The 57,671-nt window shown below is 50.1% G+C and carries 53 protein-coding genes (2 of these 53 cut by a window edge); 26 read left to right on the top strand and 27 right to left on the bottom strand.

The genetic code is table 11. The features are described 5' to 3' along the window. Positions 1-506, top strand: partial view of an NAD-dependent epimerase/dehydratase family protein gene (locus ACI0FR_RS02615; RefSeq protein WP_404907319.1) — the 3' portion only. 424 nt of this gene lie to the left of the window's left edge; 506 of the gene's 930 nt are visible here — the last part of the coding sequence; the start codon falls outside the window, past its left edge; its stop codon occupies positions 504-506. A gap of 160 nt (positions 507-666) precedes the next feature. Here ACI0FR_RS02615 and ACI0FR_RS02610 read toward each other — a convergent pair whose 3' ends face one another. The 14 genes from ACI0FR_RS02610 to rph form a co-directional block, all read right to left on the bottom strand. After that, positions 667-1,374, bottom strand: a complete 708-nt coding sequence (locus ACI0FR_RS02610) for an autoinducer binding domain-containing protein (protein ID WP_404907317.1) — start codon at positions 1,372-1,374, stop codon at positions 667-669. A gap of 260 nt (positions 1,375-1,634) precedes the next feature. Then, positions 1,635-5,420 (bottom strand): methionine synthase, encoded by a 3,786-nt coding sequence (metH, locus tag ACI0FR_RS02605; RefSeq protein WP_404907315.1) that lies wholly within the window; start codon positions 5,418-5,420, stop codon positions 1,635-1,637. Positions 5,421-5,588: 168 nt separating this feature from the next. After that, positions 5,589-5,834, bottom strand: a complete 246-nt coding sequence (locus tag ACI0FR_RS02600; protein ID WP_184223333.1) for a hypothetical protein — start codon at positions 5,832-5,834, stop codon at positions 5,589-5,591. 205 nt (positions 5,835-6,039) lie between these two features. Beyond that, the gene (locus ACI0FR_RS02595; protein WP_374829113.1) at positions 6,040-6,330 is read right to left on the bottom strand and encodes a Dabb family protein; all 291 of its coding nucleotides are present in this window, start codon (positions 6,328-6,330) and stop codon (positions 6,040-6,042) included. An 81-nt stretch (positions 6,331-6,411) separates the two neighbouring features. Continuing rightward, positions 6,412-6,924 (bottom strand): DUF934 domain-containing protein, encoded by a 513-nt coding sequence (locus tag ACI0FR_RS02590; RefSeq protein WP_404907313.1) that lies wholly within the window; start codon positions 6,922-6,924, stop codon positions 6,412-6,414. Next, positions 6,921-7,676, bottom strand: a complete 756-nt coding sequence (locus ACI0FR_RS02585) for a phosphoadenylyl-sulfate reductase (RefSeq protein WP_374829111.1) — start codon at positions 7,674-7,676, stop codon at positions 6,921-6,923. The genes ACI0FR_RS02590 and ACI0FR_RS02585 overlap by 4 nt, the downstream gene beginning before the upstream one ends. Next, positions 7,666-9,336, bottom strand: a complete 1,671-nt coding sequence (locus ACI0FR_RS02580; RefSeq protein ID WP_374829110.1) for a nitrite/sulfite reductase — start codon at positions 9,334-9,336, stop codon at positions 7,666-7,668. The genes ACI0FR_RS02585 and ACI0FR_RS02580 overlap by 11 nt, the downstream gene beginning before the upstream one ends. Before the next feature lie 17 nt (positions 9,337-9,353). Further along, the gene (locus ACI0FR_RS02575) at positions 9,354-9,656 is read right to left on the bottom strand and encodes a DUF2849 domain-containing protein (protein ID WP_374829109.1); all 303 of its coding nucleotides are present in this window, start codon (positions 9,654-9,656) and stop codon (positions 9,354-9,356) included. Positions 9,657-9,679: 23 nt separating this feature from the next. Beyond that, on the bottom strand, positions 9,680-11,122 hold the full coding sequence (cysG, locus tag ACI0FR_RS02570) for a siroheme synthase CysG (RefSeq protein ID WP_404907310.1): 1,443 nt from the start codon (positions 11,120-11,122) through the stop codon (positions 9,680-9,682). A 136-nt stretch (positions 11,123-11,258) separates the two neighbouring features. Continuing rightward, positions 11,259-11,630 carry a YraN family protein gene (locus ACI0FR_RS02565; RefSeq protein WP_374829107.1) on the bottom strand — a complete coding sequence of 124 codons (372 nt, stop codon included), beginning with the start codon at positions 11,628-11,630 and terminating at the stop codon, positions 11,259-11,261. Continuing rightward, positions 11,627-12,529, bottom strand: coding sequence for a 16S rRNA (cytidine(1402)-2'-O)-methyltransferase (gene rsmI, locus ACI0FR_RS02560; RefSeq protein WP_404907307.1), 903 nt, complete (start codon positions 12,527-12,529; stop codon positions 11,627-11,629). Before rsmI ends, ACI0FR_RS02565 begins: the two co-directional genes overlap by 4 nt. 41 nt (positions 12,530-12,570) lie before the next feature. Continuing rightward, a complete protein-coding gene (gene hemW, locus ACI0FR_RS02555; protein WP_404907376.1) occupies positions 12,571-13,674 on the bottom strand; it encodes a radical SAM family heme chaperone HemW in 1,104 nt (367 codons plus the stop codon). A gap of 139 nt (positions 13,675-13,813) precedes the next feature. Beyond that, positions 13,814-14,458, bottom strand: a complete 645-nt coding sequence (rdgB, locus tag ACI0FR_RS02550; protein ID WP_404907305.1) for an RdgB/HAM1 family non-canonical purine NTP pyrophosphatase — start codon at positions 14,456-14,458, stop codon at positions 13,814-13,816. A 39-nt stretch (positions 14,459-14,497) separates the two neighbouring features. Continuing rightward, positions 14,498-15,214 (bottom strand): ribonuclease PH, encoded by a 717-nt coding sequence (gene rph / locus ACI0FR_RS02545; protein WP_374829104.1) that lies wholly within the window; start codon positions 15,212-15,214, stop codon positions 14,498-14,500. Positions 15,215-15,415: 201 nt separating this feature from the next. On the opposite strand from rph, the gene hrcA reads away from it, so the two are divergent. The 3 genes from hrcA (at position 15,416) to ACI0FR_RS02530 (ending at position 18,063) form a co-directional block, all read left to right on the top strand. Next, positions 15,416-16,486 (top strand): heat-inducible transcriptional repressor HrcA, encoded by a 1,071-nt coding sequence (gene hrcA / locus ACI0FR_RS02540; protein WP_374829103.1) that lies wholly within the window; start codon positions 15,416-15,418, stop codon positions 16,484-16,486. Positions 16,487-16,617: 131 nt separating this feature from the next. After that, positions 16,618-17,283 carry a nucleotide exchange factor GrpE gene (gene grpE, locus ACI0FR_RS02535; protein ID WP_374829102.1) on the top strand — a complete coding sequence of 222 codons (666 nt, stop codon included), beginning with the start codon at positions 16,618-16,620 and terminating at the stop codon, positions 17,281-17,283. Positions 17,284-17,403: 120 nt separating this feature from the next. Further along, positions 17,404-18,063, top strand: a complete 660-nt coding sequence (locus tag ACI0FR_RS02530) for a trimeric intracellular cation channel family protein (RefSeq protein WP_374829101.1) — start codon at positions 17,404-17,406, stop codon at positions 18,061-18,063. A gap of 74 nt (positions 18,064-18,137) precedes the next feature. Here the strand turns inward: ACI0FR_RS02530 and ACI0FR_RS02525 are convergent, their stop codons facing one another. Continuing rightward, entirely contained in the window at positions 18,138-19,130 is a 993-nt protein-coding gene (locus tag ACI0FR_RS02525) for an adenosine kinase (RefSeq protein WP_374829100.1), read from the bottom strand. A gap of 211 nt (positions 19,131-19,341) precedes the next feature. Between ACI0FR_RS02525 and ACI0FR_RS02520 the strand changes: the two genes are divergently transcribed. Continuing rightward, a complete protein-coding gene (locus ACI0FR_RS02520) occupies positions 19,342-20,067 on the top strand; it encodes a sulfate transporter family protein (protein ID WP_374829099.1) in 726 nt (241 codons plus the stop codon). Here ACI0FR_RS02520 and nth read toward each other — a convergent pair. Next, positions 20,045-20,803, bottom strand: a complete 759-nt coding sequence (gene nth, locus ACI0FR_RS02515) for an endonuclease III (protein ID WP_404907301.1) — start codon at positions 20,801-20,803, stop codon at positions 20,045-20,047. The genes ACI0FR_RS02520 and nth overlap by 23 nt on opposite strands. A gap of 69 nt (positions 20,804-20,872) precedes the next feature. On the opposite strand from nth, the gene ACI0FR_RS02510 reads away from it, so the two are divergent. The 3 genes from ACI0FR_RS02510 (at position 20,873) to ACI0FR_RS02500 (ending at position 22,362) form a co-directional block, all read left to right on the top strand. Further along, on the top strand, positions 20,873-21,379 hold the full coding sequence (locus tag ACI0FR_RS02510) for a DUF2244 domain-containing protein (protein WP_404907299.1): 507 nt from the start codon (positions 20,873-20,875) through the stop codon (positions 21,377-21,379). Positions 21,380-21,526: 147 nt separating this feature from the next. Beyond that, positions 21,527-21,949: an Hsp20 family protein gene (locus ACI0FR_RS02505; RefSeq protein WP_374829096.1), complete on the top strand. Its 423-nt coding sequence runs from the start codon at positions 21,527-21,529 to the stop codon at positions 21,947-21,949. Between the two features lie 161 nt (positions 21,950-22,110). Beyond that, positions 22,111-22,362, top strand: a complete 252-nt coding sequence (locus tag ACI0FR_RS02500; RefSeq protein ID WP_374829095.1) for a BQ00720 family protein — start codon at positions 22,111-22,113, stop codon at positions 22,360-22,362. A 75-nt stretch (positions 22,363-22,437) separates the two neighbouring features. Here ACI0FR_RS02500 and ptsN read toward each other — a convergent pair whose 3' ends face one another. The 5 genes from ptsN to lptC all read right to left on the bottom strand — a co-directional run bounded on the left by ptsN (position 22,438) and on the right by lptC (position 26,598). Then, positions 22,438-22,902 carry a PTS IIA-like nitrogen regulatory protein PtsN gene (gene ptsN, locus ACI0FR_RS02495; protein ID WP_343801690.1) on the bottom strand — a complete coding sequence of 155 codons (465 nt, stop codon included), beginning with the start codon at positions 22,900-22,902 and terminating at the stop codon, positions 22,438-22,440. An 89-nt stretch (positions 22,903-22,991) separates the two neighbouring features. Then, positions 22,992-23,582 carry a ribosome hibernation-promoting factor, HPF/YfiA family gene (gene hpf, locus ACI0FR_RS02490; protein ID WP_374829094.1) on the bottom strand — a complete coding sequence of 197 codons (591 nt, stop codon included), beginning with the start codon at positions 23,580-23,582 and terminating at the stop codon, positions 22,992-22,994. Between the two features lie 534 nt (positions 23,583-24,116). Then, the gene (gene lptB / locus ACI0FR_RS02485) at positions 24,117-24,884 is read right to left on the bottom strand and encodes an LPS export ABC transporter ATP-binding protein (RefSeq protein WP_404907374.1); all 768 of its coding nucleotides are present in this window, start codon (positions 24,882-24,884) and stop codon (positions 24,117-24,119) included. A gap of 81 nt (positions 24,885-24,965) precedes the next feature. Continuing rightward, on the bottom strand, positions 24,966-25,589 hold the full coding sequence (locus ACI0FR_RS02480) for an LptA/OstA family protein (RefSeq protein ID WP_404907373.1): 624 nt from the start codon (positions 25,587-25,589) through the stop codon (positions 24,966-24,968). A 256-nt stretch (positions 25,590-25,845) separates the two neighbouring features. Then, positions 25,846-26,598 (bottom strand): LPS export ABC transporter periplasmic protein LptC, encoded by a 753-nt coding sequence (gene lptC, locus ACI0FR_RS02475; RefSeq protein ID WP_374829093.1) that lies wholly within the window; start codon positions 26,596-26,598, stop codon positions 25,846-25,848. Between the two features lie 197 nt (positions 26,599-26,795). Here lptC and sppA point away from each other — a divergent pair, with 197 nt between their 5' ends. From sppA to olsB, 7 genes are all read left to right on the top strand, one after another. Continuing rightward, positions 26,796-27,770, top strand: coding sequence for a signal peptide peptidase SppA (gene sppA, locus ACI0FR_RS02470; RefSeq protein WP_404907294.1), 975 nt, complete (start codon positions 26,796-26,798; stop codon positions 27,768-27,770). 62 nt (positions 27,771-27,832) lie between these two features. Beyond that, positions 27,833-28,117 carry an integration host factor subunit beta gene (locus tag ACI0FR_RS02465; RefSeq protein WP_184223395.1) on the top strand — a complete coding sequence of 95 codons (285 nt, stop codon included), beginning with the start codon at positions 27,833-27,835 and terminating at the stop codon, positions 28,115-28,117. A 16-nt stretch (positions 28,118-28,133) separates the two neighbouring features. After that, positions 28,134-28,451 carry a lipopolysaccharide assembly protein LapA domain-containing protein gene (locus ACI0FR_RS02460; protein ID WP_404907371.1) on the top strand — a complete coding sequence of 106 codons (318 nt, stop codon included), beginning with the start codon at positions 28,134-28,136 and terminating at the stop codon, positions 28,449-28,451. A gap of 119 nt (positions 28,452-28,570) precedes the next feature. Then, positions 28,571-29,737, top strand: a complete 1,167-nt coding sequence (locus tag ACI0FR_RS02455; RefSeq protein ID WP_404907292.1) for a class I SAM-dependent methyltransferase — start codon at positions 28,571-28,573, stop codon at positions 29,735-29,737. Further along, positions 29,734-30,612: a TrmH family RNA methyltransferase gene (locus ACI0FR_RS02450; RefSeq protein WP_404907290.1), complete on the top strand. Its 879-nt coding sequence runs from the start codon at positions 29,734-29,736 to the stop codon at positions 30,610-30,612. Before ACI0FR_RS02455 ends, ACI0FR_RS02450 begins: the two co-directional genes overlap by 4 nt. Next, on the top strand, positions 30,612-31,100 hold the full coding sequence (lspA, locus tag ACI0FR_RS02445) for a signal peptidase II (protein ID WP_404907288.1): 489 nt from the start codon (positions 30,612-30,614) through the stop codon (positions 31,098-31,100). The genes ACI0FR_RS02450 and lspA overlap by 1 nt, the downstream gene beginning before the upstream one ends. A 141-nt stretch (positions 31,101-31,241) precedes the next feature. Continuing rightward, on the top strand, positions 31,242-32,159 hold the full coding sequence (gene olsB / locus ACI0FR_RS02440; protein WP_461667875.1) for a l-ornithine N(alpha)-acyltransferase: 918 nt from the start codon (positions 31,242-31,244) through the stop codon (positions 32,157-32,159). 127 nt (positions 32,160-32,286) lie between these two features. Here the strand turns inward: olsB and mutS are convergent, their stop codons facing one another. After that, positions 32,287-34,944: a DNA mismatch repair protein MutS gene (mutS, locus tag ACI0FR_RS02435; protein ID WP_404907367.1), complete on the bottom strand. Its 2,658-nt coding sequence runs from the start codon at positions 34,942-34,944 to the stop codon at positions 32,287-32,289. 274 nt (positions 34,945-35,218) lie between these two features. On the opposite strand from mutS, the gene ACI0FR_RS02430 reads away from it, so the two are divergent. From ACI0FR_RS02430 to ACI0FR_RS02405, 6 genes are all read left to right on the top strand, one after another. Beyond that, a complete protein-coding gene (locus ACI0FR_RS02430; protein ID WP_374829088.1) occupies positions 35,219-37,516 on the top strand; it encodes an NADP-dependent malic enzyme in 2,298 nt (765 codons plus the stop codon). Between the two features lie 88 nt (positions 37,517-37,604). After that, positions 37,605-40,376: a [protein-PII] uridylyltransferase gene (locus tag ACI0FR_RS02425; RefSeq protein WP_404907286.1), complete on the top strand. Its 2,772-nt coding sequence runs from the start codon at positions 37,605-37,607 to the stop codon at positions 40,374-40,376. A 14-nt stretch (positions 40,377-40,390) separates the two neighbouring features. After that, entirely contained in the window at positions 40,391-41,962 is a 1,572-nt protein-coding gene (gene murJ / locus ACI0FR_RS02420; RefSeq protein ID WP_404907284.1) for a murein biosynthesis integral membrane protein MurJ, read from the top strand. 181 nt (positions 41,963-42,143) lie between these two features. Beyond that, positions 42,144-43,211, top strand: a complete 1,068-nt coding sequence (gene trpS / locus ACI0FR_RS02415; RefSeq protein ID WP_374829085.1) for a tryptophan--tRNA ligase — start codon at positions 42,144-42,146, stop codon at positions 43,209-43,211. Between the two features lie 83 nt (positions 43,212-43,294). Further along, complete coding sequence (locus ACI0FR_RS02410) at positions 43,295-43,786, top strand: universal stress protein (RefSeq protein ID WP_374830433.1); 492 nt, start codon at positions 43,295-43,297, stop codon at positions 43,784-43,786. Between the two features lie 213 nt (positions 43,787-43,999). Next, positions 44,000-44,569 (top strand): NifU family protein, encoded by a 570-nt coding sequence (locus tag ACI0FR_RS02405; RefSeq protein WP_374829084.1) that lies wholly within the window; start codon positions 44,000-44,002, stop codon positions 44,567-44,569. Positions 44,570-44,653: 84 nt separating this feature from the next. Here ACI0FR_RS02405 and ACI0FR_RS02400 read toward each other — a convergent pair whose 3' ends face one another. The 4 genes from ACI0FR_RS02400 to hrpB form a co-directional block, all read right to left on the bottom strand. Further along, the gene (locus ACI0FR_RS02400) at positions 44,654-45,274 is read right to left on the bottom strand and encodes a L,D-transpeptidase (RefSeq protein ID WP_374829083.1); all 621 of its coding nucleotides are present in this window, start codon (positions 45,272-45,274) and stop codon (positions 44,654-44,656) included. 239 nt (positions 45,275-45,513) lie between these two features. Then, positions 45,514-46,077, bottom strand: coding sequence for an ActR/PrrA/RegA family redox response regulator transcription factor (locus ACI0FR_RS02395; RefSeq protein ID WP_404907282.1), 564 nt, complete (start codon positions 46,075-46,077; stop codon positions 45,514-45,516). 92 nt (positions 46,078-46,169) lie between these two features. Further along, positions 46,170-47,468, bottom strand: a complete 1,299-nt coding sequence (locus ACI0FR_RS02390) for an ActS/PrrB/RegB family redox-sensitive histidine kinase (RefSeq protein ID WP_404907280.1) — start codon at positions 47,466-47,468, stop codon at positions 46,170-46,172. Between the two features lie 85 nt (positions 47,469-47,553). Next, positions 47,554-50,001 (bottom strand): ATP-dependent helicase HrpB, encoded by a 2,448-nt coding sequence (gene hrpB / locus ACI0FR_RS02385; protein WP_404907278.1) that lies wholly within the window; start codon positions 49,999-50,001, stop codon positions 47,554-47,556. Between the two features lie 167 nt (positions 50,002-50,168). Between hrpB and ACI0FR_RS02380 the strand changes: the two genes are divergently transcribed. From ACI0FR_RS02380 to gyrB, 5 genes are all read left to right on the top strand, one after another. Beyond that, positions 50,169-50,462, top strand: a complete 294-nt coding sequence (locus tag ACI0FR_RS02380; protein WP_374829079.1) for a metal/formaldehyde-sensitive transcriptional repressor — start codon at positions 50,169-50,171, stop codon at positions 50,460-50,462. A gap of 29 nt (positions 50,463-50,491) precedes the next feature. Continuing rightward, positions 50,492-51,604: an S-(hydroxymethyl)glutathione dehydrogenase/class III alcohol dehydrogenase gene (locus tag ACI0FR_RS02375; RefSeq protein WP_374829078.1), complete on the top strand. Its 1,113-nt coding sequence runs from the start codon at positions 50,492-50,494 to the stop codon at positions 51,602-51,604. Continuing rightward, complete coding sequence (locus tag ACI0FR_RS02370) at positions 51,604-52,068, top strand: GNAT family N-acetyltransferase (protein ID WP_404907275.1); 465 nt, start codon at positions 51,604-51,606, stop codon at positions 52,066-52,068. Before ACI0FR_RS02375 ends, ACI0FR_RS02370 begins: the two co-directional genes overlap by 1 nt. A 75-nt stretch (positions 52,069-52,143) precedes the next feature. Further along, on the top strand, positions 52,144-52,980 hold the full coding sequence (fghA, locus tag ACI0FR_RS02365; protein ID WP_404907273.1) for an S-formylglutathione hydrolase: 837 nt from the start codon (positions 52,144-52,146) through the stop codon (positions 52,978-52,980). Positions 52,981-53,290: 310 nt separating this feature from the next. Continuing rightward, a complete protein-coding gene (gyrB, locus tag ACI0FR_RS02360; protein ID WP_374829075.1) occupies positions 53,291-55,726 on the top strand; it encodes a DNA topoisomerase (ATP-hydrolyzing) subunit B in 2,436 nt (811 codons plus the stop codon). A gap of 265 nt (positions 55,727-55,991) precedes the next feature. Here the strand turns inward: gyrB and ACI0FR_RS02355 are convergent, their stop codons facing one another. After that, positions 55,992-57,671: the 3' portion of a DEAD/DEAH box helicase gene (locus tag ACI0FR_RS02355; protein WP_404907271.1), read on the bottom strand. It continues 198 nt past the right edge of the window; 1,680 of the gene's 1,878 nt are visible here — the last part of the coding sequence; the start codon falls outside the window, past its right edge; the stop codon is at positions 55,992-55,994.

The following is a 57,671-nucleotide window of genomic DNA, read 5'->3' as shown; positions in this document are numbered from 1 at the left end:
GCGCCAAGTTACTGGCCGAGGAAGCCATCCATGCCGTTTACGGGCAGAATAAACGCTTTACAATTTTACGCCCCGTTTTGGTTTATGGCAAAGGTGCCGGCGGCAATCTTGCACGATTAATAAAACTTGCTCGTCTCCCCATTCCCCTACCCTTTGCCAATCAAACGCAAAAGCGCAGCCTGCTTGACAGAGATGCACTTTGCGATGCGATTATCCATGTTTTAAAAACTCCGGTGACAGATGGAGAAACCTATCTGGTTGCCGATCAGTCAGCGGTGACCATTGCCGATATTCTAGCAGCTCTTCGTCAAGGCATGGGACGCAAGCCTAAGCTCGTTCCGTTCCCGCATAAAATACTGGAATTAGCGGCATGTTTGGCTGGCCAGCAAAAAGCGTTTCAAGCTTTGACAGGGCCCTTGATGGTGAGTTCGCAAAAGCTTGCACAAACAGGTTGGCATGCACCAACAGATACAAAAACCCGCTTGCAAAAAATGACAAGTGGCTGAGCAGAGTTTGCAGATTGTAAAAGGTGATTTTTAAAATTGCGGTCTTCGATGACACTTTGGTCAGAGACTTGAGGGACGAAAATCTGTCCTGCGCATAATCATGTGAGATAGAGAAATTCAAAAATACCTACAGACCAAACCGCTATAGGCAATCATGCAATTAGAGTAGTCCGAGTGTGCGGGCTTTCATCACCGCCTGCACTTTATTGACCGCCATTAGTTTAGCCAAAACATTGCTGATATGGAAATTAACCGTGCGGGTGGAAATACTGAGGATCGCGCCAATAATTTCAGCGGTCTTGCCCTCGCTCGTCCAGAGCAAAATTTCCCGTTCGCGCGCGGTTAGCGTCACATCCTGCATACCGGTGTTTTTTTCCACCTCCAATAGCTGATACATCGACAAATGAATAAGACTGCCGATCACCTGCATTTTGGTGGAAAGCACCTGCAATTCTTCATCACTGATGGCTTTTTCACGCCGGATGAAGCTCAGCATGCCAAACACACCATGCGCTGACCAGCACGGCACTGAAATGCCGATATTGAGCGCTGATTGTCGCGCTTTTTGCCAAAGCGGCGCGGCATCTGCAAAAACCGCCTCCGACCAGATGACAGGTTGATTGCTTTTCATACCCTTACGGATGACCGGATCATTTTCATGAGCATTAGTGGCGCGATATTCCTCCCCCCATGATGGCGGACAATTATCAAAAAGAAAAAACTTCGATTTCGAGTTCAATGCAGGAATACTGATACTATAGGTGCAATAATCAAAACCACATTGAACAGCAAAATCCGCAATCACCTTCAAAAGGCATGCAGCATCATCCACCGACTTTACGTCGTTGTAAATTCTTTCCCATAACATATTTTAAACCCCGTGTTATTTTCAACTTCCGAATTTATACCGGAATATCAATATTTATATTCAATCAAGCTTAATTAATTTAAATAAATATAGGTAATGCTATACAGTTTGACAGTAACACAAGTTAAATAAACAGGCTATCATTCGTAGTTGTATAGTTTTTATCTTATTTCAAAAAACAAAGATAATTATGGTCAAAAACAAACAAGACCTGAGAATAATGACAATTCTCAGGCCTTGTTTTTAATAAAAATGGCAAATTAAGCAGCTGATTCCTTAGATTGTCCGGCCTGCTCCGGCATATAATTGAGGATAGGTCCAAGCCAGCGCTCGACCTCCTCAATGCTCATGCCTTTACGTTTTGCATAATCTTCCACCTGATCACGCTCCACTTTGGCTACACCAAAATAATAACTATCCGGATGGCCGATATAGAGACCGGACACAGAAGAACCCGGCCACATGGCATAGCTTTCGGTCAGTTCCACACCGGTCGTGTTGGTGGCTTCCAGCAGACGGAACAAGGTCGTTTTTTCGGTGTGATCAGGCTGTGCCGGATAACCGGGTGCCGGACGAATGCCCTGATAGGCTTCCGACACCAATTCTTCATTGCTTAAGCTTTCTTCCGGTGAATAACCCCAATATTCTTTGCGCACACGCTCATGCATCATTTCGGCAAAAGCTTCTGCAAAACGGTCGGCCAGAGCTTTGACCAAAATTGCCGAATAATCATCATTGGAGCGCTCGAAACGCTCGGAAATCGCCACTTCTTCAATACCGGCAGTGACGACGAAACCACCGATATAATCGGCTTTGCCGCTGTCTTTCGGTGCGACAAAATCTGATAGCGCGACATTCGGGCGATCACCACGTTTCGACAATTGCTGACGAAGTGTGAAGAACGTATCGGAATGTTCCTTGCGGCTTTCATCCGTATAAAGCTCGATATCATCGCCAACCGCATTGGCTGGCCAGAAACCGATCACTGCACGTGGCACAAACCATTTTTCATCAATGATTTTTTTCAGCATGCTTTGCGCGTCATCATAGAGCTGACGTGCGGCTTCGCCTTGTTTTTCATCTTCCAAAATCGCCGGAAAACGTCCCTTTAGTTCCCATGTCTGGAAAAAAGGTGTCCAGTCAATATAGCTCGACAAGGTTTCCAGATCGATATCATCAATCACCTTGGTGCCAAGGAAACTTGGACGCGGCGGCTGATAGTTGCTCCAATCAATTTTAAACGGATTGGCGCGCGCACTTGCCAATGGCAGGCGCTGCTTTTCGGCTTCATTGCGCGCATGGGCTGCGGCTACTTTGGCATATTCATCTCTGATCGATTGAACATAACCAGCCTTGGCATCCGGCGACAAAAGTTGCGAAACCACACCAACCGCACGGCTGGCATCCACCACATAAACGGTTTGCCCACGCTCATATTTCGGGTGGATTTTCACCGCTGTATGCACGCGACTGGTGGTGGCACCACCAATCAGCAATGGCAGATCAAGCCCTTCACGCTCCATTTCGGATGCCACATGCACCATCTCATCCAGCGACGGCGTAATCAGACCGGAAAGGCCGATAATGTCGACATTTTCCTCACGCGCGACCTGCAGGATTTTAGCGGCCGGAACCATCACGCCAAGGTCAATGATTTCATAATTGTTACAGGCCAACACCACGCCGACGATATTTTTACCAATATCGTGCACATCGCCCTTAACGGTTGCCATCAACACCTTACCGGCAGTTTGGCGCTCGCCGTCACCACCGTTTAAGCGTTTTTCTTCTTCCATAAAGGGTAAAAGAACAGCCACAGCCTGTTTCATCACACGGGCAGATTTAACCACCTGCGGCAGGAACATTTTACCCGAACCGAAAAGATCGCCTACCACATTCATGCCGGCCATCAACGGGCCTTCAATCACATGCAGCGGACGCTCAGCCTGTTGGCGGGCTTCTTCAGTGTCGGCCTCAATAAATTCAGTGATACCATTGACCAGCGCATGGGAAATACGCTCCGCAACGCTTAACTCGCGCCAGCTCAAATCCTTAGCTTTGGCTTCTTTGCCAGCCGTGCCGCGATAACGCTCGGCCAATTCAAGCAAACGTTCGGTCGCATCAGAGCGACGGTTCAACACCACATCTTCGCAAGCCTCACGCAATTCCGGATCAATGGATTCGTAAACTGCCAGCTGACCCGCATTCACAATCCCCATATCCATACCAACCTGAATGGCATGATAGAGGAAAACCGCATGCATGGCTTCACGCACAGGCTCATTACCGCGGAAGGAGAAAGACAGGTTGGAAATACCACCCGACACATGCACATGCGGCAGGGTTTCAATAATGATCTTGGTCGCATCAATAAAATCATTACCGTAATTATTATGTTCTTCAATACCGGTCGCCACCGCAAAGACATTCGGATCAAAGACAATATCTTCCGGTGGCAGGCCAACCGTTTCGGTCAAAATTTTATAAGCACGGGTACAAATCTCGACCTTACGCTCAAGCGTATCCGCCTGACCGGTTTCGTCAAAAGCCATCACCACCACAGCCGCACCATAAGCGCGCACCAGCTTGGCATGATGGATGAAAGCTTCCTCACCTTCTTTCAACGAAATGGAATTAACCAGCGGCTTGCCCTGCACACATTTAAGACCGGCTTCAATGACTTCCCATTTGGAACTGTCGATCATCACCGGCACACGGGCAATATCAGGTTCTGATGCCACCAAGTTCAGATATTCAACCATGACCTTCTGGCTGTCGATCAGCCCTTCGTCCATGTTGATGTCAATAATCTGCGCACCATTATTCACCTGATCGCGCGCGACATCCAAAGCGGTGGCAAAATCACCTTCTTTGATGAGTTTGCGGAAACGGGCAGAACCGGTGATATTGGTACGTTCGCCGACATTGACGAAAGGAATATCTTTGGTGAGTGTAAATGGCTCAAGGCCGGACAAGCGCATCAACGGCTCAAGCTTAACCGGTTTGCGTGGGCTGTATTTTTTAGCCACTTCTGCAAGCGCCGCAATATGTTCCGGCGTCGAGCCGCAGCAGCCGCCCATAATATTGACGAGACCATCGCGGGCAAAATTTTCCATTTGCGCCGCCATCACTTCCGGCGTTTCATCATAGCGGCCAAATTCATTTGGCAGACCGGCATTTGGATAAGCACAAACAAACGTGTCAGCAACGCTTGAAATTTCGGCCAGATGCGCGCGCATGGCATTAGCACCAAGCGCACAGTTAAGCCCGATGGAAAACGGCTTGGCATGACGTAAAGAATACCAGAAGGCAGTTGGGGTCTGGCCGGAAAGTGTACGGCCAGATAAGTCGGTGATCGTGCCGGAAATCATCAAAGGCAGACGGATCTGCTTTTCTTCAAACACCTGTTCGCAGGCAAAAATTGCAGCCTTGGCATTCAGCGTATCAAAGATGGTTTCAATCAGAATAATATCTGCACCACCATCAATCAAGCCGTGGATTTGCTCGGCATAGGCAATGCGCAGATCATCAAAGGTCACGGCGCGATAGCCCGGATTGTTCACATCCGGCGAAAGCGAGGCGGTGCGGTTTGTCGGGCCCAAGGCACCAGCGACAAAACGGCGGCGGCCATCTTGGCTCTCTGCTCGTAAAGCGGCGCGACGCGCCAGACGTGCGCCATCGCGGTTCAGCTCATAAACCACATGCTCCATGCCATAATCGGCCTGTGCGATGGAGGTGGAGGAGAATGTATTAGTTTCCAGAATATCGGCACCAGCCATGGCATAAGCATAATGAATATCTTCAATCGCCTTTGGCTGGGTTAGCGTCAACAGATCGTTATTGCCCTGCAAATGGCATTCACAGCCCACGAACCGTGACCCACGGAAATGTTCTTCGTGAAAGCCCAAGCCCTGAATCTGGGTTCCCATCGCACCGTCAAGGATCATGATACGTTCACTGGCAGCTTTTTTTAAGCCTGTGAAAATTTCAGAACCATCGGTACGCGGTGCAACAGCACCAAAAAGATCGTCAAGAGAAGACGTCATAAGAATCACCAGACCTTATCAAGGGTATCATTTTTTTGATTTAATGACATAAACATATCTTTATGTCAAATTTATCACTGTTGTTTTTATACGGCGGCCTTAAACGCAATAACCCCGGCCGAACCAGGGTTATTGCTGATAAACCAAATGAAAACCGTCCCTATAGGCTCAAGTGACATAAGCGGTGATCGAAGCTCCAACTAATGCGATGGCCGCTGCAATCATCACGCCATAAAGGCGCGGTTTGTCAAAAATAACTGCAAAAGCTGAGAACCAAGCCACAACGGCAGCACCTAACGCGAACAAAAAGCCCGGCTTGTCATGCGCGACGATATTAACAGCCATCAGACCACCAATGATCAGAGCGCCGAATACGATCATCAGACCTGTGGCATATTTTTCATAATCGTCCATTTGAATTTCCTGATTGATTGACCTGACAAGAGGCCGGAAGATTTATTGTTCATACGCCGAATGCGAAAAGTTTAATCAACCCAGCGCTTACACAATCACTATTCTTGTCATTCTTCAACATTTCTGTTGGCAGTCAGCACAGAAACAGTGTGGTTTTCGCGATAAAATCAGCAAATCCACAGTAAATTAAGCACCAGCATTGTGTTTAAAGCTTGGTTTCCACATCCGCAGAAAAGCGCATTTCGCGCATCGGGCGAACATATTCTGTTGTCGAAGTGTAGATCGGGTCAGATTTAAATGCAAACAAAGCGGCTTCGTCTTTAAACTCGCCGTAGACAACCAGATCAATCCGGTCGCACATCGGGTCAACTTTGCTATTGGGTAAAATCTCGAATAAATCCGAATGCGGAATGGCTTTCAAACGTTCCAGCCCTTCACGCACGACATCAATGTCCTGTCCCTCTTTGACGCTAAAAAACACGATATGACGGATCATTTTCACCACTTCCCTTAAATGATATAAAGGCTTCTTAGCCCATATAAGCAAAAACGAAAATGCTTTAATGTCCGAATATGTTTATTCCCTGAAACGGCGCCAGCTAAATTCACCTTTTATAGGTACAGAACCCGAGCCCGGTTGATAATAATGCGGCGTATCGACCAGTGCGCCTTCCTGCAAACGTTTAACTGTTACAGGATGGTGCACTTCCAGCGTGTCAAAACCTGCACGCAGCATCAATGCGGCCTGATCGATCAGCACATCACCCACAGCACGCAGTTCGCCTTTAAAACCTTGTGCCCGCAAAAGCTCTGCTTTGGAATAAGAGCGACCGTCATTAAAAGCCGGAAAATCCAGTGCAATCAGCGACAACCGATCGAGAGATTGAAACAGAAGATTAACATCTTCACCTGAGCCGACACGCACACCCAGTTTACGGTTGGTTTGAGCAAGCAATATTTCGCTCTTTTCCACCCAGACATGAAGCGGCAATAGCACAGCTTCGGCATCTGTTACGTCTGATAAATCATCTAAGGCTTGATAATCATCCGGCTTGAAACCATCTGCCGTCCACAAATAAGCCGCGCTCATTTTGACACTCCTTTTTGCTCCAGCTGCTCGCTCAAATCGCTCAAATGAATGCCGCATTCAACCTTATCCGAGCCAGCCCAACGCCCTGCGCGCTGATCTTCGCCCTCCTCAACAGGGCGCGTGCAAGGCATACAGCCGATGGAACGATAATTTTGCAGAGTCAGCGGATGCACGGTCAAATCATGATGCCGCATATAGGCTAACAAATCATCGCTGTTCCAATGTGCCAGAGGGTTGATACGAATACGCACCCCCACCGCTTCAAAAACCGGTAGTTGCTGACGGGTTGCTGCCTGAAACTGTTTGCGCCCTGTCATCCATGCTTGATAAGGCGCAACAGCGCGCGTCATCGGCTCAACTTTGCGCAAAAAACAGCAGCGATCTTTGTCGGTCATCGATAAAGCGCCATAGGGATCATCACGCTTCAAATTTTCTTGAAGCGGCGTGATATCCTGCACATTCTGCAAGCCCAGATTTGTCGTCAATTGTTTACGGTATTCCAGCGTCGCGGTAAAATGTTTGCCGGTATCCAGAAACAGAACCGGAATGCTCTGATCAACTGACGCCACCATATGCAAAAGCACGGCCGATTCCGCCCCGAAAGACGAAACCAGCGCCAAGCCATTATTTGCAAAAGTCTGATAACTCTGCTCGATAATTGCCTGCGGCTCACGCGCACCATGACTTAGCTCCAGCAGCCTCGCTTGTGCTGCCACCCGCGTCTCATGGTTCAGGTACAGTTCAACCGGCATAAGCAGGCTCGCCATAAAGTGCTTGTTTGAAAGGTTCTGCCCCCAAACGGCGATAAGTGGTCAGGAAGTTTTCACTCCGGTCAAGCCGCACGTCGAGATAAGCATCCACCAGCTTTTCAATCGCATCGACAATATCTTCAGAGGAAAAACCACGCCCGACAATATCGCCGATACTGGTATGAGCATCAGCCGAACCGCCCAAAGTGATTTGGTAAAGTTCCTCGCCTTTTTTCTCAACGCCCAAAATGCCGATATGGCCGACATGATGATGGCCGCAAGCATTGATGCAGCCCGAAATTTTAATTTTAAGAGCGCCGATATCAAGCTGGCGCTGATGGTCGCCAAAACGTTTGCTGATACGCTGAGCCACCGGAATAGCGCGGGCATTGGCGAGCGAGCAATAATCAAGACCGGGGCAAGCGATGATATCGGTAATCAGCCCTGCATTGGCTGTCACCAATTGCTGATCTTTAAAAGCATCATAAACTGCCTTCAAATCTGCCAAAGCCACATGCGGCAGTACCAGATTTTGCTCATGGCTGACACGAATTTCATCAACCGAATATTTCTCGGCAATATCGGCAATCAGTTCCATTTGTTCGGCACTGGCATCCCCTGGAATACCGCCAATGGGTTTTAGCGAAATTGTCACGACGCCATAATCGGGATGTTTATGGGGCGTTACATTTTGCGCTACCCACGCACTGAAATTTTCATCCAGCTTTTGTGCTTGCGCCAATAACGCCCAGCCTTCTGCCCGTTCCGGCAAATCCGGCATTTGGAAATAATGCTGAATGGCATCAATATCACCTTGCGGCAGCTTCAAATTCGTGTGGCGAATGTCTTGCCATTGCGCTTCAATTTCGCGCGTCAATTCTTCAATGCCGGTTTCGTGCACCAGAATTTTAATACGCGCTTTATATTTATTATCGCGCCGCCCATGCAGATTATAAACCCGCACAATTGCCGTGATATAAGTCAGCATATCTTCAACGGGCAAAAATTCGCGGATTTTACGCGCCACCATCGGCGTGCGTCCTTGTCCGCCACCAATATAGACACTCAAGCCCAATGCGCCTTTTTCGTCTCTCTTCAGTTGCAAGCCGATATCATGCACCTGAATGGCAGCACGATCATTGTCAGCACCAACAATCGCAATTTTAAATTTGCGCGGCAGATAGGAAAATTCCGGATGAAGCGACGACCATTGCCGCAAAATTTCGGCAAATGGTCGAGGATCTGCTACCTCATCGGCAGCTGCACCGGCAAAATGGTCGGCCGTCACATTGCGGATGCAGTTACCCGAGGTTTGGATCGCATGCATCTCCACTTCTGCCAATTCATCCAATATGGCAGGCACATCTTTCAAGGCTGGCCAGTTGAACTGGATATTTTGTCTGGTGGTGAAATGGCCGTAGCCACGATCATAGCGCCGCGCAATCGAACCAAGCTTGCGCATTTGGCGTGATGACAAAGTGCCATAAGGAATAGCCACCCGCAGCATATAGGCATGCAATTGCAGATAGAGACCATTCATCAACCGCAATGGTTTAAACTGGTCTTCGCTCATTTCACCTGAGAGGCGACGCTCCACCTGATCTTTAAACTGGGCAACACGCGCTTTAACAAAATCGCGGTCAAACTCGTCATAACGATACATAGTCTGGCCTTTTAAATTTAATAGGAAGCGGCAACTTTAGCCGTGCCAAAATGGATAATGGTCGGGCCGCTCAATCTGATGCGTTCACGCAGACGTAAAGGGCTTAAGCCTTCGTCATTGTCTTCCACATCGATCAGGTTGACATCCACCACTTCATCAAAAAGCGAGGCGGCGCGACCTGCCGCTTCCAATGCTTCCACGGCCTGCGCATGGCGAGCGACTAATGCGCCTTTGAGAGAATTTTGCCATTTGCCGTCTGCGCCAAGCCATACAACCACACCATCCAGCAAACGATTGGCAGTCAGAACTTTTACAACCATGTTTTTCGCTCCTGTTGAATGTTTCAAGCCGCAGCAAATTGCTGACGCAGGCTTAGAGGTTCTGTATTTTGCAAGGATGCACCGGCTACCGCCTCGCCGATAATCACCATCACCGGCCCGCTCAAATCATCACGTAAACTCAAGCCGGATAAATCCTTCAATGTGCCATGAAACAAGCGTTTGTCCTGACGGCTGGCATTTTCGATGGCCGCAACACTCGTATCAGCAGGCAAACCAGCACTCATCAAACGAGAAGCCACATCACCGGCAACACTGCGCCCCATATAAATGGCGATAGTGGCGCCTGAAACGGCAAGTCGCGCCCAATCCGGCAAGGTCTCACCATGCATATCGTGACCGGTGGTGAAAATCAGTGATGAAGCAACGCCGCGCAATGTCAGCGGCAATTCCATATCGGCAGCAGCCGCAAAAGCAGAGGTGATGCCGGGCACAACTTCAAACGGAATGTTTGCGGCTCTCAGTGCTGCCATTTCTTCGCCTGCACGACCATAAATCAATGGATCGCCGGATTTTAACCGCACCACCTGTTTACCAAGACGCGCCTGATCAATCAGTAACTGATTGATCTGATCCTGACTTTTGGAATGGCAGCCTTTGCGTTTTCCCACTAAAACCCGCTCGGCATCACGCCTGCCCATCGCAACAATAGCTTCCGGCACCAGCGCATCATAAATAATAATATCGGCATCCATCAGTGCACGTTGAGCGCGTAAAGTCAGCAAATCTTCGGCACCAGCGCCTGCCCCCACCAAGCGCACAAAGCCAGTTTGTTTTTGTGCCCCTGCTTCATGCAACAAAGCGCTGGCTGCACGATGCGCGGCCTTCTCATCGCCTTGTTCAATGGCTTTTGCGACCGTACCTTCAAAAAACCCGCGCCAAAACCCGCGCCTTGCCGCGCCTTTTTCAATGAGCCGTTCGGCTTGATCACGAAATCCAACCGCCAGTCTCGCCAATGCACCCAATTGCGGCGCTAACATCGCCTCAATCCGCGCACGGATCATTTGCGTCAAAACAGGCCCTGCCCCTTCCGAACCAATCGCAATGGTCACAGGTGCACGATTAACAATAGCGGGAGTGAGAAAATCGCAAAGATGCGGGCGATCAACGACATTGACCGGAATGCGATGCGCTTTAACGCGCATTGCTAGTGCGCGATCTGTTGCCTCATCTTCGGTTGCAATAAAAACCAGTTTGGCATCCAGAAAATCCGTGTCTTTCAAATCCCGCGATAAATGCTCAAGGGCGGTATCACGTAAAAAATCGGCCAGAACAGGTTCAGGCTTATCAGCAACCACACGGATATGCGCCTTCGTCTGATGCAATAGTCTGATTTTATTGAGGGCTTCTTCACCATTGCCGATCACCAGCACCGGCTTTTCAGCCACACGGAAAAAAACCGGAAAATCAGCCAGAAGAGAACCAGATCGAGACCCAGACCGAGACATTGCACCGCCCTTTCAAAAGATAGCAATAGTATCTCTTGAAGGCACTCACTTGATAAGAAATGCGCTTGCGCGGCAGGCTGGCAAATAGCAATTGCTTTTCTGCGCTTGCACAAGCTTGAGGTTTTTAATTCCCGAATTATCGACTGATGAAAAAGGCTGGATAATGCCGTGGCACACGCCATGGGCGCACGATGATCAAATCAAACCGCAAGGAAAGCTGCGCATAATCAGGCTGTCGTGCCAGCCATAAATCGGCCGCGGCTTCTATGCGGCGCATGGATTGCATATCCACCGCATCCATCGCCGATGCAGTTTCTGCCCGCGCCTTCACCTCAACAATCAGCACCAGATTGCCGCGGCGTGCAATCAGGTCAATCTCGCCAAGTTTGGTGCGATAACGACGCTCGACAATGGCATAGCCTTTGAGCATCAGGATAAGACTTGCCAGAAATTCGGCACGGTGACCTAAGGAAAATGCTTTTCTGCGCTTTTCCTTGAGTTTATTCATTCGCCGCTCTTAAGCGCAATCAGCCGCTGATAAAGATCAGATTTTTTCGCCCCCGTCATACGGGCAGCTTCCGCAGCAGCTTTGGAGGCAGGCATTTCTTGCGCCAAAGACAACAGCAATTTGTCCATATCTTCGGCACTGGTCACCACAGCCTGTTCTTCGGGTGGCGCCACCAGTAAAACCACCTCGCCGCGAATACGGTCTTCACCGTCATAGGTTTCAGACAATTCACGCAAAGGAGCCGTGACAACCGTTTCATAGGCTTTGGTCAGCTCACGGCACAAAGCGCCTTCGCGGGTTTCACCAAACACATGCACCATATCGCTCAAAGCGGCTGCGGCACGGTTAGGTGATTCAAAGAAAATCAGCGTGGTATCAATGGCTTTCAGTGCCTCTAACCGCGCACGTCGCTGGCCTTGTTTCGGCGGTAAAAACCCGCAAAACATGAATGTGTCGGTCGGCAGGCCTGTGGCGGTCAGAGCTGCCAGAACAGCGGAAGCACCCGGCACTGGAACCACTTTAATACCTGCGTTACGCGCTTCACCCACCAAGCGAAAGCCTGGATCAGAGACCAGCGGTGTACCGGCATCAGAGACAAGTGCAACACTTTTGCCCTCTAAAAGAGCCGCAATCAGCTTTGGCCCAGCTTCACTAGCATTATGTTCATGATAAGCTATGGGGCGGCGGGTAACACCAAAACGATCAAGCAGCACGCGTGTAACACGGGTATCTTCGCAAGCCAGAATATCGGCACCGGCAATGGTTTCCACCCCACGCAGGGTCATGTCACCTAAATTGCCGATGGGGGTCGAGACAATATAAAGCGCAGGCTCCAAAGGGCGTGCCCGTTGCGGAACACCACCAATGACATAATCACGCGATTTAACTTCGTCTTGCACCAGAAAAAACCTTAAAAAATCCACCAATAATGTGGATAGCATTATAAAGACAGATCAGCCACCACTGCATCCAGCAATAATGATCCGGCAGGCGTGGCACGAATGAAATCATCATTCATGCGTTCAAGTGCTCCCTGCTCAATCAAGCGGTTCAAGCGATCTGCATTAATGGCATGTCCGCTCAAACGCTGATAGCGGCGCAAATCAATGCCTTCACGCAGACGCAAGCCCATCATCAGAAACTCGTCGCCTTGCTGATTGCCGTTGAGATGTTCCTGCTCGACAATACCGTGGCCGGTCTTCTCAACGCGCTCCAGCCAAGTTTCCGGATGTTTTTCCGTGATCGTCACCGTACGCGTACCATTTTCAATGAAGCGACCATGCGCCCCCGGTCCCACACCGACATATTGGCCATAGCGCCAATAAACCAGATTATGCTGCGACTCACGCCCCGGCACTGCATGGTTGGAAACTTCATAAGCAGGCAGACCATGCTCCGCAGTCACCCGTTGCGTTTCTTCATAAAGGGCTGCGGCGTGATCCGGCTCCGGTGTCACCAGCTTGCCAGCTTTCCAGAGATTATAAAACTGCGTGCCTTCTTCAATTGTCAGCTGATAAAGCGACAAATGATCGGCAGCGAGCGCAATCGCTTGCTTCAATTCTTCGCGCCACTCTTCAATGGTTTGATCAGGGCGGGCATAGATCAGATCGAATGAGAGGCGCGGGAAAATCTCACGCGCCAGACCGATCGCCACTTTTGCTTCATCGACCGAGTGCAAACGACCAAGACGGCGCAGATCACGATCATTGAGTGCCTGCACACCGAGCGACACACGATTGACACCGGCCGCACGATAGCCGCGAAAACGATCGGCTTCCACACTGGTCGGATTGGCTTCGAGCGAGATTTCAATATTGTCGGCAACCGACCAGCGCTTGGCGATACCATCCAGCAGCGAGGCAACTGTTGCTGGCTGCATCAAAGACGGTGTGCCGCCGCCCAAAAAGATGCTGGTAACCCTGCGCGGCCCTGTGCGCTCACGCAGAGTTTCCATTTCACGATTAAAGGCAGCTGCAAAACGTTCCTGATCCACCGGCTGATGCCGCACATGACTGTTAAAGTCACAATATGGGCATTTGGCCATGCAAAACGGCCAATGCAGATAAATGCCGAAAGCATTTTCCCCATCAATGGTTGCAATCGGGTGCTGTGAAGCCAGCGCGGTGTTCAGTTCCAAATTCTTAAACGCCTATTCTTAATTATCTCAATCAATGCCCGGCAAGTCAAATATCTAACACATCTTTGGCAAAGAGCTGGAAGGCACGGGCGCGATGTGAAAGCGCATGTTTATCACCCGGTTTCCAGCCATGTTTTTCCTGTGCGGTCATTTCGCCAAAGGTCTTGTCATAACCATCCGGCAAAAAGACAGGATCAAAACCGAAGCCCAGTTCACCACGCGGCGGCCAAACCAGCTGACCTTCCACTTCGCCGCGATAATATTCAGCCGAGCCATCAGGCTTTGCCAGACAAATCACCGACACAAAACGCCCCTTACGCTCATGCGGTTCGGTAGCGCCCTTGGCCTGTAAAGCATCTTCAACCTTGCCCATCGCCATGGCAAAATCACGGCTGCCATCCGGTAATTCTGCCCAATTGGCAGTATAAACACCGGGCTCACCATCAAGCGCATCAACGACTAAACCTGAATCATCAGATAAAGCCGGCAATCCTGTGACGCTGGCCGCAGCATAGGCTTTGATATAGGCGTTTTCTTCAAATGTGGTGCCGGTTTCATCAGGCTCCGGCAAGCCAAGCTGACCGGCAGACTGTGTTTCAAAACCGAACGGCCCCAACAGGTCATCAAATTCGCGCAGCTTTCCTGCATTATGCGAGGCGACAATCAGTTTGGTTTCTTCAAGTTTCTTCATAATTTCAGCACCACATTCAAATTTTTATGGATCAGAAGATCAGGCAACGGCCATTTTCTGTAAGCTAACCAGACGGTTTACACCGGTTTTGGCCAAAGCCATCAGCTTGGCAAACTCTTCTTCAGAGAATGGCACACCTTCGGCGGTGCCCTGAATTTCAACAATGCCGCCAGTGCCGGTCATAACAAAATTGGCATCGGTCTGAGCGGCTGAATCTTCCGGATAATCCAGATCGAGAACCGGAGTACCTTCGTAAATGCCGCAGGAAATAGCTGCAACATGGTCTTTCAGCACCTTGTCGAGCTTGACCATCTGACGGCTTTCCATCCAGCGCAGGCAATCATGCAGCGCAACCCAACCACCGGTAATGGCAGCGGTACGGGTGCCGCCATCAGCCTGAATGACATCGCAGTCAACTGTGATCTGAAACTCGCCCAAAGCCTGCATATCGACAACCGCACGCAATGAGCGGCCGATCAAACGCTGGATTTCTTGCGTACGGCCACCCTGCTTGCCGGCTGCTGCCTCGCGGCGCATACGGTCGCCGGTTGAACGCGGCAGCATGCCATATTCGGCAGTGACCCAACCTTTACCGGTATTGCGCATCCACCCCGGCACTTTTTCTTCCAAGCTTGCCGTGCACAGCACATGCGTATCGCCAAATTTGACGAGGCAAGAGCCTTCAGCATGTTTGGAAATAGCACGCTCGAAAGAAACAGCCCGCATTTCATCGGCTGCACGTTTGGATGGACGCATAAGATTTAACCCCGATTCATATAAGAAGGTTTTGCTTTTAAGCCGCAATCACACAAATAGAAAGGTATTTCGCTGTTGCTTTGATATGATAGCACTTTACACAACTGTTTTAACAGTTTCACTCAAAGTCTTTGACCTTGGCACTTGCCACCTTATATTTAAGGGGCAACATCATATGAAACACAAGGTTTAGGCGGGGCGATGATCCAGTCACCAGCACATGACGTTCTCAGTTCGCTTGACCAGCGTTCGCGCGATATTTTTCGCCGGATTGTTGAAAGCTATCTGAATGATGGTGATCCGGTGGGTTCCCGCAATCTGGCGCGCATTCTGCCGCAGGCCTTGTCGCCCGCCACCATCCGCAATGTGATGAGCGATCTGGAACATCTGGGGCTGATTTATTCGCCCCATATTTCGGCAGGCCGTATGCCCACACAAATCGGCTTGCGTTTCTTTGTCGATGCATTTTTGGAAATCGGCGACCTGCCCCCGGATGAACGCTCCAGCATTGAAGCGCAGGTGCGTGCTGCCGGACAAACCCATTCGGTAGAAAATATTCTGACAGAGGCCAGCCAAGTGCTTTCCGGCCTTTCAAGAGGTGCCGGATTGGTGCTTGCCACCAAGGCTGAAGGCGCGCTCAAACATATTGAATTTGTGCGCCTTGAACCAACACGCGCTTTGGCCGTGCTTGTCATGAAAAATGGAGATGTGGAAAATCGCGTGCTGGAACTGCCACCCGGTGTCAGCACGTCTCAACTCATTGAAGCCTCCAATTTTCTCAACGCGCATATTCATGGCCGCACACTTTCTGAAGCGCGCACGGAATTGGAAAAGCTTAAAAACGAAACCCGCGAAGCGCTCGACAGCCTGTCGCAAAGTCTTGTCGCGCAAGGTCTTGCCATCTGGGGCGGCAGCGGCTCAGATCAGCCAGCCCGTCTCATTGTGCGCGGGCGCTCCAACCTGCTCGAAAATATCAGCGCACAGGAAGACATCGAACGGCTGCGCCATCTCTTTGACGACCTTGAAACCAAAGACGGCATGATCCAATTGCTTGATCTGGCCGAAGCCGGATCAGGGGTACGGATTTTCATCGGTTCGGAAAATAAACTTTTTTCGCTCTCCGGTTCATCACTGGTTGTCGCGCCTTATCGTGACGCAGAACAGCGCGTGGTCGGCGCGCTTGGCGTCATTGGCCCGACACGGCTTAATTATGCCCGTATCGTGCCAATGGTGGATTATACCGCGCAAATTGTCTCAAGATTGCTGCGATAACCATAGCGATAACCATCTGGGCATTGCAATTATAACTGTCAGAATGCACAAGGTATGCACATTAAGCCTTGATTTTCCTGCGCTGACACTCGATATCCGCCACAAACACTTATTCAAGACGGAAGAACATCATGACTGAAGAAAAGAAAAACCCTGAAACAGCCGATCTTGACAAGCGCGACCTGAATAATCCCCGTGACCGGGATGCGCTGAAAAAGGCGGCTGATGATTTTTTGAAGTCCCGCAAGGCGGAAGCAATGGAAGAAGTTGCCGAAGAAGAGGAAAGCAATCCTTTCGCGCATCTGGTTGACGAAAATGCCGCGCTGAAGGATCAGTTACTGCGTCTGGCAGCCGATATGGAAAATCTGCGCAAGCGCACTTTACGTGATGTGGCCGATGCCAAAACCTATGCGGTTACCAATTTTGCCCGCGATATGCTAAGCGTATCCGACAATCTTCGCCGTGCGCTTGATGCCATTCCGGCAGAATCGCTGGTTGAAGACAGCGGCCTGAAGGGCTTGGCCGACGGCGTTGACCTCACCGAACGCTCCATGTTGCAGGCGCTTGAACGCCATGGTGTCACCAAGCTTGATCCGGAAGGCCAGAAATTCGATCCGAATTTCCATCAGGCAATGTTTGAAGTGCCAAACCCGGATGTGCCAAACAATACCGTGGTGCAGGTGGTTCAGACCGGTTACGCCATTGGCGACCGTGTGCTGCGTCCGGCTCTCGTTGGCGTTTCCAAAGGTGGCGCAGCACGCGCACCGGAAGCAGACGACCAAACCAAAGACGCTTAAATCTTATAAAATTCCACATTTTAATCACAATATTACAAATAAGGGCGCAAAAATCATTTGCGCCCTTACTCAGTCTCAATAACACTCCCTGATAAGAGGGGCGTTGCGGGGAGCGTCGTTGTGACGATACTGACTTTCTTAAATTATGCCGGCGTTTTCGTATTTGCGGCGACCGGCGCTTTAGCTGCATCCAGACGTCAATTGGATATTGTCGGCTTTATTTTTCTTGCCAATGTCACCGGTATCGGTGGGGGTACCATCCGCGATCTTATCCTTGGCGATGATCCGGTTTTCTGGGTAAGAGAGCCGCTTTATCTGGTCACCGGCACAGCCGCAGCCATTCTCGTTTATTTTACCGCGCATTTGGTGGAATCGCGTTATCGCGTGTTGTTATGGCTCGATGCTTTGGGGCTGGCTTTTTATAGTGCCATGGGTGCTGCTAAAGGGCTTGATCTCGGCTCCGATCCGTTGGTGGCAATTGTAACCGGTATTTTTACCGCAACCCTTGGCGGTGTTTTGCGTGATATTATCGCCGGTGAACCATCGGTTCTGCTCAAACGCGAGATTTATGTGACAGCTGCTCTGGCAGGCGCATGTGTTTATGTGGCAATGCATCTGGCACAGATCGATACAATGATTGCTGTTATATGCGGCAGTCTTGCAGCTTTTATTGTGCGTGGCGGCGCTTTGATATGGGGCTGGAAATTGCCGGTCTACAAGCCGCAACCAGGGCGCACCGAAGCCGAGCTCAAACGTGATGGCTTTATCCGCAAAGATTAAGTAACATAAGATACATAAAAAAAACGGCTGATGTTACTAAATAAACATCAGCCGTTTTTTGCATTCAAGAAATGTTAAAGCAATCCGGCATTTTTGGCAGCGCCCGAAAGGCTCCCCTGTGCACGTGGCCCAACCTGCTGCACAATAATACCGGCAGCAAGAGCGCCAAGCCGCGCACTTTCTTCCAGTGAACGGCCATTGGTGTAACCAAAAAGGAATCCGGCTGCAAACAGATCACCGGCACCGGTTGAATCCACCAATTCGGAAATCTCGATTGCCGGAACGACAATCCGCTCGTCTTTTTTGACCACGACCGCACCTTTTTCGGAGCGTGTGACAATGCCAAGTTTGCAATCATTGGAAAGCGCCAGCAAAGCTGTGTCGAAACTATCGGTCTGATAAAGTGATTTTGCCTCTTCTTCATTGGCAAAAACAATATCCACCGTGCCTGTGCGCATCAGTTCCAGAAACTCATCACGATAGCGGTCAACGCAGAACGGATCAGACAAAGTCATCGCCATTTCGTGGCCGTGATCATGCGCCACTTTTGCAGCCAGTCGAATGGCTTCTTTGGCACGTGGAGGATCCCACAAATAACCTTCAAAATAAGTGACTTTTGCATCAGCCACTTTGGAGGCCTCAATATCTTCAGGCCCCAATTCCACGCAGGCGCCCAGATAAGTGTTCATCGAACGCTCGCCATCCGGTGTCACAAAAATCATGCAACGCGCGGTCGGGATTTTGTTTTCTAACGGACGTGTGTCAAAGGCCACGCCTTGGGAACGGATATCATGAGCAAAGACGCTGCCCAGACTATCATTGGCCACTTTGCCGAAATAAGCGGCCCTACCGCCCAGATTGGCGATACCGGCGGCGGTATTGCCGGCGCTACCGCCGGACATTTCCACAGCTGGCCCCATACGGTCATATAAAAGTTCCGCACGTGAACCATCAATGAGGTTCATCGCGCCTTTGATAATGCCATTGGTAACCAGAAACTCATCATCAGAACGCGCAATAATATCAACGATTGCGTTACCGATACAAAGAACGTCATATGTAGCCATGAGATAAACCAAGAGGCTCCCGTTGTTATGTATCAAGCAGTTTCCTGCGGTGATTTTATGCGATGATTTAGCCTTTTGGTTCGATAATAGCTACCCTGCAAAGATCAATCACCTGAATTATCTGTGAGCAGCGCCCTATAAATCGTCTCTTGTAGGACTAAAGTAGCGCACCTATCTAAAAGCCGCACCATACCGCGATTCAGGAGTTTACATGGTTCTGCAAGCTGCATACACCGCATTACAAAGGCTGTTCAGTGCAGAATATCGCTCTGTTTTCTGGAAAGTTTTAGGCCTGACAATTTTACTATTGATGGGCGCATGGGCAGCAATCAGGCAGATATTTTTCTCATTAGCATGGCCATGGCTTGAAACTCTGCTGCCTGGCCTGCCTGAATGGACAGGTTGGCTGGGGCTGGTAACAGCAATCATTGCAGGCATGGGGCTGGCACTGGTGCTGGCACTTCTTATTGCTCCGGTCACAGCCTTGATTGCCGGTCTTTTTCTCGATGACGTGGCCGAAATCGTTGAACGTGAAGATTATCCCGATGAACCTGTCGGCACCGAACTGCCGATCAGGCGCGCCATCATCGTGTCGCTCAAATTTCTGTGCATCGTCATTGCGGGCAACATTCTGGCATTGCTGTTATTACTGGTGCCGGGCGTCAATATCATTGCCTTTTTCATCATCAACGGCTATTTGCTCGGGCGTGAATTTTTCGAATTTGCCGCCATGCGCTATCATCCAGAGCAAGAAGCCAAAGCTTTGCGTGCTCGTTATGGCGGCACCATATTTTTAGCCGGCCTCATCATTGCAGGCTTTCTGGCCATACCGCTTTTAAGCCTGCTGACACCGCTTTTTGCCGCCACCATGATGGTGCATCTGCACAAAACGATCATGAAACAGGAAAAAAAACTTATCCCAGCTTTTCAGGGATAGTTGTCAATGGTGCGGGTATCGAATTGGTTTTCGAAGCCGATTTGCAGATATCCGCAATCACACATAACCCGCATTCGGGTTTACGTGCCTTGCAGGTATAGCGCCCGAACAAGATCAGCCAATGATGGGCATGCTGCATAAATTCCGCCGGAATGATGCGTACCAAAATTGCTTCCACCGCATCCGGTGTTTTAGCCGGTGCCAGTCCGATACGATTGCCGATGCGCAAAATATGCGTATCCACCGCCATGGTCGGCTGGCCAAAAGACATATTCAGCACCACATTGGCAGTTTTACGCCCCACCCCCGGAAGCTTCACCAAATCATCACGATTATCCGGCACTTCGCCGCCATAATCGCGGATCAAAGCTTCACAAAGCAAAATGACATTCTTGGCCTTGTTGCGCCACAGACCGATGGTTTTGATATATTCACCCACCGTTTCTTCACCAAGTGCCAGCATTTTTTGTGGGCTATCGGCAATGGCAAACAAAGCACGCGTTGCTTTATTGACGCCAGCATCGGTTGCCTGCGCCGATAAAACCACCGCCACCAGCAATGTAAACACATTCACATGTTCCAATTCACCCTTTGGTTCGGGGCGCTGAATGCTGAAACGACGAAAAATTTCGTATATTTCATCACGCGTATAGAGCGACCCCGCCAAACGGCGCGGTTTGCGCTTTGGCGCAGTTGTGACATCTGTAACGGATAATTTTACTTTAGTCTGTTCCATATCCACTCTATAATCTTTAACATGGTGACATAACAGTCGTAAGCTTGCCGCAGCCCGAAACAGGTTATCATGGTTGATTATCATCCCGACGGTGCCCAGCCTGACCATTATGACAGGCCGATTTTCCAAGCGCTTCTCCAGCCTTATCGCTCGCTTGGGCGCAAAGGGTTTATCATTTTGATGTCGGCACTGATTGCCTGCTGGCTTTTAGTGAGCTTTATCTTTTTCTCGCTTGGCGCGTGGCCGATCTTTGGTTTTTTCGGCCTTGATATTGCGCTGATTTACTGGGCATTTCGCGTCAATTATCGCGCGGCACAAGCACGTGAGGAAATTTCCGTTTCTAAATCGGAACTCCATATCCGCCAGATTGCCGCCTCTGGGCGCATTCAAAACCACAGTTTTAATCCGTTTTGGACAAAATTTCATGTCGACCGCCGCCCCGATATCGGCATCACTGCCATGAATATTGAGAGCCGTGGCCGGATTTTAAAAATCGGCAGTTTTCTGAATGCCGATGACCGGGAAAGTTTTGCCAATGCTTTTTCATCGGCGTTGCATGAAGCAAAAAGCAACTGATTATTAGTTTAATTATAATTTCAAACAAACAGCTGTTTGCCCGCCTCTTGAAGTCAGCACAAGCAAAAGCCATATTATAAAACATGATGAAGATGCCGGATTCGGGTCTTTACAATACACTACGGTCGCTTTGATAAGGACTGACACATGACACGGTTAACACCATTTTCGAGCCCTTTGCTGCTCGGTTTCGACACGATGGAAAAAACGCTAGAACGTTTGACCAAATCCGGTGAAGGCTATCCGCCTTATAATATTGAGCGTTTACGCCATGAAAGCGGCTCCGAGCGTTTGCGTATTTCATTAGCGGTTGCCGGTTTCTCTTGCGAAGATCTGGAAGTCACCACAGAGGACAATCAATTGGTTATCCGTGGCCGCCAGACGGATGATACAGAGCGTGAATTTTTACATCGCGGCATCGCAGCCCGCCAGTTCCAGCGCATGTTTGTGCTGGCAGACGGAATGCGGGTGATCGGCTGCGAATTGAAAAATGGCTTATTGTCTATTGATCTCGACAGACCCGAGCCTGAGCGCCTGATCAAACGCATCAGTATTGACGTCAAGGAATAAGAGACTAGAGCGTGTAGCGTTTAATTGTAGCCACTGCGCTTGCTCTCAATTCTTTTAATTATCGCATGTTCGTGGAAGCTCAAATGAATCCATTTGAACGCGACATGCTCTAGGTTCAATGGCGGGGCTTATAAAAAGTCCGCTAGCTGGAGGTAATGAGTATGAACCATCCAAAACCAATTTTAACCGAGACAGAATTTGCTAATCTTGGCGCCGGTGAAATCGGCTATGTGCGTAAAATGCGCTCGGATGATCTGAGCCGCAATTTCCCGTCTCTGCCCCCGCTTGCACCCAATATGGAGTTTTGGGCTTTGTTTGGCGCCAGCGGTGAGCCGATCATTCTGTCCGATATACGCGCCAATGCACTCGCAGGCGCATGGGATCACGAACTGCGCACAGTTATGTTGCAATAGTCAGACGATACAAAGATAGCCAATTTAAAAAGGCAGCGTCGCCAAACACGACGCAGCCTTTGTTATTTTAATAATTTAAGCAGCATTCGACGCCGGATGCGTCGTTAAAAATGAATATAAAATCTGCACATCATGGGTGCCACGCAGTTTTGCAACCACATCGGCATCACGCAGCAATCTTGCAATACGCGAGAGTGCTTTGAGATGATCTGCACCGGCATTTTCCGGTGCGAGCAGCAAAAAGACAAGATCAACGGGCTGATCGTCCAATGCTTCAAAATCAACCGGTGTTTCGAGACGGGCAAATACGCCGGCAATTTTTGAAATACCTGTCAGCTTTCCATGTGGAATGGCGATACCATTACCCACACCGGTAGAGCCAAGGCGCTCACGCTGCAGAATCGTTTCAAAAATTTCTCTCTCGGGGAGACCGGTCAGTTCAGCAGCCTTTTCAGACAAAATCTGCAAAAGCTGTTTTTTGGAGCTGGCCTTCAACGCAGGGATAATTGCCCCCGGCTGAATCAGATCGCTGAGATCCATTCTCTCCATTCCTTCTTCAAGCGGGCTTCCTGGCCCAGAAGAGATACGTACAGCCTTTAAAACAGGCTGCACGCAACTCCACGATTGAATCAGGCTTCCGGCATAGTCTGGCGGGTAACCGTTGACGGATCAACCCAGCCGATATTGCCGTCAGCCCGACGGTAAACAATGTTAACTTCGTCATTGCCCGCATTGCGGAAAACCAGCACCGGATGTTCGGTGAGATCCAGCTCCACAACTGCAGAGGCAACACTCATAGTCCTCAAGGTAACCGAAGATTCCGCGACAATTGTCGGTGCGTAATCTTCGGGCAGCTCTTCTTCTTCCTCAAGAAGCGGAGCCATAACACGATAAGCGATATCAGCATAGCCTGTGTTTGTAGCAGTCTGCCGTGATTTAAGACGTCGCTTATAGCGTCTTAAACGTGTTTCTATTTTTTCCGCCGCAATATCAAAAGCCAGTTGCGGATCTTGCGCTTCCCCCGTGCTTTGCAAAGTTGCGCCGCTATCCAGATGCAGCATGCAATCAGCAGCATAACGCGAGCCGGACTTCGTTACAGTAACTTGCCCTGCAAAACCATGTTCAAAATATTTACTGACGGTTTCTGTTACCCGATCATTAATGCGGGTCCGGAACGCATCGCCTACGTCCATGTGTTTACCCGATACACGCAGAGTCATATAGCAATACCTCATATGTGTTCATCTTACGACTCAATCTAATCACATGGAATGCAAAGCGCCAAGCGATCAGATGTTAAACTTTACACAAATATGAACTATTTGATCCTGTTCGTTGATTTGAGCTCACAAAAACAAAAACGCGACTTAAATACTCTGACCGGACAAAGCAATTATTTCATAATAAAACTGCTTACAAAATCCGTCTTTTACAAAACAATCAACAATGTTTCACTAAAGCAGAACTATTGGATGATTGTTTTTACTTAACCATGAATCAATATCCTATGATGCCGTTAACGACTTTATTTTTCAACTGGTTTATTCTTGCGACATTCCAGTTGCAGCCAAGCGGGTTATTTATGAATGCTGGGCGCACATGTCAACCTGCATCATTTCATCTCAGACTAAAATGTAATAATTATTGAACGAAAATAATTGCCGAACGTTCCTGAAAAGGGATGCGAAGGGTCTGATTTTACAACAAAAACGGGCCGGACATAGCCGACCCGATCAAAATTCGAACAAATCACTTTAAAGAGTAAACTGGTCACCCAGATAAAGACGGCGCACATCGGGATTAGACACAATCTCATCCGGCTTGCCATGGGTCAGCACCTGACCGGCATGGATAATATAAGCCCGATCAATCAGCCCGAGCGTTTCCCGCACATTATGATCCGTGATCAGCACACCAATGCCGCGGCTGGTCAAATGGCGTACCAATTGCTGAATGTCGGCAACAGCAATCGGGTCAACTCCGGCAAAAGGCTCGTCGAGCAGCATGAAGTTGGGTCGTGATGCAAGTGCGCGTGCAATTTCAAGGCGTCTGCGCTCACCACCCGACAAAGCAATAGCCGGCGCTTTGCGCAAATGCGAAATATGAAACTCTTCCAGCAAAGCATCCAGCTCAAAGGCACGTTTTTTACGGTCTTTTTCAACCACTTCCAAAACGGCTTTGATGTTGTTTTCCACAGAAAGTCCACGGAAAATCGAGGCCTCCTGCGGCAGATAACCAATGCCAAGGCGCGAACGACGGTACATCGGCATGGAGGTCACATCAAAACCATTGATCTCGATCGTGCCACTATCCACCGGCACCAGCCCTGTCACCATATAAAAACAGGTGGTTTTACCGGCGCCATTCGGGCCTAAAATACCAACCGCCTCACCGGCACGTACACCAAAAGAAACGCCGTTTACAACCTGACGGCCATTATAGCTTTTGGTCAGCCCACGCGCGACAAGCGTATTGTTCAGATCACCGCGCCGTTCATTCAACGAAAAATCGTCGTGCTCCATATGGTCACGCGCGCTATCGTCGGTTGATGCAGATTTCTGTTTTTGCTCAGGTGAAAAAAATGCCACGTAAACCCCTGTAGCTTAGCGTCTGTTAGCGGGCGCACCGCCATCTTCGGATTTAGGCGACATAATAATGGAAACACGTCCCTTTTTCGCGCCCTGACATGCTTCCAAAAACGCTTTGCCGGTATCCATATGGGCAGTCATCTTGCAGCCGGTAGCGACATTGTCACCGTCAGTCAGCACAACTTTTTTGCCTTCCAAAACCATCTGCTGGGTTTTGGCATTATAAACACCGCTATCGCCGGTTGCGACCTGCGGGCCGGATTTCAGATAAACTTTCTCGCTCACTTCCAGACGATCAATACCGGAAGAAGAAAGACCGGCGGCACCTTGCTGGGCACCAGCCTCGGACTTATCACCATCTTTATTATAATGAACGGTCATTTTGCCGGCGCGCAATGTAGTTTCACCCTGAACAACAGAAACATTGCCAATAAAAATGGCGATGCCTTCTTTATCACGCATTTCAAGGCGGTCGGCATCAATTTTAACCGGCTCTTTGCCATTGGAAAGATTAAGACTGCCGAAAGGCACCTGCTCGGTTTGTGCAGAAACACTCAACGGTGACATACTCAAAGCCAAGCCCAGGCCTAAGGCGGCAAATGTCTTGCTGCGCGCGAAGCGAACTGCGCTTTGTTTCATTTCAACGCATTTTGCGCGCATAATCTGATCCCCTGAATCGTACAACCGTAAAGCGTATAATGAATAAATTCATAACAAACATTAAAGTTTTAATATAGACTAAAGCTACACACATCAATGCGAAGCATAAAATCGCAGCCATAATGCAAGCGGTATGAGAACACACTGTGGCTTGATGCCACTTTCTTTGAGGATTTGATACAGTCCGTTGAGAAAACGCGCTCTGAAGGAGCAGAGAATCAACCGTCAAAAAATCTTAATCGACACTTTCAGGCGCAACGATGGTCAGATGCACCTCATCTTCAAAAACCACCACATCACCGCTGGACTGCACCTGCATTTTATTGGCCTGAATATGGGTTGTACCACTTTGAATATCGACCGGATTGTCGGTCATGATCTGCCCCGTGGCAATGTTCACATCCGCTGAACGCATTTTAGCAGTCAGGCCATCGGTAGTGGTCACCACAAAGTCGCCAATCAGTTTCATACGACCATTCACGTTATCGTAAACGCCGTTTTTAGCATTGATCGTGGCTTGACTTTGCGCACCTACAGGTAATTTGGCACTAATACCTTCCAAAGTGATGATGCCTTCATTTTTAACATCCTGTATCGCTTTGGTTGCCGTTAAATTATAGGGACGGTTTTCTTTGGTAAACCCATTGAGATTGGGATTGGCCATCACCAGTTTTCCGTCTTCCAGACCATCACCCAAATTGACTTTAACGGTAGATGCGGGCGTTGCCAAAAATGTAAACCAGCTAAAAACAGCGCCAACAAGCACAGCTGCAATCGGCAAGCCGATTTTCAAAATTTTAACACGGGTGGAGTGACGCTGTGCTGCCTGAAACACCGAAACAGCTTTCTCGCTCGCGCCAAAACGCATGCCGCGCCGCGCATTCGCGTCAGCAACATGATCAGCATATAGAACACCGCTATTTTCGTTTACAGACAAAAGACTATTCCAACACTCATAAATCCGGCCAAAGTCAACCGTCCGACGCATATACTTGCCGGACTGCTTGCCGAATTCTCATAATATTCATTTCAATGTGGTTTATTTGGGGTACAAACCGGCCTATCACAAGGTCACATACAACTATAAAGATAAATTCCCGTAAAAAAGATAGATTAAAACGCAACGACGCGATAATCTGCCGCAAGATTTTAAAGCAGGAATGTTGAAAACATAAAAAGGTTCACATGACTCAGACCGCCGATGCCATGATCGACAGACGTCGTATCAGACGCAAACTCACCTTCTGGCGTGGTGCATTTTTAATTGTTCTTGCACTGGCTTTGATTGCAATTGCAACCACACAATCCAGTAAATTTATCGGCCTCAACACGCCGCATATTGCCAAAGTGCGCATTGAAGGTACGATCACCCAAAATGAAGAACTGCTGAAGCGGCTGGAGCTGATCGCAAAAAATGACGCGGTCAAAGGTCTGATCGTCATTGTTGATTCACCAGGCGGCACCACGGTCGGCGGCGAAACTATTTTCAATGCCATCCGCAAAATTGCCGAGAAAAAACCCGTCGTTACCAGTGTCGGCAATCTGGCCGCCTCTGCCGGCTATATGATTGCAGTGGCATCGGATCATATTGTCGCGCACCAATCTTCCATCGTCGGCTCCATAGGCGTGCTGTTCCAATATCCCGACATTTCCGAGCTGATGAACAAGATCGGCGTAAAAATGGAAGCGGTTAAATCTTCCCCGATGAAAGCAGAGCCGAACTTCTTCAATCCTGCCAGCGAAGAAACTAAAGCCATGATCCGCAATATGATTATGGATTCTTATGATTGGTTTGTCGGTCTTGTTGAAACACGCCGCTCCTTTACCCGCGAAGAAACGCTGGCTCTGGCTGACGGTTCTATTTTCACCGGTCGTCAGGCTTTGGAGAAAAAATTGATCGACGGTTTGGGCGGCGAAGAAGCCGCACGTGAATGGTTATTGAAAAAAGGCCTGTCACCTGATCTGTCGGTGATTGAGTGGAAACCGGAAAAGGATGAAACGCTCTTATCGATGAAAGACCTGCTGGTGCGCGGTGCTGTTCGCATGTTTGGCCTGCCCGATGACAGCCATCATTTCATTCGTGATACGATCAGTGAACGTATCTTCCTTGACGGCCTGCTTTCTGTCATGCAAGTTACTGATACTGTTGGACATAAATAAAGTGAAACCATAATCGGTTTTTTAACAAATTCCGATGCGCAGCAAAAAGAGGGATGAATAGCTTGATCAAATCCGAACTCGTTCAGATCATTGCCAGCCGAAACCCGCATCTTTTCCAGCGCGACGTTGAAAACATCGTCGGTGCGGTTTTTGATGAAATCACGAATGCCCTTGCAGAAGGCAATCGTGTGGAGCTGCGCGGCTTTGGTGCTTTTTCCGTCAAAAACAGACCAGCCAGAAGCGGTCGAAACCCACGCACCGGTGAATCTGTCAGTGTTGAAGAAAAATGGGTGCCATTTTTTAAAACCGGCAAAGAACTGCGTGACCGGTTAAACGACATCGACTGAGATTTTTATGAAAAAAATTCCGACACGCCGCTTGGTAACCCTCATTATTCTGGTGCCGCTGGCTGTTATTCTGATCGCTTTATCTGTTGCCAATCGTATGAGCGTAACAGTGACATTCGATCCGTTTAATCCTGGCAATCCGGCATTATCTTACACTGCTCCGCTTTTCATCTGGTTGTTCGCAACTTTGCTGGTGGGACTGGTGATCGGTGGTGCGGTTTCCTGGCTGGCGCAAGGAAAACACCGTAAACAAGTGAGAATCCAAAAACTGGAACTCGCCAATCTAAAGCAACATAATCAAAAAAACCTGTTGGGAAATGATGGATATTTGTAAAATATCCTCCTCATTTCTCACATTTATGGTGCGAACCGAGCCTTGATTGGAGTTTTTCTCTTTCACCTGCCGGCACTTTATCCTACGAGACAATAAAAGAGCTTTATGGAGTTAGTCCGGTGAAGGCAGCCAAACCAAAAAACAAACGTCCGGCCGGACAGAAACCGCGCGGCAAAAATGAACGGGCAGATCATTTTGCCCCGAATGCTGAACGCGGCCCCAAAACAGGTGGCTTTAAAAAGCCGCGCCCGCAATTTGCCAAGACGACTGACAAAGCTTCTAACCGGCCTGCTGAGGCACCGGAAAACATCCGCGCTAAAGAACGTCCCCAAGATAAGCTTGAGCAGCCAACCCGCATTTTAAGCCCGCGGACAGGCAAAAAGCCCATTGAGCGCAGCGCTGTTATCTTAGAAACATTGCCAACGGATGATTATGCCCTGCTCGACAGCGGCAATGGTTTGAAGCTTGAGCAATATGGCTCTTACCGCATCATCCGCCCTGAAGGTCAGGCGATCTGGTTACCGGCATGGGATAAGGCTGAATGGGACAAAGCGGATGCCGTTTTCACCGGCAATACCGATGAAGAAGGCATGGGGCGCTGGGCTTTTCCTAAAAAGCCGCTTGGCGAAACATGGCCGATGAAACATGACGGCATCAAATTTCATGGCCGTTTCACCTCTTTTCGCCATGTCGGCGTGTTTCCTGAACAGGCAGCGCACTGGTCTTATATGGCCGAGCTTATTCGCCGCGAAGTCGCTAAAGGCAAAACTGTTCGCGTGCTCAACCTCTTTGGTTATACCGGCGTTGCATCACTGATTGCAGCACAAGCAGGTGCGGAAGTCACCCATGTGGACGCTTCCAAGAAAGCAATCAACTGGGCAAAAGAAAATCAGGAAATAGCCGGTCTTGAGACCAAACCTATTCGCTGGATTTGCGATGATGCAATGAAATTTGTCGCGCGTGAAGAACGTCGCGGCAGCCATTACGATATCATCCTGCTTGACCCGCCAGCCTATGGTCGCGGCCCCAATGGCGAGGTTTGGCAGCTATTTGATCATTTGCCTGCCATGGTTGATCTGTGCCGCTCGATCACCACCAAAGATGCGCTGGCAGTTATTTTGACCGCCTATTCAATCCGCGCCTCATTCTTTGCTATTCACGCGCTCATGTGTGACCGCTTTACCGGCCTTGGCGGTGTGGTGGAATCAGGCGAATTAATTTTGCGTGAGCGCTCAGCCAATCGTGCGCTTTCCACTTCTCTCTTCAGCAGATGGGTTCAACAATGAGCCAAAATCACGACTTTTCCGCTTCCAACCGTTCTTCGACACCACGCAATGGACAGGTGAAAGAAGTCACCAGTCTGGCCAATCCGATTGTGAAGGATCTACGCGCGCTGGCGATGAAAAAATTCCGCGACCAGCAAGGCGTGTTTATGGCCGAGGGCTTGAAGCTCGTCATTGATGCGCTGGATCTCAACTGGAAAATCAAAGTGCTGGTTTTCGCCAAATCTGGCAAAGGCAACAAGCTGGCCGAACAGACAGCAGCGCGCACCGTTGCCTCCGGCGGCTTGGTTTTGGAAGTCAGCGAAAAAGTAATGGCCGGCATTACGCGCCGCGATAATCCGCAAATGGTTGTCGGCGTTTTCGAGCAGCAATATCAATCGCTCAAAAATTTAAAACCATCCGGCAATGATACTTATATCGCGCTTGATCGTGTGCGCGATCCGGGCAATCTGGGCACTGTTATCCGAACTGCCGATGCAGTGGGCGCCAAGGGTGTGATCCTGATTGGCGACACCACCGATCCTTATTCACTTGAAACCGTGCGCGCCACCATGGGCTCGGTTTTTGCATTGCCGCTTTACCGTGCAACCGAAGCTGATTTCTTACAATGGCGCAAGGGCTTTTCCGGCATGATCGTCGGCACGCATTTAAAAGGTTCGGTGGATTACCGCACTATTGATTATGCCAAAAAACCCGTCATCTTGATGATGGGTAACGAGCAGCAAGGCTTGCCCGATACATTAGCGGAAACTTGCGACAAGCTTGCCCGTATTCCGCAAGCAGGCCGCGCCGATTCGCTTAATCTCGCCATTGCCACCGCTGTGATGCTTTATGAAGTTCGCCGCGAAGCGCTCATTTTAGACGAAAGACCTGCCTGATGAGCAAACTCAGAGCTTCTTTACCGACTATTTTAGTGATTGTTGCTGCGATTTTTATCGATCAGATGGTGAAGTTGCGTGTTGAAGATACGATGGCATATGGCGAGCAAATCGAAATTCTGCCGTTTCTGGCGCTTTATCGCACCCATAATACCGGCATTGCTTTTTCGCTTTTATCCGGCCTTCATGACAAAGCGCTTGTGGCTTTCACCTTGGTAATTGTCGGTTTTGTGATTTATTTATGGTGGACAACAGCCCAGACCCGCGTCTTTGCCCGTGTTGGCTTTGCCCTCATTATCGGTGGTGCACTCGGCAATCTGATTGACCGCTCGATGCTTGGCTATGTGGTTGATTATGTTTTATTTCATCTGCCTAACTGGTCATTTGCCATTTTCAATCTGGCAGATGTTTTCATCACGATCGGTGCAGGATTAATCCTGCTGCAAGAGTATCTGAACTGGAAACAAGAAAAAACCGCAAAGAAATGACATTCAATTGTCACCATTATCGCCTAATAAAATGATCGTTACCTTGCCCATAAATGTGGTAATGCTGGATGAGTTTTGAAACAGCCGAACCGCTTTGAAATACTCGGAAAAAGTGAACAAACACATCGGGAGCAAAGCAGGATGGCTCTACAGCTTGGAAAGACTACGCAAATAGTCGATAATGATGCCATGATAAAACAAAATACATCAGGTGTGACAAACGACGCCACGGAAAACTCCAATGGGAACGCCACTGGCAATTCCGCGTTGCTCGGACGTATGGGTGCATTGGAAGTTCGGCTGGCCACGACAACAGAAGAGATCGAAGCCGCACAAGAGCTGCGCTTCCGTGTTTTCTATGATGAAATGGGCGCGAAAAAAGACGCGCTGCAAGCTATTGAACAACGTGATGCGGATCGTTTTGATCCGGTTTGCGATCATTTGCTGGTTTATGACACAGCGCTTCCGGGCCCGCAGCATAAACAAATTGTCGGCACCTATCGCCTGATGCGTACCGATCAGGCCAATAAAACCCATGGGTTTTATTCTGCCAGTGAATATGATGTGCAGCGCCTGACACTCTCGAAACCGGAATTGAATTTTCTCGAACTTGGCCGATCTTGCGTCAAGCCGGAATACCGCTCCAAGCGCACTGTCGAGCTTTTGTGGCAAGGCATTTGGGCTTATTGCCGTCGTCATTCCATTGATGTGATGATGGGCTGTGCGTCTTTCCAGGGTGCTGTACCTATGGCACATGCCTTGTGCCTGTCCTTCCTGAATCAAAATGCCCGTGCCGACAGTGAATGGGATGTGCGCGCCTTGCCGGAACATTATCATGCCATGGATTTGATGCCTGCCGAAGGTGTCAACATGAAGCTTGCGCTGTTCTCCATGCCGCCACTGATTAAAGGTTACTTACGCCTTGGCGGTATGATTGGTGATGGTGCGGTGGCGGATGAATCTTTCGGCACCACAGATGTATTTATCATCCTGCCGGTTTCCCGCATTTCCAGCCGTTATATTAGTTATTATGGTGCTGAAGCTGACCGCTTTATTTGAATGATAAGAGCGTAAAGCAGGGCTGCAAAAGGCGATTTTCGCCTCAGTTCGACGCTTTTAAACGTCCCATCAAACAAAAAAAGGCTGCCTGATTACTCAGGCAGCCTTTTTTCTGTGCTTTGGAAATTCAAGCTTTAGCCAGTGAGATTTCCTTCAAGCGATAAAGCGCTTCCAGTGCTTCACGCGGGCTCAAATCATCCGGACGAATGGCATCCAATGCGTGTTGCAATTCATTGGCCTGAACTTGTGTTTTTGGTGTTTCTTGTTTCAACACTACTGAAAAGAGCGGCAGATCATCAATCAGCTTATTGGCTTTGCCTGAAGTTTCACCTTCTTCCAGCTGCTTCAGCACATCGCGCGCACGATTAACCACCGCTTCCGGCAAGCCCGCCAGACGTGCCACCTGCACACCATAAGAGCGATCCGCTGCACCCTGTGCCACCTCATGCAAGAACACGACATCATTGTCCCATTCCTTCACCCGCATAGTGACATTAGACAAGCGGTTAAGCTTTTCCGACAATGCCGTCATTTCATGGAAGTGGGTCGCAAAAAGCGAACGGCAACGGTTTTTCTCATGCAGATATTCAACCGCAGCCCATGCAATCGAAAGCCCGTCAAAAGTCGCGGTACCGCGACCGATTTCGTCCAAGATCACCAGCGCGCGTTCGCCCGCCTGATTGAGAATGGCGGCAGTTTCGACCATTTCCACCATGAAAGTGGAACGCCCGCGCGCCAGATCATCAGATGCACCAACGCGTGAGAACAAGCGGTCAACAATACCGATATGCGCCGAACCGGCCGGCACAAACGACCCCATCTGCGCCATCATCGCAATCAAGGCATTTTGGCGTAAGAAGGTCGATTTACCGCCCATATTAGGGCCGGTCAGCAGCCAGATCGCACCGTGTTTGTCATTGTTTTGCGGTGACAAATTACAATCATTGGCAACAAAAGGGTTGGCGGCTTGGCGTCGCAATGCCTGCTCCACCACCGGATGACGCCCGCCGACAATGTTGAAAGCCAAGCTGTCATCAACAATCGGGCGACAATAGCCCTGCTCATCAGCCAGCACCGCCAAAGCCACCGACACATCATATACAGAAAGAGCTGCTGCTGCTGCGCGGATCAAATCGGCAAAAAGCACGATCTCGGCGGTCAAATTATCAAAAATTGCGCTTTCGATGGACAATGCACGATCCGCGGCATTGGCAATTTTCGTTTCCAGTTCCGCCAATTCGGTGGTGGTAAAGCGCATGGCATTGGCCATGGTCTGGCGATGGATAAAACGTGCCTTTGCCTCGTCGCTGTCGGTCATCACACCGGCATTGTTGGCAGTGACTTCGATGAAATAACCCAGCACATTATTATGTTTGATTTTGAGCGTTTTAATGCCGGTTTCATCAATATAATTCTGCTGCAATCCGGCAATCACGCGGCGCGACTGATCACGCAGCGCCCGCATTTCATCCAGTTCAGCATGATATCCCTGCCGGACAAAGCCACCATCGCGCTTTAAAAGCGGTAGTTCATCCGCCAAAGCCTTGTCGAGATGATCACACAGCGTTTCAGGTATGCTTTCAAGTGCATGCAATGCAGCTTTAAGTTCTGACGGCAGATCTTTGTTGCTTAGCAAACCAACAATACTGCGTGCTGCTTCAAAGCCTTGCTGCAAAGCGCCCATATCACGCGGACCACCACGACCAACGGCCAGCCTTGAAAGACCGCGTGGCATATCAGGCACACCCTTCAACTCTAGGCGCAAAGCATCGCTTAAAACCGGTTCATTAAGAAAATAAGACACCGCATCAAGCCGCGCATGAATGGCCTGTGGCGAGGTCAAAGGTGCCGTCAAGCGTTCCGCCAGCAAGCGGCTGCCGCCGCCTGTTACAGTGCGGTCAATCGCTTTGAGTAAACTGCCGTCACGATGACCTGCAAGGGTGCGTACCATTTCAAGATTGGCGCGCGTTGCCGGATCAATGAAAAGCGTCGAGCCTTCCTGCTCACGCTCCGGACGCATCAATGGCGGACGCTCGGAAATCTGCGTTTTCTCGATATAGGCAATCGCACCGGAAATGGCCGACAATTCGGAGCGCGAAAACTGACCGAAACCATCCAAGGTCGCCACATCATAATAACGCTGGATGCGCGATTGCGCGGCCGCACTATCAAACAAAATGGCTGGCTGCGGAATGACCGAGCGGCCAATCAGATCAAAGACAGGGCGTAGCTCCGCATCATGAAATACCGGCTCCGCTACGATCAACTCGCGCGGATCAACCCTCATAACATCGGCAAACAACCGCTCCGGCGAGCTTTCGGTTACACGGAATGTGCCGGTAGAAATATCAATCCACGCCAGTGCCAACACATTCTCGGCCCCACCTTTGACGCGGCCTAAAGTCATCAGAAAATTAGCTTCTGACGGATCAAGCAGTTTTTCTTCGGTTAGAGTGCCCGGTGTTACGAGGCGCACCACATCGCGTTTGACCACCGATTTAGAGCCGCGCTTTTTCGCCTCTGCCGGATCTTCTACCTGCTCGCACACGGCAACGCGGTAACCTTTGGCAATCAGCTTTTGCAGATAATCATCAGCGGCATGAAACGGCACACCACACATCGGAATTTCATCGCCCAGATGCTTGCCACGTTTGGTGAGTGTTATGCCAAGCGCTTTGGAGGCTTCAACCGCATCTTGGAAAAACAGTTCGTAAAAATCGCCCATCCGATAAAAAAGCAGCGAATCAACATTCGCCGCTTTAATCTCGATATATTGCTCCATCATCGGAGTGAGTCGGGTTGGCGCATCATTAAGAGCTGCTGATCGAGCTTCAGTTTCGGTGGAAGACGCGGAAATATCGTTGATAATCTCTGGTTGGTTCGTCAATCTTCAGCTCCGCCTTCCATAAAACACAATTTTGTTACGCATAAACTACTCAAAACCATTGAATCTTGCGTAAAGTGTAAAATTCATCACAATATCTATTCCCGAAATGATATTTACGCACCACCCAACAGAGATTACCTAGAATTCTCCACAGATGATAACCGGAGTTGACATGTCAGCCTCAGAAAAAAACAATAACAAAACCCCCACTGCCGCACAGGCTGCCAGTGATAAAGAAGCGCTCGATTTCCATTCGATGGGGCGCCCCGGTAAGTTAGAAATCGTTCCGACCAAGCCTATGACAACCCAACGTGATTTGTCACTGGCCTATTCTCCGGGCGTTGCTGTTCCGGTGAGAGCAATCGCTGAAAATCCGGCCAGTGCTTATGATTACACTGCCAAAGGCAATCTTGTTGCCGTTATTTCCAATGGTACCGCTATTTTAGGACTTGGCAACCTTGGCGCGCTGGCTTCCAAGCCAGTGATGGAAGGTAAATCCGTCCTGTTCAAACGTTTTGCCGATGTGGATTCCATCGATCTGGAAGTTGATACCACCGATATTGACGCTTTCATCAATTCAGTGCGCTATTTGGGCCCGTCTTTCGGCGGCATCAATCTGGAAGATATCAAAGCTCCCGACTGCTTCATTATTGAACAGCGCTTGCGCGAAATGATGGACATTCCGGTGTTCCACGATGACCAGCACGGCACCGCAATTATTTCTGCCGCCGGTCTCATCAATGCGCTGCATCTGACCGGCCGCGATATGAAGACAACCAAGCTGGTCTGTAATGGTGCAGGCTCTGCCGGTATTGCTTGTATCGAACTGATCAAAGCGATGGGCTTTGCCTCTGAAAACGTCATTCTTTGCGACACCAAGGGTGTTGTTTATCAAGGACGTGAAGAGGGCATGAACCAGTGGAAATCCGCGCATGCTGTCAAAACCAACAAGCGCACACTGGCACAGGCAATAGAAGGCGCCGATGTCTTCTTCGGTCTTTCCGCCAAGGGTGCCTTGACCGATGAAATGGTCGCCTCAATGGCACCTAATCCGATCATTTTTGCGATGGCAAATCCTGATCCGGAAGTAACACCTGAAGATGTCGCGAAAATTCGTGATGATGCGATTGTTGCAACCGGCCGTTCCGACTATCCCAATCAGGTCAACAATGTTCTGGGCTTCCCTTATATCTTCCGTGGTGCGCTCGATGTGCGTGCAACCACCATCAATGAAGAGATGAAAATTGCCGCAGCCAATGCACTGGCACTGCTGGCGCGTGAAGATGTGCCTGATGATGTTGTGGCAGCCTATCAGGGCAACCGCCCGCGCTTTGGTCGCAATTACATCATTCCGGTGCCGTTTGACCCGCGTCTGCTCGCCTCTGTTTCAGTAGCGGTTGCCAAAGCTGCAATGGAAACAGGTGTTGCCGGTCGTGCCATCACCGATCTTGATGCTTATTCCCGCGAATTGTCGGCGCGTCGTGATCCGATAGCTTCAACGCTTCGCGGTATTTATGAGCGCGTACGCAGCAAGCCAAAACGCATCGTCTTTGCCGAAGGTGAAGAAGAGCAAGTGATGCGTGCCGCAGTTTCCTTCGTTAATCAGGAACTTGGAACCGCCATTCTGGTTGGTCGTGAAGACCGTATTCGTTCCACCGCAGAAGCCGCCGGTGTTGATCTGACCAAGCCGAATATTGAAATCATCAATGCACGTCTTTCCAGCCGCAACACGGCTTATGCTGATTATCTTTATCAAAAATTGCAGCGTCAGGGCTTTTTGTTCCGTGATTGCCACCGCCTGATCAACAATGACCGCAACCATTTTGCGGCCTGCATGGTTGCCCTTGGCGATGCGGATGGCATGGTCACCGGTATCACCCGCAATTACGCCACCGGCCTTGAAGATGTGCGCCGCGTCATCGACAGCAAGCCGGGTCACCGCGTTGTCGGCGTTTCAATTGCCATCTGCCGTGACCGCACTGTCTTTATTGCCGACACTGCCGTACATGAATCACCATCTGCTGAAGAGCTGGCTGATATTGCTGTGGAAGCTGCGGGCATGGCACGCCGCATGGGCTACACACCACGTGTTGCCCTCACCGCTTATTCCACCTTCGGCCATATGGGCGGCGAACGTTCGGCAACCATTCAGGAAGCTGTCCGCATACTGACAAAGCGTCATGTGGACTTCGAATTTGATGGTGAAATGAGTGCGGAAGTAGCGCTCAACGGCAAGCTGATGACACAATATCCGTTCATCCGGCTTTCCGGCCCTGCCAATGTGCTGATCACACCAGATCACCACTCGGCCACCATTGCAGCCGATATGCTGCAAGAACTGGGTGGTGCTACAGTGATTGGCCCACTCTTGGTTGGCCTTGATAAGCCTGCCCAGATTGTAAGCCTCGGTGCCAAAGATACCGACATCGTCAACATGGCGGCAATCACTGCCTATAATGCTTCCAACTAAGCATAGCTTCGATTAGATTAAACGCCGGCCTCACACTGTGGAGCCGACGTTTAAGATACTTTATTGGTAAGCAATATGAGGCAGTCTCTTGAAAATACTCCAGACGATTGATGAAGAAGCCTTTATTGCCAAGCTCAACCTGTTAGCGGACACCTATTGCGACCATCAGGAGCTACGCCGTCATATCCTCAGTCTTCTGAAGGAAACCCATCAACAAGGTTTGGCAAAATCAGAAGAATTGCTGAACAAAGATGGTGGCGGCACTTTATGCGCCAGACGCATCTCGCATCTGATGGATGTGATAATCTGCGCCCTCTATCATATAATCACCACCCGTATTTATCCGGTCAATAATCCATCCATGGCGGAAACTATGGCGATTGTTGCCGTTGGCGGCTATGGCCGCGGTGGTTTGGCACCCGGTTCCGACATCGATCTGTTGTTTTTACTGCCATATAAACAAACACCGTGGGGCGAGCAGGTGGTGGAATATATCCTCTATATGCTGTGGGATATGAAGCTGAAAGTGGGACACGCCACCCGTACGATTGATGATACTATCCGGCTTTCGCGGGAAGATATGACAATCCGCACAGCGGTGCTGGAAAAGCGCTTGCTGATTGGCAATCATGCGCTGTTTGAAGAACTGGAAACCCGCTTTGAAAGCGAAGTTGTTTCCGGAACAGGGTCTGAATTTATTGCCGCCAAACTGCATGAACGCGATCTGCGCCATCAAAAATCCGGTGTCACGCGCTATCTCGTCGAACCGAATGTCAAAGAGAGCAAAGGCGGCCAGCGCGACCTGCAAACCCTCTTCTGGATCGCCCGTTATTTCTATGGCATCCGCAGCAGTGAAGGTCTGGTGAAGCTAGGCGTTTTATCACGTGCCGAGCATCGGCTGTTCAACAAGGCCAAAGATTTTCTCTGGGCAGTGCGCTGCCATATGCATTTTTTAACCAATCGCGCCACCGAGCGTTTATCTTTCGAGTTGCAGCCCGACATTGCCGATCGGCTTGGCTATACCGCACATCCGGGTCAAAATGCGGTCGAACGCTTCATGAAACACTATTTTCTGGTGGCCAAAGATGTCGGTGATTTAACCCGTATCATCTGTGCGGCTTTGGAAGAGCAGCAAGTCAAGCATGTGCCCGGCTATAACCAGATTTTCATCAGCAGCGAGCCTCATAAACGTAAACTGAGCCGCGGCAATGATTTCGTCGATGAAAACCACCGCATCAATATTGCCCGCGACACGGTTTTCCAAGAAAATCCGGTCAATATCATTCGCCTGTTTCATCTGGCAGATAAACACGGGCTTGCGCTGCATCCAGCCGCCATGCAGCAGGTTTCACGCTCGTTAAAGCTCATCAAAGCAGAATTACGTGAAAATCCGGAAGCCAACAAAATGTTTCTGGAAATTGTCACCTCACCACGTGATCCGGCACTGATCTTGCGCCGCATGAATGAAACTGGCGTGCTTGGCAAATTCATCCCGGATTTTGGCCGCATCGTTGCGATGATGCAATTCAACATGTATCATCATTACACGGTAGATGAGCATTTATTGCGCTCAATCAAAGTGTTGTCGGAGATTGAACATGGCACTCTGGAGGAAGAACACCCGCTTTCCAACGAGCTGATGGCATCGCTTAAAACAGCGCGCAATATTCTTTATGTCGCGCTTTTTCTGCATGATATTGCCAAAGGCCGCCCTGAAGCCCACTCGGTGGCGGGCGCACGTATTGCCCGCAAACTCTGTCCGCGTTTTGGCCTCACACCATCTGAAACAGACACGGTTGCATGGCTGATCGAACAGCACCTGACCATGAGCAAAATTGCCCAATCGCGAGATCTCAATGATCGCAAAACCATTCAGGATTTTGCAGATATTGTGCAAACCAAGGACCGGCTGAAACTGCTGCTCATTCTTACTGTTTGCGACATCAAAGCTGTTGGCCCCGGTGTATGGAATGGCTGGAAAGGCCAGTTGTTACGCACACTTTATTATGAAACAGAACTGGTTTTAACCGGTGGTTTTTCTGAACAATCACGCACCGAACGCAGCGAAGAAGCTCGCAAATTACTGGCAGAGAATTTAAGCCATTGGCCGCAAGAAGCGGTAAGCGCTTATATACCATTGCTTTATACCAATTATCTTTTGAGTGTTTCTTTAGAAGACCAGATCAGGCATGCAGAATTTATTCACAAAAGTGATCTGCAACAGCGCAGTGTCGCCACTTTAGCGCAGCCCCATCGTTTTGAAGCGGTCACCGAAATCACGGTTCTGGCACCCGATTCACCACGCCTTCTCACCATCATCACCGGTGCCTGCGCGGCAGCAGGCGCCAATATTGTCGACGCGCAAATTTTCACCACCCGCGACGGACGCGCATTGGACACGATTTTGATCAGCCGCGCTTTTGAACTCGATGAAGATGAGCGTCGCCGCGCCGAACGTGTCGGCCAGTTGATTGAAGACGCACTGGCCGGCATCGCCCATTTGCCGGATGTGATGGCTAAAAAAGCCAAGCCAAAACGTGCTCCTAAAACCTTCCGTATTGAACCACGCGTGGTGATCAATAACAGTCTTTCCAATAAATTTACTGTTTTGGAAGTAAAAGGACTCGACCGCCCCGGCCTGTTGTGGGAACTAACCGGGGTGATTTCCGATCTTTCGCTCAATATTGCTTCCGCCCACATTACCACCTTTGGTGAAAAGGCTGTTGATACATTTTATGTGACAGATTTAAGCGGCGAAAAAATCGCTTCGACCACAAAACAAAATAATATTAAACGCAAACTTCTCAGCCTTTTTAATGATGAGATAGTGGCCAAAGCAGCCGCGCAAACGAGCAACTGACAGGCATTAATCCTATGAGCTTGGTTAAAAAATTCGCAACCGTTGCATCAGGCACATTGATGAGCCGCATTTTCGGCTTCACCCGTGAAATGATGATGGCGGCAGCGCTCGGTACCGGCCCTGTTGCGGATGCATTTAACGCGGCTTTTCGTTTTCCTAACACTTTCCGTCGTCTATTTGCCGAAGGTGCGCTCAACACCGCTTTTGTGCCGCTCTTTTCGAAAGAGATCGAGAAAAACGGCATGGAAGGCGCCGCCAAGTTTTCTGAAGAAGTTTTCGGTGTGCTGTTCACCATTTTGCTGGTGCTGACCATCGTCATGGAGCTTTCCATGCCGTTTTTGGTACGCACCATTATCGCACCGGGCTTTGTTGATGATCCGGTCAAATATGATCACACCGTGCGCTTGGCCGTCATCATGTTTCCGTATCTTGCCTGTATGTCGCTGGCGGCAATGATGGGCGGGATGCTCAACACCTTGCATCGCTTTTTTGCAGCCGCCATTGCTCCGGTTTTCCTCAACATCATCCTCATCGCCGTGCTGGTCTGGGCATGGTGGCAAGGTTATGATGCCCTTGATATCGGCCTTAGCCTTTCATGGGGCGTAATGGCGGCAGGTTTGGTGCAGCTTGCAATCGTTTGGGGAGCAGTACGTCATGCAGGTATTAAAATCGGTTTCCGATTTCCCAAACTCACCACCAATGTGCGCCGATTACTGGTGCTGGCATTGCCTGCTGCCATTACCGGCGGCATCACCCAGATCAATCTGCTGATCAATACCAATATCGCTTCATCACAAGATGGCGCGGTCTCGTCATTGGTTTATGCCGATCGTATTTCGCAATTGCCGCTTGGCGTAGTCGGTATTGCCGTTGCCACCGTTTTACTGCCCGAATTATCGCGCGCCCTTCAAAGCGGAAATGAAAAGGAAGCCGGTAATTTACAAAACCGCTCGGTTGAATTCACATTGTTTTTAACTTTGCCTGCGGCTGCGGCTTTGCTAGTTTTTTCCGAGCCAATCGTGCGTCTATTGTTCGAACGCGGCAAATTTGGCACAGAGTCGACAGCAATTGTTTCTCATATTCTGGCCATTTACGGTATTGGCTTGCCAGCTTTTGTCTTAATCAAAGCCTTTTTGCCTGGCTTTTTTGCCCGTGAAGACACGCGCACGCCAATGATTTTTGCCGGTATTGCAGTGGTCATTAATGTATGCCTCGCCCTTACATTATTCCCGATCTGGGGTGTTCGGGGCATTGCCACCGCAGAAGTGGTTGCTGGCTGGGCAAATGCAATTCTGCTTTTGAGCCTGCTGATTTATCGCGGCCATTGGGGTTATGATGCGCAGCTTATCAGCCGCATTCCGCGTCTGATTTTGTCAGCAGCCATCATGGCCGCCATGCTTTATTTTGGCGCACATTATCTGTCTGATTATTTACAGAAAAGTGCGGGCTTTGTAATACAGGCTTTAACCGTTGGTCTGCTGGTTATCTGTGCAATGATTGTCTATTTTGGCGCAGCTTTTGCCAGTGGTGGTGCAAGTTTTGCCATGTTGCGCAACAGTATACGCAGAAAATCAAAAGCCGCCTGAATCTAAAAAGAGCTTGCTTGCACACTTGCACTCTGGCACGAGTGCTCCTGTTAAAGAGCGTCCGCATGCGTCCAAACCACATACGTCGCTCTTGATATAACCAAGTCAGAGTATGTCAGATCATTAAAGACATGAAAACGATACTCGCCCGGCTTTCCAACAGCTTGAGGAAATACCCATTATGAGTGGCTTTAAAGAACGAATTTTTTCCGGTGCCCAGCCAACCGGTAATCTCCATCTTGGTAACTATCTTGGCGCCATCAAACGCTGGGTTGAATTGCAGGATGACCATGAGTGCATCTATTGCGTTGTGGACATGCACGCACTCACCATTTCGCCGGATCCGGCAGAACTGGCACAGGCCACCCGCGAATTGACCGCAGCCTATCTGGCCGCCGGAATTGATCCGAAAAAGAACATGGTTTTCAACCAGAGCCGCGTCATCCAACACGCTGAACTGGCATGGGTATTTAACTGTATTGCACGTATCGGCTGGATGAGCCGCATGACGCAATTTAAAGATAAAGCCGGTAAAGACCGCGAAAATGCGTCGCTCGGTCTCTTCGCTTATCCAAGCCTGATGGCTGCTGACATTCTGCTTTACCGCGCCACTCATGTGCCGGTTGGCGACGATCAAAAACAGCATCTGGAACTGACCCGCGACATCGCACAGAAATTCAACAATGACTATTGTGCCCGTATTGCCGATCTCGGCATTGGTGTAGAAATGCCCGTTGGCGATGAAATTGTCACCGGTTATTTTCCGCTCACCGAGCCGATGATTTCAGGCCCTGCCATGCGCATCATGTCGCTGCGTGACGGCACCAAGAAAATGTCGAAATCTGATCCGTCTGATTTGTCGCGCATCAATCTGATTGATGATGCAGAAACCATCACCAGGAAGATCCGCAAAGCCAAAACCGATGCGGATGCGATCCCTTCAGAACTGACAGGTCTGACAGGTCGCCCTGAGGCTGACAATCTGATCGGCATTTATGCAGCTCTTTCAGGTGTTTCCAAAGAAGACGTTTTGCGTGATTTCGGTGGCAAACAATTCTCCGAATTCAAGGCATCGCTTGCCGATCTGGCAGTTGCGCAAATGTCGCCGATTACACAGGAAATGCGTAAACTAATCGCAGACCCTGCTTATATCGACAGTGTGCTGAAAGATGGTGGCGAACGCGCCGGTGTGATTGCAGAGCAGACCATGAAAGATGTCCGCAATATTATCGGCTGGTTGCAGAACTAAGCTTATTCAATAATCGACAAGCGCCATGCTGATTTCTCATTATGGCGCTTGCAGCAAGCGTAATGAAATGGCAAATTGCGCAAATGGTTTCAAAACGACTGAGCCGGGAAGCCGGACACCGCCGCAAATTTCTGGTTATTATTGATGATACGCCTGAATGCGGGCGTGCTGTCGCTTATGCATCAAAGCGCGCTAAAAACACCGGCGGCGCGCTCGTCTTACTGTTTGTCATTGATACATCCGATTTCCAGCATTTTTTAGGCGTCGGTGAGATCATGCGCTCCGAAGCTGAAGAACGCGCCCGATTGGCACTGGAAAAACTTTCGGCACAGGTGCGTGAAAAGCAAGGACTTGAGCCTGAGCTGATCGTGCGAGCCGGTGAAACCACGGAAGAGTTGCAAAGCCTTGTCGAAGAAGATCAGGATATTGCCATTCTGGTGCTGGCCGCTGCGTCGGGCAAAGATGGCCCCGGCCCCCTTATCCAGATGCTGGCCGGAAAAAGTGCATCTTTCCCTATTCCCGTCACGGTAATCCCTGCCAATTTAAGTGACGAAGATATTGATGCCGTCGCCTGAACACACTATATTGATAAGAATTCTCATGTTTAATCCGCTATTCTGATATTGATGATGACATGATCAGGCTTGCCTCCTAGCTCATCTGGGTATATTAGAATAGTTCCAAGGTGTGATATATCCGACAGCGGTTGGAATATTCCGATCATCTCTATCGGCAGACATTAGCAGCGTGAAAAACCGCTTCAGAGCTGCCCAACGCGGGAGAACGACGTGTTCATCCAGACTGAAACAACGCCAAATCCGGCGACATTGAAATTTCTCCCCGGCAAAGTTGTTTTGCCTGAGGGCACAGCTGATTTCCGCAGTGCGGAAACTGCGGCAGACGCTTCTCCGCTTGCGGCTAAATTGTTCTCCGTACCCGGCATTACCGGCGTCTTTTTCGGCTATGATTTTATCACAGTCACCAAAGAAGACGCTGAATGGCAGCATTTGAAGCCTGCGGTTCTCGGTACCATTATGGAGCATTTCATGTCCGGCGCGCCTGTGATGGCTGGTGCCCGCGCACCGGCTGCGACCGATCATACGGCTGATGAATTTTTTGATTCGGGCGACCGCGAAATTGTCGACACCATCAAAGAATTGCTGGAAACCCGTGTGCGCCCTGCCGTTGCACAAGACGGCGGCGATATTACCTTCCGCGGTTTTGAAAACGGCGTTGTTTACTTGCATATGAAGGGCGCTTGCGCCGGTTGCCCATCTTCAACGGCAACTCTGAAACACGGCATCCAGAACCTTCTCAAGCACTTTGTGCCGGAAGTTTTGCAGGTCGAAGCGATCTGATCTGATTACCTCACATCATATTAAAAAAGCCGTATGAAACTCTGTCTCATGCGGCTTTTTTGATTTTAAATTGCAATAATGAATTTAAAGCACGGTAACCTGCGCATCTTTATCGACACGGTCGTAAAGATCCATAATGTCTTGGTTCATCAGGCGGATACAACCCGAAGACATCGACTTGCCGATTGTCCACCATTCCGGTGTGCCATGCAGACGATAGCCGGTATCGCCGTTTTTATTGTGCAGATAAAGTGCACGGGCACCCAGCGGATTTTTCAAACCCGGCCCCATACCATTACGATATTTTGCCAATTCAGGCTGACGCTTGATCATCGGTGCTGGTGGTGTCCATGTCGGCCACTCACGCTTGGCAGCAACGCGTGCCGTGCCTGACCAGCCAAAGCCTTCACGCCCGACACCAATGCCATAACGCACGGCTTTATTATCTGGCAGCACATAATAGAGATGCTTGTCCTTGGTATCGACCACAATCGAACCAGGCTTTTGCGTGGTTTTATAAGTGACAGTCTGACGACGATATTGCTCAGGTATCTTCTCTTTGGGAATCGCTGGCAATGTATAGCCTGCATCTGTGACTGCCGGATAAGACGCCGTTGCCTGAAACGGCGAACCGGTTGTTGAGCAAGCAGCCAAAAGGCCGGTCAGAGTAATCGCGACGGGTATTTGCAATGATTTGAATTTCATAAATTCCCCCGAATATACAAGCCGCTTCCGCACTCGAACCGACTGATCTCTGCCCAATGTGCAATAGATATAGTTAAACTTCTATTAACTATACTTATTAACTTTTAAATGGGGGATTCTTTTAAATATAACAGCGCTTTTTACTGCTAATTATCAAATCCATAAAACTACACTAGATAAGCAAGGGCAGAATCAGTCTTACAGATTGATTCTGCCCAATCGTATAGAGCCTTTAGAAATCAGCGCGGAGCGCGCTTGGCAAGAATACGCTGCAAGGTGCGGCGATGCATGTTCAAACGACGTGCCGTTTCTGAAACATTGCGTTCGCACATTTCATAAACACGCTGAATATGCTCCCAGCGGACACGATCAGCCGACATTGGATTTTCCGGTGGAATCACTTTTTCACCCGGTCTGCGGGTAAGTGCCGCAAAAACCTCGTCTGCATCGGCCGGCTTGGACAGATAATCAACCGCACCCAGTTTGACCGCATTGACTGCGGTGGCAATATTACCGTAGCCGGTGAGAATAATGGCACGTGTATCGGCACGTTTGGCACGGATTGCCTCAATGATATCGAGACCATTTCCGTCACCCAAACGCATATCCACAACGGCATAAGCCGGTGCGCCAGCCTTTACGGCGGCAAGACCCTCTTCAACCGATTCTGCTGCGGTCACGTTAAAACCACGGCTTTCCATAGCACGTGCCAGACGTTGCAAAAACGGCTTGTCGTCATCGACCAGAAGAAGAGAAGGATCGGTGCCGATTGCTTCACTGTCGTCCTGAATCAAGTCGTCCATCAGGTTTTCCTACTCGGTTTTTTTATTTCCTTATTGTAGCCCTGCGGCAAAAAGTCAAATGAGCAATTTGAAAAAATGCTTGCGAACCGTATTTATTTCACATTTCCGGCCAAAATATCACGGGACCAGACCACTCGGATTTCCGCGCCCTGCCCCGGATTGCTTCTATTATGGAAGCTTATATGGGCGCCCGAACGTTCCAGTAACGTTTTCGCGATGAAGAGGCCCAATCCCAAGCCGCCGCCATTATGGCCGCTCTCGCGACTGGTTGTGTAAGGCTCACCGATTCGCTCCAGAATTTCCGGTTTGAAGCCCTGCCCGTCATCCTGAATGATGACGCGCACTTCCGTTTCGCTCCAGCTCCATGAAACTGTTGCTTTTTCACGGGCAAAATCCACCGCATTTTCAATCAGATTTCCAAGCCCGTATAATAGCCCCGGATTGCGCCGCACCACCGGCTCAGGTTTTGAGCCTTCCTGGCGTACCACTTCCAGATCAATGCCGAAATTACGGTGCGGTGCGACCACCTCCTCGATCAATGAAGAAAGCGGCATACGTGACATATGTTCTTCATTTTCGGATGAAAGGCTAGTGAGACGCTGCAAAATCTCGCGGCAACGCTGCGTTTGTGATTGCAACAGGCTGATATCGTCGGCTATCTCCTCGTCTTTGGCGTGGGAACGCTGCATCTCCTTAACCACCAAAGCGATAGTGGCCAAAGGTGTGCCAAGCTCATGCGCAGCAGCCGCCGCCAATCCGTCCAAAGCAGTCAAATGATGTTCGCGCTGCAAAATCAGTTCGGTTGCCGTCAATGCGTCACCAAGCTGGCGCGCTTCTTCAGCAATCCGGTATGCATAAACACCGGTAAAGCCAAGCGTTGAAATGACCGCGCTCCATATGCCCGCCACCAGCAAAAACGGCAATTCCAGCACCGTATCCGGATACCACGGCAGATTGAGATGATAAAAAGTGAGATATGTGGTGCAGATTGTCACCAACAACCCAAGCACAATCGTATGGCGTTTGGGCAATGAGGTTGCTGAAATAATCACCGGCACAATCATCAAGATCGTAAACGGATTTTGCAAACCACCGGTCAGATATAACAGCCCCGCCAATTGCAACACATCAAAGCCCAGCACAAAGCTGGCGGCCGTCGGATTTAAGCGATGGCTGACCGGATAACGAAAGCTCAAAAGCAGATTAAGCCATGCGGAGAGTGCAATCAGTGCAAAACAAATACCGACAGGAAACGGAAAGCGCAGATAAAGCGCCACAAACATCACCGCGGCTGTTTGTCCGGCAATCGCCAGCCAGCGGATACGCACCAGCGTAGTCAGGCGCGGACGCCGCGACTGGCTTGAAGCGCGGCTGTGAAAATCTGTCTGCATGACCACTCCGTACCATTTTTTGTTGACCATATAAGGCAAGTTTTAAATCAAGGTAAGTCCTGCCAATTCGTTTTCCGTGTCCGCCTCATTGCCCGCGTGGCTTGGCGCGGCGTGTCGGTGGCGCATTGGCCGGGTCTTCCGGCCAGACATGTTTGGGATAACGGCCGCGCATATCGGCGCGCACATCCGCCCAAGAGCCCGCCCAAAAACGCGGCAAATCCCGCGTGATCTGGATCGGCTTATGGGCCGGCGACAATAGTTCCAGCACCAGCGGCACTTTGCCATCGGCGATGGAAGGATGAGTAGTCAGGCCAAACAATTCCTGCACCCTTACAGCAATGACGGGCTGATCGGCATCATAACGGATGGTGATATTGGAGCCTGTCGGCACTTCAAAACTCACCGGCGCCAGCGCATCAATTTTGCGCTGCAAATCATAAGACACCAACGAGCGCAGACCATTGCTGATCGTTGCAAACGGAATTTTATCGAGCCGCGCTTCACCTGTTAAAAACGGCAATAACCAATCTTCCAGCCTGTCGATCAGCGTTGCATCATCCATTGCAGGCCACGGCTCGCCTAATCCCTGGTAAAGCCAGCTTAAGCGGCAACGCAGGGTTTCAGCCTCTTTGCCCCAAGGCAAAATCTGCAATCCATATTGGCGCACTGTATCAATGACGCCTAAATCCGCTTCTTCACCCGAAGGAGCAGCCATTTGTTTTTCCTGCAAAGCAAACTGACCAATACGCGTTGCTTCACGGGCACGCAGACTGTTTTTCTCTGCGTCATAGAGAACTTGACGACCGGTTTTGATCTTGTGTCCCAAAACAGACCTGATCTCTGCTTCACTCACCTCGGCTGCGGCCAGAATGCGGCTGCGATCAGCGCGCCCTGTCAGTTCCGCCACCACCAACCACGACGCTTTGGATAAAGATGATGCAGCGTCTATCTCGCCGCCGCGACCATTGGCCAGTACAAATTGCCCCGCGGCACCGCGCGGCTTGGCCAGACGATCAGGATAGGCATCGAGCAACAAGCGCCCGATGCTAGAGGTCTCACCATCGGAATTGCCGCCTATACGCTTGGCTAATTGCTTGGCACGTTGCGCTCGGTCGGAGCGATCTTGTTTAAATTTGCGGAAACGCTCTTCCAGATCGATATCGGAGCCGCCTAGACCACGCTCGGTTAATAAAAGCGCCAGTTCAGCAGCATAGAGCCCTTCACCACGCGGCTTGGCTTTTGCCACCATATGGGCAAGGCGCGCAGGCAAAGCCAGTTCACGCATTGCTTGGCCGTCAGGGGTCAATCGACCATCGCCGTCCAATGCACCCAGTTCCATCAGCAAATTGCGTGCTTCATTCAATGCTGGCCGTGGTGGCTCATCTAAAAACTGCAATTCTGACGGATCATTTACCCCCCAAGTCGCACAATCCAACAATAAGCCGGACAAATCCGCCTCCAGAATTTCCGGTGTACTGAACGGCGGCAACGAAGCCGTCTGCCCCTGATGCCAAAGCCGGATGGCAATGCCTGCTTCAGTTCGCCCTGCGCGCCCTGCCCGCTGATCGACCGCCGCACGTGAGGCACGAACCGTTTCAAGGCGTGTCAGACCGGTTGCCGGTTCATAATGCGGCACACGGCTCAAACCGCTATCAATCACCACCCGCACACCATCAATGGTCAGCGAGGTTTCGGCAATCGATGTAGCAAGCACGACTTTGCGCTTACCCTCAGGTGAAGGTTTGATTGCTGCATCCTGATCGCGCCCTTCCATCGCCCCATAAAGAGGGCAAAGCATGATATTTGCGCCCAAAGACGGCTCCAGCAAACGGGCAACCCGATCGATCTCGCCTTGGCCGGGTAAAAACGCCAGAATACTACCCGTTTCATCAAAAAGCGCATCGCGAATGGCCTGCGCCATTGCATCCTCAACCCGCTCCTGTGGTTTGCGCTCGCGGTAGCGGATATCGATAGGGTAACTGCGGCCTTCGCTTTTGATCACCTGTGCATCATCGCCCAAAAGTGCTGCCACCCGCGCACCGTCAAGCGTTGCCGACATCACCAAAATTTTTAAATCAGGACGTAATGCGGCCTGCACATCCAGCGCTAAAGCAAGGCCGAAATCCGCGTCTAAACTGCGCTCATGAAATTCATCGAACAGAACAGCCTTGACGTCTTTAAGCTCAGGGTCCTCCAAGATCATACGGGCGAAAACACCTTCAGTCACCACCAGCACGCGAGTGGAGGCACTTGTCTTGTTTTCAAGCCGCATCCGGTAGCCGACCGCTTGCCCGACCTCCTCCCCCAGCAATTGCGCCATGCGCTTGGCGCTCGCACGCGCCGCAATACGGCGCGGCTCAAGCACAATGATCTTATCCGCACCTGACCAGTCCTGATGCAAAAAATGCAATGGCACCAGCGTTGTTTTACCGGCACCGGGAGGTGCTACCAGTACATGTTTATTGCCATGCTCCATAGCTTGATCCAGCTGCGGCAATATATAGGTGACAGGTAGATCAGGTAAGCTTCGCAATAAAAATGCCCATCTCAATTTGCACTTGCCAGTGAAGACGTCAAATAAAAGCTCTGCACCAGTTTGACGGAGTTTGTCCAGTATAAACGCGTGCCAAAATCCACCATTGACATACTCCCCCATAGTATATAGTTTTTTAGTATCAAGCTTTAAAGGGCTTTCACATCATGCCGCACACACCGGAAGAGAAAAAACGCGTCATCACCCGCCTGCGCCGCATCAAAGGTCAGGCGGAAGCGCTGGAACGTGCGGTTGATACAGGCACGGAATGCGGTGCTTTATTGCAGCAGCTTGCAGCCTTGCGCGGTGCAGCCACCGGATTAATGGCGGAAGTGCTGGAAAGCCATTTACGTGAAACTTTTGGCGCAGCCAGTGCTGATGCAGGCAAAGCAGTGCCGCTTGAAAAAGCCGAAGCCGAAATTGACCAGATCATGCGGATCATCCGCAGCTATTTAAAATAAAAATCAATAATCCGCGAGGAGAAGCAAAAATGAAATCACGCGCAGCTGTGGCATGGGAAGCAAATAAGCCGCTAACCATCGAAACTATTGAAATCGGCGGCCCGAAGCCGGGTGAAGTGCTGGTGGAAATTATGGCGACCGGTGTTTGTCATACCGATGCCTACACCCTTTCCGGCCTTGACTCGGAAGGTAAATTTCCGGCCATTCTCGGCCATGAAGGTGCGGGTATTGTCCGCGAAGTTGGTGCAGGTGTGACCACTTTGAGACCGGGCGACCATGTCATTCCGCTTTACACACCGGAATGCCGCTCTTGCAAAACCTGCCTGTCGCAGCGTTCCAATCTTTGCACCTCCATCCGAGCCACCCAAGGCCAAGGGCTGATGCCGGATCGCACCAGCCGTTTTTCCTGCGACGGTGGCGAGATCTTCCATTATATGGGTTGCTCGACCTTCTCCAACTTCACTGTTTTGCCGGAAATCGCATTGGCAAAAGTGCGTGAAGACGCACCTTTCGACAAAATCTGCTATATCGGCTGTGGTGTTACCACCGGTATCGGCGCTGTGATTTACACCGCAAAAGTACGTCCGGGATCCAATGTGGTGGTGTTCGGCCTTGGCGGCATCGGCCTTAATGTTATTCAAGGTGCGCGCATGGTTGGGGCCGACAAGATTATTGGTGTCGACATCAATCCGGCAAAAGTGGAAATGGCGAAGAAATTCGGCATGACCGACTTCATCAACCCGCGCGAAATCGGTAATGACAAAGTGGTACAGGCCATTCAGGATTTAACCGACGGCGGCGCGGATTATTCATTTGATGCGACAGGTAATACCGATGTGATGCGTCAGGCGCTCGAGTGCTGCCATCGTGGCTGGGGTGAATCAATCATCATCGGCGTGGCGGAAGCCGGCAAAGAAATTTCTACCCGTCCGTTCCAGCTTGTCACCGGCCGCGTCTGGAAAGGCACAGCATTTGGTGGCGCGCGTGGCCGCACCGATGTGCCGAAAATCGTTGACTGGTACATGGAAGGAAAGATCAATATTGATGATCTCATCACCCATAAAATGCCTTTGGAAGAGATCAACACCGCTTTTGATCTGATGCATGAAGGCAAGTCCATTCGTTCGGTGATTACATTCTGATGACGCAAAAGCACTTCACCTCTCATTGGGGCGAGCTCGACGATCTGACACCGCGCGCAGTTTATACCATGCTGAAGCTGCGCGTGGATGTTTTCGTGGTCGAACAGAATTGCCCCTATCCGGAAATTGACGGCAAAGACTATGATGCCTTCCATTTGCGCCTGTTGGATGGTGACGAACTTGCAGCCTATTTGCGGGTTCTACCACCGGAAAGCGAAGGCAAACCGGTCAAAATCGGGCGCGTTGTGGTGGCAGAAGGTTATCGCGGTCACAAACTCGGGCACCGCCTGATGCAAGAAACAATAGAATTTATACAAAAGCGCTTCCCTCATCAAGTGACAGAACTTGGCGCACAAAGTCATTTGCAGAATTTTTACGGCTCATTTGGCTTTATTCCGATATCGGATGAATATCTCGAGGATAATATTCCGCATATCGACATGCGCCTAGCCCCACATATCTGATGACAATCAAGCAGCGCCATTTTTTAACTAGAATGGCGCTCTTGTTCATACAGTTTTTGCTTTGGAGGAATATCTATGGAAACCATTTCAACAACCAAAGCCTTTGGCGGCACACAAGGCGTCTATCGTCATAAAAGCGAAGCCTGCCAATGCGATATGACATTTGCAATTTTTTTGCCACCACAGGCCGAACAAGGACCTGTACCGGTTTTATGGTATCTTTCCGGCCTCACCTGTACCCATCAAAATGTGATGGATAAAGGCGAATATCGCCGCATGGCTGCAGAACTGGGCATCGCTATTATCTGCCCCGATACCTCGCCACGGGGCGAGAATGTTCCGGATGAAAAAGACAACTGGCAGTTTGGCCAGGGTGCCGGTTTTTATCTTAATGCCACCCAAGCCCCATATGATAAAAACTATCAGATGGAGCGCTATATTAGCCAAGAACTACCCGCACTGATCGCGCAGAACTTTCCGGTTGATCTCACACGTCAAAGCATTTTCGGCCATTCGATGGGTGGGCATGGCGCCATTATCATCGCGCTTAAAAATGATGGATTGTTCAAATCGGTTTCAGCTTTTGCGCCAATTGCCCAGCCCTCCACCGCCGGATGGTCAAAGCCTGCCTTTGAGAAATATTTAGGCTCCGACCAATCACAATGGCGCTCTTACGACAGCACACTTCTGATTGAAGATGGCCACCGTGTACCGGAACTGCTGATTGATCAAGGAACGGCTGATGGTTTTCTTGATGATGGTTTGCGCCCTTGGATATTGGAAGAAGTTTGTAGAAAAGCCAACATTCCGCTGACGCTCAATATGCGCGAAGGTTATGATCATTCTTATTATTTTATTTCCACATTCATGGATGATCATTTGCGCTGGCATGCGGCAAGACTATTTGCGTAAACTACAATTTCAAAATTCTCAAAGCCCCTCAACATGGTTGTTCAGGGGCTTTTTTCATGCGTAAAAATTATCCGGCTCTGACGTTTTTACCGGTACAACAGTGCTTTTGTTGAAAAGAAGCATAAATCCTCAAAAAACACGCTAAAAGTGATGAGAAATCCACTTAAATCGTGGCTATAAATTTGGAGAAAACGGCGCGAGAGCCTATATTGAATTCATATATGTCGTATGATTCGACAAGGTAATTTGGTGCGGCTTTTTCAAAGATGTACCGGAAACCATTATCGTAACAGATAATCGAAAGTTTTTCATGACCGAGACACCAGAGATGACCCCTGAAGCAACTCCGGATTATGGCGCTGACTCTATCCGGGTGCTCAAAGGCCTCGATGCCGTGCGTAAACGTCCTGGCATGTACATTGGCGACACAGATGACGGCTCCGGCCTGCACCATATGGTGTACGAAGTCGTTGATAATGCTATCGACGAAACACTTGCCGGCCATGCAACACTGGTCACAGTAACACTCAACGCCGACGGTTCCTGCACCGTCACCGATAATGGTCGTGGCATCCCGACCGACATCCACAAAGAAGAAGGCGTTTCTGCTGCCGAAGTTATCATGACCCAGCTTCACGCGGGCGGTAAGTTCGACCAGAACTCCTATAAAGTTTCCGGCGGTCTGCATGGTGTGGGTGTTTCTGTTGTGAACGCCTTGTCGGAGTGGCTGCGCCTGAAAATCCGCCGTGGCGGCAAAATCCATGAAATGAGCTTTACACACGGCGTCGCCGATGCACCGCTTATCGTGACCGGCGATGCAGGCGATGAAAAAGGCACCGAAGTATCCTTCATGCCATCGACCGACACATTTACCATGGTCGAGTTTGACTATGAAACTTTAGAGCGGCGCCTGCGTGAATTGGCGTTTTTAAACTCCGGTGTGCGCATTCTTCTCACCGACAAACGCCCTGCCGATCATCGCATGGAAGAGCTCCATTATGACGGCGGTTTGCAGGCTTTTGTGCGCTATCTGGATCAGAGCAAAAAACCGATCATTGAAGAGCCGATTTATATCCACAGCGAGAAAGACGGTATGACCGTTGAAGTTGCAATGTGGTGGAATGATACCTATCACGAGCGGGTTTTGTGTTTTACAAACAATATTCCGCAACGTGACGGCGGTACACATTTGGCTGGCTTCCGTGGTGCGCTGACCCGTCAGCTGACCGGCTATGCGGAAAGCTCCGGTATTGCAAAAAAAGAAAAAGTCACGATGACCGCCGATGATTGTCGTGAAGGCTTGACCGCTGTTCTTTCCGTCAAAGTGCCTGATCCGAAATTCTCGTCACAGACCAAAGACAAGCTGGTTTCGTCAGAAGTGCGCCCTGTTGTGGAAAGCCTCGTCAATGAAGCGCTTTCAATCTGGCTGGAAGAACATCCGACCGAAGCCAAATTGTTGATGAGCAAAATTGTCGAAGCAGCAGCAGCGCGTGAAGCAGCACGCAAAGCGCGTGATCTGACCCGCCGTAAAGGCGCGCTGGACATCACCTCGCTGCCAGGCAAACTTGCCGACTGTCAGGAACGTGATCCGGCTAAATCAGAAATCTTCATCGTTGAGGGTGATTCTGCCGGTGGTTCCGCCAAGGGTGGCCGTTCGCGTCAAAATCAGGCGATTTTGCCGCTACGCGGTAAAATCCTCAATGTGGAACGTGCCCGTTTTGACCGTATGCTTGGCTCCGATCAGGTCGGAACGTTGATTACAGCGCTCGGCACCTCGATTGGTAAGGACGAGTTCAATCCGGACAAATTGCGCTATCACAAAATCATCATCATGACTGACGCGGACGTCGATGGTGCACATATCCGAACCCTGCTTTTGACCTTCTTCTTCCGTCAGATGCCGGAACTGATCGAACGTGGTCATATTTATATCGCCCAGCCTCCGCTTTACAAAGTAACGCGCGGCAAGAGCTCGCAATATATCAAGAACGAAGCAGCCTTTGAGGATTTCCTCATTGAAACCGGCCTTGAAGAAGCATCCCTTGAATTGAAGGGCGGCGAAGTGCGTGCAGGTCACGATCTTAAAAATGTGATCGAAGATGCGCGCATGTTGCGCCAGCTTTTGCAAGGTTTGCACACACGTTATGATAAGCGCGTTGTGGAACAGGCAGCCATTGCCGGTGTTCTCAACCCTGAATCGGTTGCCAATGACGAGAGGACGCAGGCCTCTGCCGATGCAGTGGCCAAGCGTTTGGATTTGATTGCAGAAGAAACCGAACTTGGCTGGACTGGCCATATCCATGAAGATGGCGGTTATCGTTTTGAACGCACATTGCGTGGCGTAAAAGATATTCTCGTGCTTGATATGAGCCTGATTGGCTCTGCTGATGCGCGCCAGATCGACCGCCTCACCGAGCGTTTGAAGGAAGTTTATGCCGAACCACCGATCTTGCGTCGCAAAGACAAGAGTGAGGAAGTTTCCGGCCCGATGTCACTTCTGGATGCAGTTTTTGCCACCGGCCGCAAGGGCTTGAGTTTGCAGCGCTATAAAGGTCTTGGCGAAATGAACGCCGAGCAGCTGTGGGAAACAACTCTTGATCCAAATGCACGTTCGCTGTTGCAGGTGAAAGTCACAGATGCCACCGACGCGGACAGCCTCTTCAGCCGTCTGATGGGTGACGAAGTGGAACCACGCCGCGAATTCATTCAGACCAATGCGCTGAATGTGGCCAATCTGGACGTTTAAGCTTGGCTGAAATACCTATTAAAATAAAACCGGAGCCAACATAGCTCCGGTTTTTTTTATGCTCTTAAGTGCCAATTTTAATGACAATAAAAAAGCCCACCCGAAATGTTTCGGGCGGGCTTTTCATTATTCTAAATGTCGAAGTTAAGCCTCAGAGATTTTTAGAGCGTTTCGCACTTAATCGCACTCAATGTGTTCGCTCTAAAACTTTGTTTTAAGCATGTCTTTATCCCAAAACCGGCGCCCACTTTTGGGAGACATGCTCTTAATCCTCGCGGCGCGGTTTCTTTTTGAAAGAACCTTCACCGTCTCTTTTGCCACCCTTTGGCTTGTCCCAGCCACCGCGCTTAGGACCATCAAAAGATGGTTTGCCACCGAAACGGTCGCCCTTAGGCTTAAAACCGCGTGGTTTGAAATCGCCGTCATCACGACGTGGTGCAGCAACGCCACCATCATTGGCCTGACGAATGACCAGACCTTTTTCACCGGTTCCGTGCTCTTGCACATTTTGGAAAAACTCACCGGATTTTTCGGTCAGAATTTCAAAACGGGTTTCATTATCCAGAATGCGGATAGAGCCAACTTCACGCTTGGTAATACCGCCCGCTTTACAAATCAAAGGCAGCAACCAACGCGGATCAGCGCGGTGTTTACGACCAGCTGAAAGCGAGTACCAAACACCATCAAAACGTGGACCACGTTCCTGACGCTCGCCACCAAAGCGGTCGCCACGTTCGCCACGGCCACCACGATCGCCGCGATCATTACGGTCATTACGGTCATTACGTTCGAAACGGTCATTACCGCGGCGGTTTTCCAATGGACGGATCTGTGCATCGGACAATTCTTCCGGCACAGGACGCAGAGACAATTCGCGAGCCAGATATGCACTGGCGATCTGTTCCGGCGTGTAACGTTCCTGCAAGGTTTTCAGAAGATCGTGATGCTCTTCATCCAAAGCCTCGACCTGCTCAACTTCGTTAAGGATACGCTCGTTGTTCTTGGCCTGAACCCCGGCAATACCTGGTGCCGGCATTGTTTCGGCGCTCAGTTTTGCCATTTGCAACAAACGCTCAGCCGAACGGCGGCGAGAGAAAGGCACAACAAGAACACAAGTTCCCTTACGACCCGCACGACCGGTACGGCCGGAGCGGTGCAGCAAAGTTTCAGGGTTGGTCGGCAATTCAGCGTGGATCACCAAATCCAGATTTGGCAAATCAATACCGCGAGCAGCAACGTCAGTTGCAACGCAAACGCGGGCACGGCCATCACGCATGGATTGCAGCGCATTGTTACGCTCGGCCTGACTCAACTCACCGGAAAGGGCTACAACCGCAAAACCACGGTTAGACAAACGGCTTGCCAAATGCTTGACTGCTTCACGGGTGGCGCAGAAAATAATTGTATTTTGTGCATCATAATAAAGCAGCGTATTGACGATGGCGAGGTCGCGCTCATGTGGCGGCACAACCATGGCTTTATATTCAATATCCACATGCTGGCCAGCTTCACCGGCAGCAGTGATGCGCAATGCATCACGCTGAAAGCGCTTGGCAAGCAATGCGATTTGTTTTGGTACTGTGGCCGAGAACATCAATGTGCGGCGGTCTTCCGGCGCTTCACCCAGAATGAATTCCAGATCATCACGGAAACCAAGATCAAGCATTTCGTCGGCTTCGTCAAGCACAACAGCTTGCAGCGTCGACATATCAAGTGCATTGCGGGTGATATGGTCGCGAAGACGACCGGGTGTGCCGACCACAATATGGGCACCCTGTTCCAGCGCGCGGCGCTCAGAACGGATATCCATACCGCCAACACAAGAGGCAATACGTGCACCGGTCTGGGCATAGAGCCATTCCAGTTCACGACGCACCTGCAAAGCAAGCTCACGGGTTGGTGCAATAATCATTGCCAAAGGGGTGCGCGCCGCACCAAAACGTTC

The organism is Paenochrobactrum sp. BZR 201-1 (assembly GCF_044987585.2).
Taxonomy (GTDB): Bacteria; Pseudomonadota; Alphaproteobacteria; order Rhizobiales; family Rhizobiaceae; genus Paenochrobactrum; species Paenochrobactrum pullorum.
Note: the sequence above shows the minus strand (reverse complement) of the source record. Positions and strands in the feature narration are given on the sequence as shown.

Excerpts from the sequence above, each read along its gene's own strand:
- ACI0FR_RS02500 (WP_374829095.1), top strand. The coding sequence starts at position 22,111 with ATGAACCATCCAAAACCAATTTTAACCGAGACAGAATTTGCTAATCTT.
- ACI0FR_RS02400 (WP_374829083.1), bottom strand. The coding sequence starts at position 45,274 with ATGAAATTCAAATCATTGCAAATACCCGTCGCGATTACTCTGACCGGC.
- ACI0FR_RS02480 (WP_404907373.1), bottom strand. The coding sequence starts at position 25,589 with ATGAAACAAAGCGCAGTTCGCTTCGCGCGCAGCAAGACATTTGCCGCC.
- hemW (WP_404907376.1), bottom strand. The coding sequence starts at position 13,674 with ATGGCCAAATGCCCATATTGTGACTTTAACAGTCATGTGCGGCATCAG.
- hrcA (WP_374829103.1), top strand. The coding sequence starts at position 15,416 with ATGATCCAGTCACCAGCACATGACGTTCTCAGTTCGCTTGACCAGCGT.
- ACI0FR_RS02600 (WP_184223333.1), bottom strand. The coding sequence starts at position 5,834 with ATGGACGATTATGAAAAATATGCCACAGGTCTGATGATCGTATTCGGC.
- ACI0FR_RS02505 (WP_374829096.1), top strand. The coding sequence starts at position 21,527 with ATGACACGGTTAACACCATTTTCGAGCCCTTTGCTGCTCGGTTTCGAC.
- murJ (WP_404907284.1), top strand. The coding sequence starts at position 40,391 with ATGAGCTTGGTTAAAAAATTCGCAACCGTTGCATCAGGCACATTGATG.
- ACI0FR_RS02580 (WP_374829110.1), bottom strand. The coding sequence starts at position 9,336 with ATGTATCGTTATGACGAGTTTGACCGCGATTTTGTTAAAGCGCGTGTT.
- ACI0FR_RS02395 (WP_404907282.1), bottom strand. The coding sequence starts at position 46,077 with ATGGACGACTTGATTCAGGACGACAGTGAAGCAATCGGCACCGATCCT.
- grpE (WP_374829102.1), top strand. The coding sequence starts at position 16,618 with ATGACTGAAGAAAAGAAAAACCCTGAAACAGCCGATCTTGACAAGCGC.
- ACI0FR_RS02390 (WP_404907280.1), bottom strand. The coding sequence starts at position 47,468 with ATGCAGACAGATTTTCACAGCCGCGCTTCAAGCCAGTCGCGGCGTCCG.
- ACI0FR_RS02510 (WP_404907299.1), top strand. The coding sequence starts at position 20,873 with ATGGTTGATTATCATCCCGACGGTGCCCAGCCTGACCATTATGACAGG.
- ACI0FR_RS02520 (WP_374829099.1), top strand. The coding sequence starts at position 19,342 with ATGGTTCTGCAAGCTGCATACACCGCATTACAAAGGCTGTTCAGTGCA.
- ACI0FR_RS02575 (WP_374829109.1), bottom strand. The coding sequence starts at position 9,656 with ATGGTTGTAAAAGTTCTGACTGCCAATCGTTTGCTGGATGGTGTGGTT.
- ACI0FR_RS02585 (WP_374829111.1), bottom strand. The coding sequence starts at position 7,676 with ATGCCGGTTGAACTGTACCTGAACCATGAGACGCGGGTGGCAGCACAA.
- ACI0FR_RS02595 (WP_374829113.1), bottom strand. The coding sequence starts at position 6,330 with ATGATCCGTCATATCGTGTTTTTTAGCGTCAAAGAGGGACAGGACATT.
- mutS (WP_404907367.1), bottom strand. The coding sequence starts at position 34,944 with ATGATGGAGCAATATATCGAGATTAAAGCGGCGAATGTTGATTCGCTG.
- ACI0FR_RS02380 (WP_374829079.1), top strand. The coding sequence starts at position 50,169 with ATGCCGCACACACCGGAAGAGAAAAAACGCGTCATCACCCGCCTGCGC.
- ACI0FR_RS02450 (WP_404907290.1), top strand. The coding sequence starts at position 29,734 with ATGAGCCAAAATCACGACTTTTCCGCTTCCAACCGTTCTTCGACACCA.
- ACI0FR_RS02370 (WP_404907275.1), top strand. The coding sequence starts at position 51,604 with ATGACGCAAAAGCACTTCACCTCTCATTGGGGCGAGCTCGACGATCTG.
- ACI0FR_RS02565 (WP_374829107.1), bottom strand. The coding sequence starts at position 11,630 with ATGAATAAACTCAAGGAAAAGCGCAGAAAAGCATTTTCCTTAGGTCAC.
- ACI0FR_RS02590 (WP_404907313.1), bottom strand. The coding sequence starts at position 6,924 with ATGAGCGCGGCTTATTTGTGGACGGCAGATGGTTTCAAGCCGGATGAT.
- lspA (WP_404907288.1), top strand. The coding sequence starts at position 30,612 with ATGAGCAAACTCAGAGCTTCTTTACCGACTATTTTAGTGATTGTTGCT.
- ACI0FR_RS02430 (WP_374829088.1), top strand. The coding sequence starts at position 35,219 with ATGTCAGCCTCAGAAAAAAACAATAACAAAACCCCCACTGCCGCACAG.
- lptB (WP_404907374.1), bottom strand. The coding sequence starts at position 24,884 with ATGGAGCACGACGATTTTTCGTTGAATGAACGGCGCGGTGATCTGAAC.
- ACI0FR_RS02610 (WP_404907317.1), bottom strand. The coding sequence starts at position 1,374 with ATGTTATGGGAAAGAATTTACAACGACGTAAAGTCGGTGGATGATGCT.
- ACI0FR_RS02375 (WP_374829078.1), top strand. The coding sequence starts at position 50,492 with ATGAAATCACGCGCAGCTGTGGCATGGGAAGCAAATAAGCCGCTAACC.
- sppA (WP_404907294.1), top strand. The coding sequence starts at position 26,796 with ATGACTCAGACCGCCGATGCCATGATCGACAGACGTCGTATCAGACGC.
- olsB (WP_461667875.1), top strand. The coding sequence starts at position 31,242 with ATGGCTCTACAGCTTGGAAAGACTACGCAAATAGTCGATAATGATGCC.
- metH (WP_404907315.1), bottom strand. The coding sequence starts at position 5,420 with ATGACGTCTTCTCTTGACGATCTTTTTGGTGCTGTTGCACCGCGTACC.
- hpf (WP_374829094.1), bottom strand. The coding sequence starts at position 23,582 with ATGACTCTGCGTGTATCGGGTAAACACATGGACGTAGGCGATGCGTTC.
- ACI0FR_RS02525 (WP_374829100.1), bottom strand. The coding sequence starts at position 19,130 with ATGGCTACATATGACGTTCTTTGTATCGGTAACGCAATCGTTGATATT.
- rph (WP_374829104.1), bottom strand. The coding sequence starts at position 15,214 with ATGCGTCCATCCAAACGTGCAGCCGATGAAATGCGGGCTGTTTCTTTC.
- ACI0FR_RS02410 (WP_374830433.1), top strand. The coding sequence starts at position 43,295 with ATGGTTTCAAAACGACTGAGCCGGGAAGCCGGACACCGCCGCAAATTT.
- gyrB (WP_374829075.1), top strand. The coding sequence starts at position 53,291 with ATGACCGAGACACCAGAGATGACCCCTGAAGCAACTCCGGATTATGGC.
- fghA (WP_404907273.1), top strand. The coding sequence starts at position 52,144 with ATGGAAACCATTTCAACAACCAAAGCCTTTGGCGGCACACAAGGCGTC.
- lptC (WP_374829093.1), bottom strand. The coding sequence starts at position 26,598 with ATGCGTCGGACGGTTGACTTTGGCCGGATTTATGAGTGTTGGAATAGT.
- rdgB (WP_404907305.1), bottom strand. The coding sequence starts at position 14,458 with ATGAAGAAACTTGAAGAAACCAAACTGATTGTCGCCTCGCATAATGCA.
- cysG (WP_404907310.1), bottom strand. The coding sequence starts at position 11,122 with ATGTCTCGGTCTGGGTCTCGATCTGGTTCTCTTCTGGCTGATTTTCCG.
- nth (WP_404907301.1), bottom strand. The coding sequence starts at position 20,803 with ATGGAACAGACTAAAGTAAAATTATCCGTTACAGATGTCACAACTGCG.
- ptsN (WP_343801690.1), bottom strand. The coding sequence starts at position 22,902 with ATGGATCTCAGCGATCTGATTCAGCCGGGGGCAATTATCCCTGCGTTG.
- trpS (WP_374829085.1), top strand. The coding sequence starts at position 42,144 with ATGAGTGGCTTTAAAGAACGAATTTTTTCCGGTGCCCAGCCAACCGGT.